Source organism: Streptomyces pyxinicus, assembly GCF_024753135.1.
Taxonomy (GTDB): domain Bacteria; phylum Actinomycetota; class Actinomycetes; order Streptomycetales; family Streptomycetaceae; genus Streptomyces; species Streptomyces pyxinicus.
The window spans coordinates 285858-328070 of the sequence record NZ_JANUGP010000005.1; the positions used below are offsets into that span (position 1 = coordinate 285858).

29 protein-coding genes (1 of these 29 cut by a window edge) are annotated in these 42213 nt (G+C 70.6%); 3 read left to right on the top strand and 26 right to left on the bottom strand.

Annotated features, from left to right (window positions below):
* Positions 1-480, top strand: the 3' portion of a protein-coding gene (locus tag NX794_RS09760) for a polysaccharide pyruvyl transferase family protein (protein ID WP_258777894.1). 939 nt of this gene lie to the left of the window's left edge; only the last 480 of its 1419 coding nucleotides appear in the window; its start codon lies off the left edge, out of view; it ends in the stop codon at positions 478-480.
* A gap of 407 nt (positions 481-887) precedes the next feature.
* Here NX794_RS09760 and NX794_RS09765 read toward each other — a convergent pair whose 3' ends face one another.
* From NX794_RS09765 to NX794_RS09820, 12 genes are all read right to left on the bottom strand, one after another.
* Positions 888-2093, bottom strand: coding sequence for a glycosyltransferase family 2 protein (locus NX794_RS09765; RefSeq protein ID WP_428985881.1), 1206 nt, complete (start codon positions 2091-2093; stop codon positions 888-890).
* A gap of 190 nt (positions 2094-2283) precedes the next feature.
* Positions 2284-4374 (bottom strand): hypothetical protein, encoded by a 2091-nt coding sequence (locus NX794_RS09770; protein ID WP_258777942.1) that lies wholly within the window; start codon positions 4372-4374, stop codon positions 2284-2286.
* A 235-nt stretch (positions 4375-4609) separates the two neighbouring features.
* Positions 4610-6106 carry a bifunctional cytidylyltransferase/SDR family oxidoreductase gene (locus NX794_RS09775; RefSeq protein ID WP_258777895.1) on the bottom strand — a complete coding sequence of 499 codons (1497 nt, stop codon included), beginning with the start codon at positions 6104-6106 and terminating at the stop codon, positions 4610-4612.
* Between the two features lie 436 nt (positions 6107-6542).
* On the bottom strand, positions 6543-8090 hold the full coding sequence (locus NX794_RS09780) for an alkaline phosphatase D family protein (RefSeq protein ID WP_258777896.1): 1548 nt from the start codon (positions 8088-8090) through the stop codon (positions 6543-6545).
* Between the two features lie 307 nt (positions 8091-8397).
* Positions 8398-9846, bottom strand: coding sequence for a GTPase ObgE (obgE, locus tag NX794_RS09785; RefSeq protein ID WP_258777897.1), 1449 nt, complete (start codon positions 9844-9846; stop codon positions 8398-8400).
* A 121-nt stretch (positions 9847-9967) separates the two neighbouring features.
* Positions 9968-10222, bottom strand: a complete 255-nt coding sequence (rpmA, locus tag NX794_RS09790; RefSeq protein ID WP_061922958.1) for a 50S ribosomal protein L27 — start codon at positions 10220-10222, stop codon at positions 9968-9970.
* 14 nt (positions 10223-10236) lie between these two features.
* Positions 10237-10557 carry a 50S ribosomal protein L21 gene (rplU, locus tag NX794_RS09795; protein WP_161145910.1) on the bottom strand — a complete coding sequence of 107 codons (321 nt, stop codon included), beginning with the start codon at positions 10555-10557 and terminating at the stop codon, positions 10237-10239.
* A 231-nt stretch (positions 10558-10788) separates the two neighbouring features.
* Positions 10789-15198 carry a ribonuclease E/G gene (locus tag NX794_RS09800; RefSeq protein ID WP_258777898.1) on the bottom strand — a complete coding sequence of 1470 codons (4410 nt, stop codon included), beginning with the start codon at positions 15196-15198 and terminating at the stop codon, positions 10789-10791.
* Between the two features lie 263 nt (positions 15199-15461).
* The gene (locus NX794_RS09805) at positions 15462-16238 is read right to left on the bottom strand and encodes a TIGR03936 family radical SAM-associated protein (protein ID WP_258777900.1); all 777 of its coding nucleotides are present in this window, start codon (positions 16236-16238) and stop codon (positions 15462-15464) included.
* Between the two features lie 264 nt (positions 16239-16502).
* Positions 16503-18566: a restriction endonuclease gene (locus tag NX794_RS09810; protein ID WP_258777901.1), complete on the bottom strand. Its 2064-nt coding sequence runs from the start codon at positions 18564-18566 to the stop codon at positions 16503-16505.
* Between the two features lie 245 nt (positions 18567-18811).
* Positions 18812-19084 carry a hypothetical protein gene (locus tag NX794_RS09815; protein ID WP_258777902.1) on the bottom strand — a complete coding sequence of 91 codons (273 nt, stop codon included), beginning with the start codon at positions 19082-19084 and terminating at the stop codon, positions 18812-18814.
* Between the two features lie 52 nt (positions 19085-19136).
* On the bottom strand, positions 19137-20024 hold the full coding sequence (locus NX794_RS09820) for a hypothetical protein (protein WP_258777903.1): 888 nt from the start codon (positions 20022-20024) through the stop codon (positions 19137-19139).
* 603 nt (positions 20025-20627) lie between these two features.
* Here NX794_RS09820 and NX794_RS09825 point away from each other — a divergent pair.
* Positions 20628-21989, top strand: coding sequence for a hypothetical protein (locus NX794_RS09825; protein WP_258777904.1), 1362 nt, complete (start codon positions 20628-20630; stop codon positions 21987-21989).
* A gap of 354 nt (positions 21990-22343) precedes the next feature.
* Here the strand turns inward: NX794_RS09825 and NX794_RS09830 are convergent, their stop codons facing one another.
* From NX794_RS09830 to NX794_RS09880, 11 genes are all read right to left on the bottom strand, one after another.
* Entirely contained in the window at positions 22344-24305 is a 1962-nt protein-coding gene (locus tag NX794_RS09830) for a TIGR03960 family B12-binding radical SAM protein (RefSeq protein ID WP_258777905.1), read from the bottom strand.
* A 78-nt stretch (positions 24306-24383) separates the two neighbouring features.
* Positions 24384-25898: a CYTH and CHAD domain-containing protein gene (locus NX794_RS09835; protein WP_258777906.1), complete on the bottom strand. Its 1515-nt coding sequence runs from the start codon at positions 25896-25898 to the stop codon at positions 24384-24386.
* 60 nt (positions 25899-25958) lie between these two features.
* Positions 25959-27155: a rod shape-determining protein RodA gene (gene rodA / locus NX794_RS09840; protein ID WP_258777908.1), complete on the bottom strand. Its 1197-nt coding sequence runs from the start codon at positions 27153-27155 to the stop codon at positions 25959-25961.
* Positions 27152-29401 carry a penicillin-binding protein 2 gene (gene mrdA, locus NX794_RS09845; RefSeq protein WP_258777909.1) on the bottom strand — a complete coding sequence of 750 codons (2250 nt, stop codon included), beginning with the start codon at positions 29399-29401 and terminating at the stop codon, positions 27152-27154. The genes rodA and mrdA overlap by 4 nt, the downstream gene beginning before the upstream one ends.
* 148 nt (positions 29402-29549) lie before the next feature.
* Entirely contained in the window at positions 29550-30227 is a 678-nt protein-coding gene (mreD, locus tag NX794_RS09850) for a rod shape-determining protein MreD (protein WP_258777910.1), read from the bottom strand.
* A gap of 14 nt (positions 30228-30241) precedes the next feature.
* Entirely contained in the window at positions 30242-31189 is a 948-nt protein-coding gene (gene mreC / locus NX794_RS09855; protein WP_258777911.1) for a rod shape-determining protein MreC, read from the bottom strand.
* Between the two features lie 166 nt (positions 31190-31355).
* Positions 31356-32375, bottom strand: coding sequence for a rod shape-determining protein (locus NX794_RS09860; protein WP_031158632.1), 1020 nt, complete (start codon positions 32373-32375; stop codon positions 31356-31358).
* Positions 32376-32662: 287 nt separating this feature from the next.
* Positions 32663-33076 (bottom strand): nucleoside-diphosphate kinase, encoded by a 414-nt coding sequence (gene ndk / locus NX794_RS09865; protein WP_258777912.1) that lies wholly within the window; start codon positions 33074-33076, stop codon positions 32663-32665.
* A gap of 66 nt (positions 33077-33142) precedes the next feature.
* A complete protein-coding gene (locus NX794_RS09870; protein WP_258777913.1) occupies positions 33143-33502 on the bottom strand; it encodes a DUF4233 domain-containing protein in 360 nt (119 codons plus the stop codon).
* 9 nt (positions 33503-33511) lie between these two features.
* The gene (gene folC, locus NX794_RS09875) at positions 33512-35035 is read right to left on the bottom strand and encodes a bifunctional tetrahydrofolate synthase/dihydrofolate synthase (protein ID WP_258777914.1); all 1524 of its coding nucleotides are present in this window, start codon (positions 35033-35035) and stop codon (positions 33512-33514) included.
* Positions 35036-35206: 171 nt separating this feature from the next.
* Complete coding sequence (locus NX794_RS09880) at positions 35207-37831, bottom strand: valine--tRNA ligase (protein ID WP_258777915.1); 2625 nt, start codon at positions 37829-37831, stop codon at positions 35207-35209.
* A 138-nt stretch (positions 37832-37969) separates the two neighbouring features.
* Between NX794_RS09880 and NX794_RS09885 the strand changes: the two genes are divergently transcribed.
* Entirely contained in the window at positions 37970-38995 is a 1026-nt protein-coding gene (locus NX794_RS09885) for a hypothetical protein (RefSeq protein WP_258777916.1), read from the top strand.
* A gap of 75 nt (positions 38996-39070) precedes the next feature.
* Here NX794_RS09885 and clpX read toward each other — a convergent pair whose 3' ends face one another.
* From clpX to NX794_RS09900, 3 genes are all read right to left on the bottom strand, one after another.
* A complete protein-coding gene (clpX, locus tag NX794_RS09890; protein WP_258777917.1) occupies positions 39071-40357 on the bottom strand; it encodes an ATP-dependent Clp protease ATP-binding subunit ClpX in 1287 nt (428 codons plus the stop codon).
* 168 nt (positions 40358-40525) lie between these two features.
* The gene (locus NX794_RS09895) at positions 40526-41191 is read right to left on the bottom strand and encodes an ATP-dependent Clp protease proteolytic subunit (RefSeq protein ID WP_258777918.1); all 666 of its coding nucleotides are present in this window, start codon (positions 41189-41191) and stop codon (positions 40526-40528) included.
* A gap of 66 nt (positions 41192-41257) precedes the next feature.
* On the bottom strand, positions 41258-41863 hold the full coding sequence (locus NX794_RS09900; protein ID WP_258777943.1) for an ATP-dependent Clp protease proteolytic subunit: 606 nt from the start codon (positions 41861-41863) through the stop codon (positions 41258-41260).
* Positions 41864-42213 lie beyond the last annotated feature (350 nt).

Below are 42213 nucleotides of genomic sequence, written 5' to 3' on the forward strand. Positions count from 1 at the left end.
ACGCTGGAGCTGTGCCGCTACTTCGAGATACCCCACCAGCGGCTGGACCAGGCCCTGAAGGACCCGGAGTCGGTGGACCCGGCCCGGCTCCACGCACAGGCGGACCTCGGCGGGCTGGTCGGCAACCACGCGGAACGCTTCGACCGGTTCACGGGTTTCCTCGACCGGAACGGGCTGCGGAACACCTTCACGCACGGCGACGGCGGCGCGGCCTTCGACAGGAAGATGGAGTCCCTGGCCTTCCCGCCGGCCGTACGGCCCTGGCTGGAGTCCGACGCCGCGTCCCTCAGCAGCCGGTTCGGCTGGCTGCACTCCCAGGTCGGCGAACTGGAACAGGACAACGCCCGCCTCCGCAAGGAACTGACCCGCGCCCGCAGATCCCCCGGCACCCTCCCCGCCCCCGCGGCCTCCGTCTACCGCCGGGCCCGCCGCGCGGTGGGCGCCCCCCTACGCCGAGCACTCCACCCGGGCAAGCCGTAGGTTTCGGAGCACGGGGTCCGGCCCGCGGCCTGGCGGCGGGCGGGCGGACGGCTGGCGGGTGACCGGTCGGCGGACGGCTGGCGGAGGACGGCAGGCCGGTGGGACGACGGCCGGGCAGCCGGGGGCACGGGCGGCCGGCAGGTGGGACCCCTTGGCCGACAAGCCACCACCCCGAACACCCCGCGCGGCAAGCTGTGCCAGGCGCCGCTCAGGAAGGTGCTGGCGGCCGAACGGCAGACCAGTGGACGGCGGACGGGCGGACGCCCCCTCGGTCCTCAGGCCGCCGACACCCCGGCACCCCGCGCGGGGAACCTGCGCCGGATCTTGGACAGGGCGCACGGTACAGCCCGCGGGCACCCGGCCGGCGGGCGGCTCCCGGACGATCCCCGGGCAGCCCCGCCGGACCCTCAGGCCGCCGCCGCCCCGAACCCCTTGCGCGGCAGGCTTCGGCGGATCTTGCGCAGGGCGCGGCGGAGGAAGGTGTTGGCGGCGGCTGCTCGGTAGCCGTCGAAGGCGCTCGCCTCGCGGGCCTCGGCGCGGTAGATCTCGTCGGGGACGCCGGCCGTCTTGGAGCGGAAGTGGGGGTAGAGGAGGTAGAGGCGGGTGCCGCGCTTCTCCAGGACGGCGGCCGCCTGCTTCTTCTCCTTGACGAACTTGACGACGTCCAGCAGCAGATCGGGCCGCTGCATGGCGACCAGGTGCAGCCGCAGCCGCTCGTGGACCTTCAGCCGGCGGGCCACACCGGGCGTCCAGTAGGCCTCCATCAGCGGCTTGGCCAGCTCCAGCTTGGTGCGGCGGACGTCTTCGCTGTCGGTGAGGAACTTCGGCCCGAACTGCGGCAGCAGGGTGATCAGGAAGGGCCGGACCATCAGGACGTCGCGCTTGTCGCCGGCCGGGACCATGTCGTCGATCAGCTTCATCAGGGCGCGCGCGGAGTCGAAGCGCAGCGTGTAGCTGCCGCTCTTGGTCACGTGCTTGCCGTCGTCGCGGCCGACCAGGTAGTAGCAGGTGTGGTCGGCGACCACGGAGACACCGTCCGCGCGCAGGTACGCCTCCAGCGTGAACAGGGCGTCCTCACCGGTCCACAGGGACTCGTCGAAGCGCATCCCGTGCCGCTCCAGCAGCGCCCGTCTGAACAGCTTCTGCGCGCTCAGCGTGAACTTGATGTTGGAGGAGTAGACGTCGGTCCGGTCCAGGGTCTTGCCCCACATGGACTTGGGCGCGGTGCGGTTGACGCCCTCGACCCGGCCGAGGACGACGTCCGTGCCGTTCTTGTCGGCCATGGAGACCATGCGCTCCAGGGCCTCGGGGCCGAGCCGGTCGTCGGCGTCCAGGAAGAAGACGTACCGCCCGGCCGCCTTGCCGAGGCCGACGTTGCGCGGGCCGCTGGGGCCGCCGGAGTTCTCCTGGCGGACGACCGTGACGCTCATCGGCGCGCGGGCCGCGAACTCCTCCAGGCACTCCCCCGTGCCGTCCGTCGACCCGTCGTCGACCGCGATGACCTCCAGCCGGCCCGGGTCGATGGTCTGCGCCTCGACGGAGGCCAGGCACTCCACCAGATACGGCATCGCTTCGTACGCCCCGATGATCACACTGACATCAGGCTGCGTCACGCCGGTCACTCTTCCCCCTCGTCACGGAACATTTACCCCGTATCCCCTCAATCGCACACTGTTAGACGGGACTCCGGGGGAAGCGGTTGCCTCACGGCGGGTCATGAGTGGCGCAGCTCACACCGGAAACGGCGCGGGCCCCCGAGGAGTACTCCTCGGGGGCCCGCGCGGCTCGGCTGCGCCGGAAGGGTCAGGTCGTCGCCACGCCCTCGGCGTCACCGGCGGACTCGCTGCGCGGTCCGGGGAACGTGTTGGTCAGCTCGGCCGCCTCGGCGGGGTCGGCGTTGGCCGCGCCCACCCGGGACTGCTGGCCGACGTTGCGGGCCTCGGCCTTCAGCGCCAGGCCGGCGACGGCGCCGTTGAACTGGTCGATCGAGGCGGGCTCGTCCGGCCCCAGCAGATAGCGCTTCAGCTCCGTGCGGGCGTCCGCGAGCGGATCGGCGGCCGGGTCGCGCACGGCGTCCAGGACGGCGTCCAGACCGGCCGCGCTGTTCGTCAGGATCGTCGCGGCGCGCACAGCCGTGTTCTGCCGCTTGAACTCCTCCTCGCCCAGCTCGGCGGAGTCGGTCACCGCGTACGGCTTGCCGCTCGCGATGAAGTCGGAGACCACCGAGGAGATGTCGGAGACCATCGCGTCGGAGACGTTGAAGCAGTCGTACAGCCGCGGCTCGGCACCGGTGATGACCCGGTGCTCGTACGCCGGGAAGGAGCGCCAGTAGGCGTCGTTCCACTCGGCGCGCAGCCGGGCGGCCTCCTGGTGCCGCTGGACGTCGGCCAGGCCGTCACGGGTGGCCTCGGCCTCGTCGCCCTTGGTCCCGCCGGCACCGGCCAGCTCGGCCAGCCGGGCCTCGACGCGGGCCAGCTCGGCCTTGGCCCGGTCCTGCGCCGCGCCGTCCGCGGTGAAGCGGGAGCCGGCGAGACGCTCGGCGGCGGCCTTCTCGACCAGGGCGGTGATCCGGCGGTGCGCGGCGCCGGCCTCCTTGCTGACGGTGCCGGTGAACGGGTGCGGCTTGTACAGCACCCGAACCGGCGGGTCGGCGGTGATCAGCCGGTTCACGATGTTCTCGCCGGCCAGCACGATCGAGGTGTTGCCGGGGTTGCCGTCCCAGCCCTCCCAGGTGGGCGCGTACAGCACGGTCGGGATCCGGCCGACGGGCACGCCCCGCCAGCCCTGGATCGGGGCGAGCTGCGGGCGGCCGACCTCGACGATGTCCTCGTCGCGGACGCCGACGTCGGCGATGGCGTAGCGGTCGCGGCCCGCGCGGCCGGCGGTCCACACCTCGTCGTAGACCTTGCTGTACGGGTTGACGCTGGCCAGCTTGTCGCTGTCGCCGTGGCCGATGAAGACGTGCTTCATGGTCGGCACGCGCAGCAGGTGGATGTTCTTGCCGACGTTGGCCGCGTACAGCGCGACACGCACGTCCGACAGGTCCAGGTTCATCAGGTGCACCCCTCCGGGCACGCAGATGACGGGGACCGTGGTGGGCGCGAGGTTGTTCAGGATGGCCCGCTCGCGCAGGATGATCAGCGGCCGGGTCGCCAGCTGCTCCATCGTCCCCAGCCACATGTTGACCTGGTACGCGGAGTCCTTGGAGCCGGAGAAGTACAGCACCGTCTCGGGCCGGTAGGCGGCCAGCCAGTCGTCCACGGCGGCGAGGACCACGTCGGCCTTCGGCGGGATCTTCCGGCCGCGCACGTACGGCACGAGCACCAGGACGTAGAGCAGGCCGAGGCCGACGCTCAGGCCGATGCCGGTGAAACCGGCGGCGGACGAGTCCAGCTCGGTGGAGAGCAGGATGCCGACGACCGCGAACAGGTCGAGGTGGAGCATCTTCTCCGCGGAGCGGTGCAGCAGCCGGCGCGGCGGGGCGTCCGGGATGCGGATGCGCGACTTCAGGTCGATGTTGCGGGTGGCGACCGGCATCCGGCGGCGGTTGCGGATCAGGGTGACCAGCGCGCCGTGCGGAGCCTGGAGGCCGTAGAAGGCGATGAAGCAGGCGACGGCGCCGTAGAAGATCAGGTTGTCCGAGAGGGACAGGCGGGCCAGCAGCAGGATCAGCAGGAGCTGCCGGATCAGGAAGCGGATGGACAGGCCCGCCCGGACCTTGCTCAGCCGGTTGACCAGGTAGCTGCCCTTGCGGTGCAGATAGTGGTCCGCCAGGTACGTCACGGCGGCCAGGGCCGCGAAGGCGGGGACGCTCGGGACGAGCGCGGCCAGCATGAGCGCCGGGAAGCCCAGCATCACGAGAGCCGCCGCGGCCAGCTCGGCCGCGCTGCCCACCCGGGCGACGCGAATAGCGGTGGATATCACGGAGATCCTGCTCTGGGAGGGGGAGGTGCCGGTTTTGTTCACAGATGCCATGGATGCGGCAGGTGTCGCGGGTGCCGTAGAAACAACCGGTAATTCGGGGAATGTACGGGTTATTTCACGGGGGACGGATTCAGGCCTCTGCGAATACCCGGCGAACGGATACCCACAGAGGCCTGAATTCATCGAAGCTTATTTAGCTTGATTATTACACGCCGTCCTGACGGTCCAGCACCGAGGCCAGCGCCGCCTCGAAGCCGGAGGCCTGGGCGGCACCCGCGGTCGGGTCCTGCTGGCGGACGTCGATGACGTGACCGGTCAGCTCGGACAGCAGCACGTCGAGCGAGGTACGGGCCACGGCCTCGGAGGACAGCAGCGAACCAGCGGGCTCCTGGCCGAACGCCTTGGTGCGCATCGGGGTCGCGGTGCGCTCCGGGTTGATGCAGTTGACGCGGATGCCGTCGCCGGCCCACTCGTCGGACAGCGCCTGGGTGAGGTTCACCATGGCGGCCTTGGTGGAGGAGTACAGCGAGTACTCGGCGCGGCCGCGGGTGTAGCTGCTGGAGGTGTAGAGCAGCAGCTGGCCCTTGGTCTCGGCCAGGTACTTGTAGGAGGAGCGGGCGATCTGCACCGGCGCCAGGTAGTTGACCTTCAGCGCCTCCTCGATGGTGGCGTTGTCGGTCTCGGCGAGCTTGCCGATGCGCAGCACGCCGGCGGTGTTGACGACGTAGTCGATCCGGCCGGTCTCCGCGTACGCCTTGGACAGCGCGTCGTCGACCTCCTCCGGGTTCTCCACGTGGGTGCCGGTGGTGGAGCGGCCCAGGGCGTAGACACTGGCGCCGTAGGACTCGGCGAGTTCGGCGATGTCCTTGCCGATGCCGTAGGAGCCGCCGAAGATGACGATCGTCTTGCCGGTGAGCAGTGCGCGGTAGGCGTCCTCGCCGTTCTGCTCGGGCGCGGCGGTGGAGGCGAGCTGGAACAGCTTGTCGGCGATGAAGACGTCGACCGGCTGGGTCACCTTCATGTTGTACTCGTCGCCCGCGACGACGTGGATCGGCACGTCCGGCAGGTACTTGAGGACCACCGAGCAGTCGTCCGTGGCCTGGAAGTTGGGGTCACCGGCGGCGACCTCGTAGGCACGGCGGATCGTGGACAGCTTGAAGGCCTGCGGGGTCTGGCCGCGGCGCAGCCGGGAGCGGTCCGGGATCTCGGTGATGAACTCGCCGTCCTCGCCGTGCGTGCGCGTCACGATGATCGTGTCGGCGGACGGGATGGCGACGTCCACGGCGTGGTAGCGCTCCAGCGCGGTCACGCAGTCCTCTATGACGCGCCGCGAGAGCAGGGGGCGTACGGCGTCGTGGAAGAGGACGTTGCGGTCCTCGCCCTCGGCCAGGCCCTCGCCGAGGGCGCTGATGGCGCGCTCGGTGGTCTCGTTCCGCGTGGAGCCGCCCTCGATGACCTTCTTCACCTTGGTGAAGCCGGCCTTGGCGACGATCTTCTCGACGTCCGGGACGTAACCCGGGGCCATCAGGACGATGATGTCGTCGATGGAGTCGGTGTTCTCGAAGGTGGTCAGAGTGTGCTCGATGACTGCCTTGCCGGCGATCTTCAGCAGCTGCTTGGGGATCGACAGACCCACCCGCTGACCGGTGCCACCGGCCAGGATCACTGCGGTGGTTCGGGGCTTGGCTATGTGCTGGGACACAGATGACCTACCTAGGGGCGTCAGGGAACCGTGAAATGGTCCCACTTCCGGTAACCGCAGTGCAAGGTGAGTGACCTCCCTCGCATATGTGCGCGCCACCTGTCATTCACCTTCTGCCCCTGGTGATTGGCGACGGGCGGCGTGAACACCCGTGAATTGGCTGTGAGTAACGGCACAAAGGGGTCACGGAGTGCTCACAGGGACGGCACAGAGCGGCGCCGGTGCAGGCCCCGGAGGGTGGGCGGGCGGCTTCCATTAGGGCGCGGGTCCGGGGCATTACGGCCGGAATTCCGGGCCGGGAAGCGGTGCCGCGGTGATGTGGGTGACGCGGTGACGCGTATCAGGATTGCGCGGCTTTTCGGTCTCGGCCCGAGGAAAAGGGGGAGCCCGGGGCACAGGTGTGCCCCGGGCTCCCCCGGTTGTCACGAGAGGTGACTCACACCACCCGCACCCCCGGCTCGTCCGACTCCACCCGCAGCCGGGCCAGCGTGCTCGCCGTCGCCTGGGGCTTGAGGACCGTGTCCACGACGCGCACGCGGGCGTCGACGCCGTCCGCGCGGATGTCGAAGAGGTGGTAGCCGCGGTGCGCGTCGATCACCTTCCAGTGCGGGTTGTCCGCCTTCAGCGGGTCCCACTCGGCGTGGAAGGCGGCCTGGTCCTGGTCGCCGTTGCTGGAGATGGAGGTGCCGACGAACTCGGCGCCGACGACGTCGGAGTCCGGGTCGGCGAAGTCCTCCTTGAGGTCGCTGATCATCGTCAGATGCCGGTCGCCGCTGAGCACCACCGGGTTGCGGATGTCGGCGAACTCCTCCAGCAGGGCGTTGCGCTCGACCTGGTAGCCGTCCCAGGCGTCGTAGTACCAGAGCTTGCCGTCGCCGGGCAGCAGGTCGGTCTCGGCCATCATGATCTGGGAGGCGATCAGGTTCCAGCGGGCCGGCGAGTCGTGCAGCCCGTCCAGCAGCCACTGCTTCTGACCGGCGCCGAGCATGGTCCGCGCCGGTTCCTCGGCACCCGCCTGGCTGGTGGCCTGGTCGGTGCGGAACTGCCGGGTGTCCAGCACGTTGAGGCGGGCGAGCCGGCCGAACTCCAGGCGCCGGTACATCTGGATGTGCGGGCCGTCCGGGATGGCGGTGGCGCGTACCGGCATGTGCTCGTAGTACGCCTGGAAGGCCGCGGTCAGCCGGGCCACGAACGCGTCGTGCGACTGCTTGTCCGGGTCCTGCGGGACCTCGCCGGCCCAGTCGTTGTCCACCTCGTGGTCGTCGAAGGTGACCACCCAGGGGGCGCTCGCGTGCATCGCGGCGAGGTCCGGGTCGGTGCGGTACTGGGCGTACCGGTTGCGGTACTGGACCAGGGTGTACGGCTCCCCCTTGCCCTCGTGCCGCCGGACGGCCGTGGCGGAGGGCGAGGACTCGTAGATGTAGTCGCCGACGAAGAGCACGACGTCGGGGTCCTGGGCACGCATGTCGGCGTACGGCGTGAAGTAGCCGTGCTGCCAGTTCTGGCAGGAGGCGAGGGCGACGCGCAGGGAGCCGCCCCGCTGCCGGGGGTGCGGGGCGGTGCGGGTGCGGCCCACCGGTGAGAGCCGGCCACCGGCCCGGAAGCGGTACCAGTACGGGCGGTCGGGGCGCAGTCCGCGTACGTCCACGTGGACGCTGTGGCCGAGTTCGGGCCGGGCCTCTGCGGTACCCCGGCGCACGGTCCGGCGCAGCCGCTCGTCCTCGGCGATCTCCCACTCCACCGGGAAGACCTCGTCGGGCATGCCGCCGCCGTTGAGGGGGTCGGGCGCGAGTCTGGTCCACAGCACGATGCCGTCGGGCAGCGGATCACCGGAGGCGACGCCGAGGGTGAACACCCCGTCCGGCAGCGGGGTGCCGGCGGCGCGTGCGGTGCCCGGCAGCCACAGCTGCGAGGTGGCCGCGGCGCCGAGGACGGCGGCACCGGCGGTAAGAAAGCGGCGTCGGTCGGGCGTTAATGCGGTCATGCGTCGACTCCCTTGCCACGGTGACCACTTCGGACATCCCGAAGCTCCCACGGCCGGACGGTCCGCTCGCTGAACGAACCCCATCGCGAGCATGACAAATGGGCAGACAGCAGAGGACTCGTCGCGGCACGGCAACACCGTGCTGCCACAGGAGATCTGACGGTAGGTCGGAAACCGGACGCGGCTGGGCAGGGGGTACGGCGACACGCGAGGGCGCGGGGGGTACGGTTGCACGCGAAAGCGGCGCGGAGAGGATCAGGGTCCTCTCCGCGCCGCCCGGTTCAGCTTTGTCGCGCCCCGGGAGTGGTCACTCGAACGGGTCGAAGTCGTCGTACGCGCGCGACGCCTCGTCCCGCTCCGCGTCCCGGTCCCGGCGGCGCTGGGCGGCGGGCCTCGGCGCCTCCAGGCGGTGGTCCTCGCCGCGGCGGCCCAGCATCTCCGCGCCGGCCATGACCGTCGGCTCCCAGTCGAAGACGACCGCGTTCTCCTCGGGGCCGATGGCGACGCCGTCGCCCGCGCGGGCACCCGCCTTCATCAGCCGTTCCTCGACACCGAGGCGGTTGAGGCGGTCGGCGAGATAGCCCACGGCCTCGTCGTTGTTGAAGTCGGTCTGGCGCACCCAGCGCTCCGGCTTCTCGCCGCGCACCCGGAACAGCGGCTCGCCGCCGGAGTCCTCGCGGGTGACGGTGAAGCCCGCGTCGTCCACGGCCTTCGGCCGGATGACGATCCGGGTCGCCTCCTCCTTCGGCCGGGCGGCACGCGCGTCGCCGACCAGCTCGCCGAGGGCGAAGGTCAGCTCGCGCAGCCCGATGTGGGCGACCGCCGACACCTCGAAGACGCGGTAGCCGCGCGCCTCCAGGTCGGGGCGGACCATCTCGGCGAGGTCCTTGCCGTCCGGTACGTCGATCTTGTTCAGGACCACCAGCCGGGGCCGGTTGTCCAGGCCGCCGTACTGCCGTAGCTCCTCCTCGATGACGTCGAGGTCGGAGAGCGGGTCGCGGTCGGACTCCAGGGTGGCGGTGTCCAGCACGTGCACCAGCACACTGCACCGCTCCACGTGCCGCAGGAACTCCAGGCCCAGGCCCCGGCCCTGGCTGGCGCCCGGGATCAGACCGGGCACGTCGGCGATGGTGTAGACGGTCGAACCGGCGGTCACCACGCCCAGGTTGGGCACCAGCGTGGTGAACGGGTAGTCGGCGATCTTCGGCTTCGCCGCGCTGAGCACGGAGATCAGCGAGGACTTGCCGGCGCTCGGGTAGCCGACGAGGGCCACGTCGGCGACGGTCTTCAGCTCCAGCACCACGTCCTGGAGGTCGCCGGGCTCGCCGAGCAGCGCGAAGCCGGGCGCCTTGCGGCGGGCCGAGGCCAGCGCCGCGTTGCCCAGACCGCCCCGGCCGCCCTGCGCCGCGACGTACGACGTGCCGTGCCCGACCAGGTCGGCGAGGACGTTGCCCGCCTTGTCCAGCACGACCGTGCCGTCCGGCACCGGCAGGATCAGGTCCTGGCCGTCCTTGCCGGAGCGGTTGCCGCCCTCGCCGGGCTTGCCGTTGGTGGCCTTGCGGTGCGGGGAGTGGTGGTAGTCGAGCAGCGTGGTCACCGACTGGTCGACGGTCAGGATGACGTCGCCGCCACGCCCGCCGTTGCCGCCGTCGGGTCCGCCGAGCGGCTTGAACTTCTCACGGTGGACGGAGGCACAGCCGTGGCCTCCGCTACCCGCGGCGACGTGCAGTTCGACGCGGTCCACGAAGGTGGTCATGGTTCAGTGCCTCCAGAAACTCACGGGTATTGCCTACAACAACACGCGAAAGGCGGACCCGCCTTCCCGAACGGGAAGTGAGGTCCGCCTCGCGAAGTGTTCGGTGCTCGAATCAGTCGATTCAGGCGACCGGAACGATGTTCACGACCTTGCGGCCACGGTGGCTGCCGAACTCCACCGCACCGGCCTGGAGGGCGAACAGCGTGTCGTCGCCGCCACGGCCGACACCGGCGCCGGGGTGGAAGTGGGTGCCGCGCTGGCGGACCAGGATCTCACCCGCGTTGACGACCTGACCGCCGAAGCGCTTCACGCCGAGCCGCTGGGCATTGGAGTCGCGACCGTTCCGGGTGGACGATGCGCCCTTCTTGTGTGCCATTTCTCCTCAGTCCCTTACTTCGCAGCCGCGGGGATCTCAGTGACCTTGATCGCCGTGTACTGCTGGCGGTGGCCCTGACGACGGCGGTAGCCGGTCTTGTTCTTGTAGCGCAGAATGTCGATCTTCTGGCCCTTGTGGTGGTCCACGATCTCGGCCTGGACCTTGATGCCGGCCAGCACCCACGGGTCGCTGGTCACGGAGTCGCCGTCGACGACGAGCAGGGTCGAGAGCTCGACCGTGTCGCCCACGTTGGCAGTGGAAATCTTGTCAACCTCAACGATGTCGCCGACAGCAACCTTGTGCTGGCGACCACCGCTGCGCACGATGGCGTACACGCGGATCTCTCTTTCGCTCGAAGAAACGGCACCCCCGCAGGCCAGCCGCCCGGAAACACCATGGGCGACCTCTCCCGGCCCGCCTTGCGTCCGGGAGGAAGAGGTTTACGGGGATGTGGCGCGCTCAGTGACACGCCGACGGTCAAGGTTACGGGGCCCGGGGTTGAGGGGTCAAACCGGGCCCCTCGGGTGTGCGGCCGGTCACTCGGACCGGCCGCACACCCCGGGTTCTCAGCCCTCGTCGGAGGCGGAGGAAACCGTGGTGGTGGTCTTCTTCGCCGTCGACTTCGCGGCGGCCTTCTTGGCCGTCGTCTTCTTCGCGGCCGTCTTCTTGGCCACGGTCTTCTTGGCCACGGTCTTCTTGGCGGCCGTCTTCTTGGCGGCGGCCTTCTTCGCCGTCGCCTTCTTGGCCGGTGCCTTGCGGGTGGCCTTCTTGACCGGCGCCTCGTCGGCGACGGCCTCGGTGACGGCCTCCGTGACGACGGCCTCCGTGACGGCTTCGGCGGACCCCTCGGCCGGCTCCTCGCCGGCCTCGGCCGCGGCGGCCGGCACGACCACCACGGCCGTGTCCTCCGACGCGGTCGGCGCGGTCGCCCTGCGCACGGCACGGCGGCGCGGGCGGGCGGGGGCGGCGGCCTCCGGCTGCTCGACCGGCTCCTCGGCAACCGGCGCCTCGGTGGCGGGCGCCGTCTCGGGGACGGACACCACGGTCGCCTCGGCACCCTCGGGAGACCCGGCCGGAGCCGACACCTTGCGGGTCGCCCGACGGCGCGTACGGCCCTTGGGCGCGGCCTCCTCGGCCGGCTCGGCGGGCTCCGCCTGCGGCGCCGGCACCACCTGGTCCTCGGCGGCCATGGGCTCGGCGAGCGCCTCGGCGGCCGGCTCCGGGAGCACCGGACGCGCGGCGGCCTCCTCGGCGGTGACGTCCTGAGCGGTCGGCGCGACCGGCTCGGGCGCGCTCTCCGCCTCCGCCGTCACCCGCTCGCCCCTGCCCCGGGCGGCCTTCTCGCTCCGCTCGGTGCGCTCGGCCTTCTCGCTCCGCTCGGTGCGCTCGGCCTTCTCGCTCCGCTCGGCCTTCTCCGTCCTGGGCGCGCCGGCCGGAGCCGAGGCCCGGCGGCTCGCGCGGCGCCGGCCGCGGCCACGACCGGCCGCCGCCTCCGCCTCGGCGACGCTGCTGTACAGCTCCTCGTCCAGCGCGAAGTCCGGCGCCGGCAGCGCGACCGGCTCGGCGAGCTCGGCGGCCACCTCGACGGCGGTCTCGATCTCCGGCTCGACGGCCTCGCCGCTCTCCACGGCCACCGCGGCGGTCTCGTGGACGTGCTCCTGGCCGTCACCGCCGCGCCCGCGCTTCTTGCGCTTGCCGCCACCGCCGCCACCGCCGTTGCCGCCGGCGCCGGCGGTCGGCTGGTCCAGGTGGACGATGACACCGCGGCCGTTGCAGTGGACGCAGGTCTCCGAGAACGACTCCAGCAGGCCCTGGCCGACCCGCTTGCGGGTCATCTGCACCAGGCCGAGCGAGGTCACCTCGGCCACCTGGTGCTTCGTACGGTCCCGGCCCAGGCACTCCAGCAGGCGGCGCAGCACCAGGTCGCGGTTGGACTCCAGGACCATGTCGATGAAGTCGATCACGATGATGCCGCCGAGGTCGCGCAGCCGCAGCTGGCGCACGATCTCCTCGGCCGCCTCCAGGTTGTTCCTGGTGACCGTCTCCTCCAGGTTGCCGCCCTGGCCGGTGAACTTGCCGGTGTTGACGTCGACCACGATCATCGCCTCGGTCCGGTCGATCACCAGCGAACCGCCGCTGGGCAGCCAGACCTTGCGGTCCAGCGCCTTGGCGAGCTGCTCGTCGATCCGGTAGGTGGCGAACACGTCGACCTCGGAGGTCCACCGCGACAGGCGGTCGGCCAGGTCCGGGGCGACGTGCGAGACGTACCCGTGGATGGTCGACCAGGCCTCGTCGCCGCTGACGACGACCTTGGTGAAGTCCTCGTTGAAGATGTCGCGCACGACCCGGACGGTCATGTCCGGCTCGCCGTAGAGCAGCGTCGGCGCGTTGCCGCTCTTGGCCTTCTTCTGGATGTCCTCCCACTGCGCCTGGAGCCGCTCGACGTCGCGGCGCAGCTCGTCCTCGCTCGCGCCCTCGGCGGCGGTGCGCACGATCACGCCCGCGTCCTCGGGGACGATCTTCTTGAGGATGGTCTTCAGCCGCGCCCGCTCGGTGTCGGGCAGCTTGCGGCTGATGCCGGTCATCGAGCCCTCGGGCACGTAGACCAAATAGCGGCCCGGCAGCGAGACCTGGCTGGTCAGACGGGCGCCCTTGTGTCCGATCGGGTCCTTGGTGACCTGCACGAGCACGGACTGGCCGGACTTCAGGGCGGACTCGATGCGGCGCGGCCCGTTGGCCATGCCGAGCGCCTCGAAGTTGACCTCGCCCGCGTACAGCACGGCGTTGCGGCCCTTGCCGATGTCGATGAAGGCGGCCTCCATCGACGGCAGGACGTTCTGCACCTTGCCGAGGTAGACGTTGCCGACGTACGAGGTGGACTGCTCCTTGTTGACGTAGTGCTCGACGAGCACGCCGTCCTCCAGGACGCCGATCTGGGTGCGCTCGCCGTGCTGGCGGACGACCATCACGCGCTCGACGGCCTCGCGGCGGGCCAGGAACTCGGCCTCGGTGATGATCGGCACCCGGCGGCGGCCCTGCTCGCGGCCCTCGCGGCGGCGCTGCTTCTTGGCCTCCAGACGGGTCGAGCCCTTGATGGACTGCACCTCGTCGGACGGCTCGGCGGGCTTGCGGGGCTCGCGGACCTTGACGACCGTACGCTCCGGGTCGTCGGCGGACGGCTCACCCTCGGGGCCGCTGTCACCGGCGCGGCGACGACGGCGGCGACGGCGCCGGCTGCTGGAGCTGGACCCGCCGGACTCCTCGCCCCGGGCGTCCTCGGCGTCCTCTTCCTCCTGCTCGGCGGTGTCCTCGGTGTCCTGCTCGGCCTGCTCGGCGGCCACGTCGTCGCCCTCGGTGTCGCCACCCTCGCCGTCGGCGGACTCGCCACGGCGGCGGCGTCGGCCGCCACGGCGGCGACGGCGGCGCGAACCGGAGTCCTCGAAGCCCTCGGCGCCCTCCGCTTCGTCGCCTTCCTCGTCGTCGTCCTCGGGCTCGGCCTCGACCTGGTCCTCGGTGGCGCTGTGCTGCGGTTCCCCGGCCGGGACGCCGGCGGTGTCCGGCTCCTCGGCCCGGTCGGCGCCCTTACGGCGACGGCGGCGACGCGAGCCGGCCTCGGCACGCTCCTCCGCGTGCTCCCCGGTCTTCCCCGCCTTCTCGATCTCCTCGGTCTCCTCGGGCTCCTCCGTCCCGGCGGCCACCGCGGCGGCTTCGGCGGCGGCCCGCTCCGGGGTCTGGAACCGGGGCTCGGCGAACACCGGTGCCTGGAAGACGGCGACGGCGGGACGGCGCGGCCGGCGCCCACCGGTCTCCTCGGCCTCACCAGCCCCGGCGGCACGCGCGGGAGCGGAGAACCCGGACGCGGCGCGAACGGCCCGACGCCGGGCCCGGCGCGGCGCCGGCTCCTCCTCGACGGCCGGAGCCACGTCGCCGACGGGCTCGGCTGCCTTGGCCACGTCAGCCTTGGCCTCGGTGGGCGCCTCCTGCGCGGTGCCTTCGGCGGGGGCGGACACCCGGCGGGTGGCGCGACGGCGGGTACGGCCCTTGGGCGCGGCGTCCTCGACGGGCTCGGCGACGGCGTCGGCCTCGGCCGCCTCGGCCGTTTCGGTGACGGCGGCGGGGGTCGGCTCGACGGTCTCGCCAGCGGCGGGCGCGCCGGCGGGAGCGGACGCACGACGGGTGGCACGACGACGCGGACGCGCAGCGGTCTCGGTCTCGACGGCCGGCTCGACGGCAGCGGGGGCCACGGCCTCGACAGTCTCGACGGACTCAGAATCGGAAGCGGACTCGACAGCGGCGGGCGCACCGGCGGGAGCGGACGCACGACGGGTGGCACGACGACGCGGACGCGCGGCGGCCTCGGTCTCCGGCGCCGACTCGGCGGGCGCCTCCACGACCGGCTCCTCCGCCGGCGCGACGGTCTCGGCAGCGGGCGTACCGGCCGGGGCGGACGCGCGGCGGGCGGTCCGGCGGCGAGGACGCGCGGCCTCGGGCTCCTCGGCGGTGCCGGGGATCTGCTCCGCACCGGAGTCGGCGGCGGGCGTGGCGGAGCTGCGGGTGGCACGGCGGCGGGCGCGGCGCGGCGCGGCCTCCTCGCCGACGACGACGTCTCCGCCCTCGGCGACGGCGGCGGCCTCCTCGGCGCCGGACGCGGCCGGGACGACGGTCTCGGCGGTCTCGACGGCCTCGGCGGCGGGGGTGCCGGCCGGGGCGGACGCGCGGCGGGTGGCCCGGCGGCGCGGACGCGCGGCGGGCGGGGGTTCCTCAGCCGTCTCCGGGGGGTCAGTGACCTCGGTGACGTCGTCGGTGCCGGCGGCCGCCACGGCCGGGACGGTCACCTCGGCGGGTGCCTCGGCCGCGGCGGGTGAACCCGCCGGGCGGGACGCGGCACGGCGGCGCCTGCGCGGCGGCAGCGTGTCGCTCGGGGTGCTGAGTTCGGAGTCCGTGGCGGACTCGTTCGCATCGGTCGGTTCGAGCATGCGGGCGTTTCTCCCGTCAGGCTCCCGGGCGCCGCGCCTGGTCCGGCGACGGCCTCGAAGGACCGTCCGCCGGTGACGTCCGCGGCCCGCGCGATGCGCGATGGCCGCCGTCCGGGGCGCGGGCGCCGCACGGGAGCACTCTGTGTCCTGTCTCGCCGGTTCCGTACGCCTTGTCGGTACGGCCTGGCGAAAGTCTTCTGGTCCGGTGCGCTGCCCGACCCAGGTGGCTCCCGAGTACGAGGGCGGCGCTACGACGTGCGTCCCTACGCGGGACCTTCCGGCGTCGGCGCCGTCGCGGCGGCAGCCGGTACGGCCTCGGGGGCCGGTGCTGCCTCGCGGTCGGGCGCGAGCGGGTCAGTCACCGTGCCGGTCTCTTCATCGAGCAGCCCCTGCGCCAGCCTGGTCACCGCTGCGGGGACCGGCGGCGCCAGGTCGGCCACGGCGCGGAGACCGGACAGGACGTCGTCGGGTCGTACGGCAGGCGTCACGTGCCGAACAACCAGCCGCAGTATCGCACAGGGCCGGTCACTCGGCCTATCAGCCGGGGAACCGTGCGTTTCCAGACTCACGACCGCGGGCCGGGCGTCGAAGGTGCGCACGCCGTTCTTGGTCATGCGCTGCACCTCCACGCTGCCGGCCGCGGTGAAGGCCGCCGCCGCGCGCCCGGCCTCGGCCGGGTCGACGCCGTCCAGCCGCAGCTCCCATACGGAGGCCGTCAGCCGGTCGGCGAGCCCGGAGGTCCGTGCCTCGACCGCGTCGACGATGTCGAGCCCGGTGGGCAGCGACTCGTCGAGCAGGTCGCGCAGGTTCTCCGGGTCGCGCGGGGCGGTCAGCGCGATCTCCAGGTACTCCGCCTCACTGCCCGTGCCGGTGGGTGCGGCATTGGCGTACGACACCTTCGGATGCGGTGTGAATCCCGCCGAGTACGCCATGGGCACCTCGGCGCGGCGCAGCGCACGCTCGAAGGCGCGCTGGAAGTCTCGGTGGCTGGTGAACCTCAGGCGGCCGCGCTTGGTGTAACGCAGTCGGATGCGCTGCACCGCGGGTGCGGGCGGCGGGCCTTCGGGCTGTCGCTTGCCCAGTGTCCTAGTCCTTCGTGAGAGCGGTCGTACTGCTGCCAAGAGTACGTGTGCGACGCGCCGAAGGTTCCCACCCCGGCATCCTCCGTTTTCTTACCTGATTCTCACCAGCATCGTGCTCACCGGCATGGCGGGCATCCTGCTGCCGACCCTCGCGGCCCAGGCCCTGGCGGCGGGGGTGACGGCGCTGTCGTGACCCCTGGGTTCACCGAGTCCGCGCCGGGACTACTCCACCTCGATGCCGTAGTCCCGCACGAGCTCCTCCAGGCCGCCCGTGTAGCCCTTCCCGCCGAGGACGAAGTCCCAGTCGCCGTTCGTGCGGCGCCGGAAGGAGCCGAGCACGAGCGCTGTCTCACCGGCGCGGCCGTCGGAGACGTCGAGCCGGCCGAGGTCGTTCAATGACGCGTCGAGCAGGCGGATACAGGCGTCGGTGAAACCGGAGAGGTCCGCGTCCGGGTTGGTCTCGGGGTCCACGGCCGCGACGAGGACGAGCCGGTCGGCGCCCGGCGGCAGCGTGTCGAAGGACACGCCGACCGCCGCCCTGTCCGGCGCGGACGCGGACACCGTGCGCACCGATCCGTCCGGGGTGCGCGGGTTGTTGAAGAAGACGAAGTGGTCGTCGCTCAGCACCCGGTTGCCCGCGCAGACGAGTGCGCAGACGTCCAGCGCGACGGTGCCGGACCACATCAGGCCGAGCACGTTGTGGTCGGCGGGCGCAGCCGCGGCGCCCTCCGGCCCGGCCGGTGCGGGCGCCGGCCGCCCGCCCTCCCCCAGCCGCCCGCGGAGCCCGTGCCGGTGCAGCAGGTCGACCAGTGCGCCGCCCTCGATCAGCTCCAGCGGCTTCCCCCGGGCGAACGTGTGCGAACCCGGGCCGAATCCCGACGTCGTCACCAGGACGCCCTTGTTGGCGCCCGCGTCCTGGACGGTGCCGTACAGGTCTCGGACCGCGGTGGGCGGCACGGTGTTGCGGTAGCGCTTCACCTGGACGACGATCTTGCCGCCCCTGATGGGCGCCGGGTCCAGCGCGTCGACGTCCACGCCACCGTCGTTCGAACGCTGCGTCGTCACCGCCCGCATACCCATGGCGCGGAAGAGGTCGGCGACGAGGGACTCGAACTCGATCGGATCCATGGCGTACAGATCCGGCTCCTCGCCACCCTCGCCGTGCGTGACGACCTGACCGCCGACCTCCTCGGGCCGCCGGCCGGGCCGTACGGCAGTGAGCTGGTCGGGGCGGGTGGCGAGCTGTCCCCGAAGCGCCTCCGTCAGGCAGCTGGTCGCGTCCACCTGCTCCAGCCGGAAACCCGTGAAGTCCGCCCGGCGGGCCATGACGGTGGCCAGGAAGATGTGGGTCTGCCTGCCGGTCGCGGGGTCGGGGGCGTCCACGAAGCCGTTCAGCGCCACCGAGTCCAGGGTGCCGTGCTCGTCCGCGGCGAAGAGCTGGTGCAGCACCAGCAGCACGCTCTGCGCCAGCACCTCCCGGTACAGGGCACGGCGCTGCGTCACGGGACGCGCCGTCTCCTTGTCCTGGTCCTGCGCCGGTATGTACCGCACCGCCTTGGCCTCCGGTACGACGTCGTACCCGGGCAGCTCCCAGTTCAGCACCAGTTGCCGTGCCGCCGGGTCGAAGGCCGCCGCCAGCCGCCGGGGGAAGCCGTCGGGCCAGGCACCCGACGCGTAGAGGGCGGTGGAGAAGTACTCGACGACCAGCTCGGGCTCGCCCCGCCCGACACCCGCGGCAGCCTCGCTGACACCCGCGTTGTACCGCTGCACCTCGCTGCGCTGCGCCTCGGCCCGTTGCTCGTACTCCCGCTGGAGTGCCGCCAGTTGCTGCTGCCGCTGTGCTTCGGCGGCCTGCGCCTGGTACCAGTCGTGCTCGAAACGGGCCCGCGCCTCGGCCTCCGCCTGTGCCCGTCGGCCCGCCGTCCAGGCGCCGCCCTGCGGACGGTACTGGTTCTGGTCCGGCATACGCACCGGCCACGCGAGCCCGCCCGGATCGAACGGCGGAACCTCCGCCACCCGCATCAGGGAAGCCGCCCGGAAAGCCGGCGCCCGGCACCCCTCGGCCAGCAGCCCCTGCAACTCCGCGACCCGCGCGTCCAGTTCCTCGGTCCGCCGCCTTGCCTCCGCCTGCCGGTACTCCCGGTGCCCCTGAGCCGCACGCCGCTCGTAGTCCCGCGCCAGCCGGTCCTCCTCCCGGCGCCGCCGCCGCTCGGCCTCGACCTGGCGCTGCTGCGCCCGCTGCACCTCGGCCCACGTGTTGACGAAACCAGCAGAGCGACGACTCATCCGCTCAAGCCCTCCCCAGGGACGTCGGCAAGGCCGACCGAACTCCGGCTGCCCCCGCAACCGTCCGTGACAAACCGACTTTATCCAGCAATCCCTACTCCCGGACATGCCCTTGCCAAGGATGCGGCACCGACACACGCAGGAGCCTCAGCGACCGGAACGGTCCACCGGCACAGCGACCTCACAGACACGCGTGAGGCCGGAGCACTCATGCACTCCGGCCTCACGCGACGCACCTCTGCCTGTCAGCGGTGTGCGGCCCTGCCCATCAGCGCCTCGGCGACCGCGCCCGCCAGAAGAGCCAGCCCCAGACCCAGCACACCGGCGTTGATGGCGGACGGCCCCTGAGACCACGCCCAGGCACACCCCGCAAGGAAGGCCACCGCGACGACGACTCGGCCGGACACCGTCGACGTGACCCACAACGCCTGCCGGCCGGCCAGACGCCGACGGTACTTGACCGCCAGGATGACCGCAGCGGCCAGGATGAGAATGGACGGTCCGGCGAAATCATTCATGCCCTGGGTCCTCTTTCTCCTCTACGGACAGAAGTCCGGTCTAGGACGAAGTCTACTTGCAGTGCCCGCCGGAGTACTCGTACGGAAGGAATGTCGGCACTTTCACCTCCACGCACTTGTGGTCGGAGCCGGCATTCCAGGCCACCCGGGAAATGTTTGCCGCGTTGAGAACGCCGTACGCGTCGAACGGCGGCGGTGCCGCGGCGAAGACCACCGCCACGAAGCCCGCGTTCGCGGCCAGGTGGGACGTTTCCTTTTTGTTGAAGTAGACCGTGCCGCTGATGATTCCCCACGTCCACTTCGGGTCGGCGACAACCGGGAAGGCCGTGTCGGCGTTCGGGGTGACCGTCTGCGTCACGGTGTCGCCGTCAACGGTGTAGGTCGTGGGTACGGCGTTGCCGTTGGCGTCCTTGGCCCACGGGGTTTCCAGGCCGCCGATGATCGCCCCGTCCGCGTCGAAGACGACCAGACCGCCCTCGGCGGTCTGACGGGTCGTCACCCCTGCGGGCAGGGCAAGCGTGAACGACTGCTGACGTGGAGCGTTGGCGTCGTTGAGCGTGAACAGCGCGCGGAAGCCCCCGTCAGTGGTGGCTTGCGCGCCCGCGTTCACGGACGCCTCGTTCCCCGCGAAGACATCCGTGCCGTCCGTGCTGGACTGCTGCTTCGACCCCGTCGCCGGCAGCGTGAGGGAGACGGTCGTGTCCCCCTTCGTCGCGGTGATGGGCTCGTCGCCGCGTGCGGGAAGCGTCACTTGGGCGCCGTCCACCGGTGAGTCCAAGGCAGTCGACCGCAGGCCGGCGGTTCCGGTTGCTTTTTCGATCACCGCGGCGGCACCAGAGGCCGAAGTATTCGTGTCAGCCACTGCGGCGGGCGCCAAAGTGGTGGCCAGAGCGGCTGCGCCGGCAAAGACGGAAAGGCCGGCTATTACACCTCTGCGCATGAAGTTTTCCCCCTGAAGATGTTGCGCGTCCGCCGGTCAATGCGGACTGATCAACTTCTACACGATCAAGCGCAGGGCTCCCAAGCAGAATTCGTCACCACTGGCCGCCAGTTGACACAAACCTTGACTCGGACTTGGCCATTGGATGGTGAACTAACGCCTTCTTGACGGGGGCAATCCGGGCGATCGGCGCGATTCATCAAATGGGCTGGCGCAGGAGAATCGCATGTGGTGTCTGTCACTTGACCGACGCGTCTGCCCTCAGCCGGGCGCGACGCCAGGAACAGAGGCCACGAGCAGAACTCTCGCACTTGTCGACGAAGGGACAGCATCGTCAGTTTCTGGCGGCGGTGTTGACGGATGTGACACCCCATGAGCAGGCCGGTCACGTTGTTCCGACGGTCGCTCTGCCGGCCTTCACCGGGGCTCCACACGTCACGGGTACCTGGAAGCGGCACCCGACGACGACCAGCGCCGAGAACCGCCAAGTTCTGGCGTTGTGTCTCGATGGGTCAAGGGGTCACCCCGCCCCTGCGCCGCCGACGGATCCACCCCTCGGAGGGAAGGCGTAGCCGCTGTGGCGGCAGTCTGCAAAATGATCCTGTGCCTGTAACCATGCCAACCTCCCCCGCTGTCACGCGTATCGCCCTGTTCCTGCTGTGCTGCGCGGTCCTGGTCATCGTGTTCTCATACGTCCCCTTTCAGCGATGGCTGTCGCACAGGGTGAGGAATCCGGCGCGGAGCTGGCTACGCCGCAGGAGGAATGCGATACGTGCCCGCCACGACGAACTCGTCAACACGCTCATGAGTCGCACGATCAACCAAGTCGCCCCGGTCATCGCCGAAACTCTTCCGGAAAGCGACCTGCGGGCACGCCCTCTCATCGTGGAAGCCACCTTGAAGTGGTGGCGAGCCGCCCTGTGGGCCATCCCAGCCCGAGCTCTTGGTCTCCTGGTCCTCGTGTACTGCACAGCGAACCTCGAAGCGATCGTCGAATTCATCCGCAACCCGCCAGAGCACGACGATGGCCTTCCACAGGACTCCGCCAGCGGCTCCGGGCACAGCTATGCGCGGGACGCTCCGCCGCCAGACCCTCTGGGCGCACTCTTCAAGGGTATGAAGGACGCCGCCGCGTGGATCATTCACAAAGTGGTGGACGGAGTCTCAGCGGTCAAACATCTTGGGTCGCTTGCTCCGTCTTGGGGGGTCCTCACACCGCTGATCTACCTCGTCTTGATCCTCACGATTCTCCTTACGCTCAAGGCGCTCTACCCGTTTGTCATCGCCCTGACGAACGGGGCACGACAGATCCCGCCGGAGAACTCCAGCCATCAGCGTTCCGCACGTCGAGCCCGGCATCCCGCCACCGTTGATGACGAGGCGCACTACAGGCCCGTCGTGGTGCTATTGCTCACTGCCGCCGACTGCGCTCGCACCTGGCGCGCGTGGGGCCAAGGCTCTCCGTTGAACACGCAGAAAGTATCTGTGCGACGTGCCGAATACGTCATCCGGAATGCCTGGCGAACCGGAAGCGCGTACAACTCCTGGTCAGAACGCGCGCGGCAGCGTCACGCTCTCAAGGCCCACGCCGCGAAGGTGATCGGGACACTTCGCGCAGTCGAGGCTCGCCAGTACACCGATCCCGACATCGGCATGGTCCTTCAGGAACTGGCCGACATGCTGCTCACCATCGCCGAGCGCTATGCGGAAGGGCGCATCGGGCAACTCCTGGACGATGTCGACGCGGCGGAAGCCGCCACCGACTACGAGTGGCTGCGCCTGTTGGGCGTCGGTGCGTTCGGCGTCGGGGCCTTGGTCGCTGCGTCGATGGCAAAGCTTCCGGAGGAGGCCAACGGTGTCCTGGTCGGTCTGGCCCTGCTGCTGGCCGGCTCCTGGCTCTTCAGGCACAGGCTGACGCATCCGATGGACCTGATTGATGTGCTGCGAGGCGCCGACCGAAAGTGAGGGGCGCTCAAGGTGTCGGCGAGACCAGCAGCGGTAACGATCAACGGTCTCGGCCCGCTCCGCGCCGACGAAGCCACCGTCCATGACCACGGTCGGTGTGTCCGGATCGCCGGCCGACATGCCGCCCAGGGAGCGGTCGACAGTCGCCCGGGAAGATCTGGGAGGGGGCGGGGCCACTCCCACTCGGAGACAATGCGAGGCGGTCCGCCTGCCTTCGGCAGCGGGCTGCGAGGCACCATCAGCAACGCCGCGAGGCTAGGACAAGAGGCGCCCACCGCGGCGAGCAGCGCGGTCACTTGTTCCCCGCTCGCCGCTGCCGACGCCTCAATCACCCGATCGAGTCCCTCGCTCGCGTCAATGCACGTGCCCACTCGAAGCCGGCGCCGCCCCCGCGTTCTTCACCGTCAGCGGCAGCAGTTTCCGGCCCGTCGGGCCGATCTGGATCGACGTGTCCATCTGGGGGCACACCCCGCAGTCGAAGCAAGGCGTCCAGCGGCAGTCCTCGACCTCTGTTTCGTCGAGGGCGTCCTGCCAGTCCTCCCAGAGCCAGTCCTTGTCGAGGCCGGAGTCGAGGTGGTCCCAGGGGAGGACCTCCTCGTAGGTGCGCTCGCGGGTGGTGTACCAGGCGACGTCCACGCCGAACTGGGGCAGCGCCTTGTCCGCGCAGGTCATCCAGCGGTCGTAGGAGAAGTGCTCGCGCCAGCCGTCGAAGCGGCCGCCGTCGTCGTAGACCGCGCGGATCACGGCGCCGATGCGGCGGTCACCGCGGGAGAGCAGGCCCTCGACGATGCCGGGCTTGCCGTCGTGGTAGCGGAAGCCGATGGAGCGGCCGTACTTCTTGTCGCCGCGGATCTTGTCGCGGAGCTTGGCCAGGCGGGCGTCCGTCTCCTCCGCCGAGAGCTGCGGGGCCCACTGGAAGGGGGTGTGAGGCTTGGGGACGAAGCCGCCGATGGAGACCGTGCAGCGGATGTCGTTGGCGCCGGAGACCTCGCGGCCCTTCTGGATGACGCTCATCGCCATGTCGGCGATCTGGAGGACATCGTCGTCGGTCTCCGTGGGCAGGCCGCACATGAAGTACAGCTTCACCTGGCGCCAGCCGTTGCCGTAGGCCGTCGCGACAGTCCTGATCAGGTCCTCTTCCGAGACCATCTTGTTGATGACCTTGCGCATGCGCTCGGAGCCGCCCTCGGGGGCGAAGGTGAGGCCCGAACGGCGGCCGTTGCGGGTCAGCTCGTTCGCCAGGTCGACGTTGAAGGCGTCCACGCGGGTGGAGGGCAGCGAGAGGCCGATCTTGTCTTCCTCGTAGCGGTCGGCCAGGCCCTTGGCGATGTCACCGATCTCCGTGTGGTCGGCGGAGGACAGGGACAGCAGGCCGACCTCCTCGAAGCCGGTGGCCTTCAGACCCTTGTCGACCATGTCGCCGATGCCGGTGATGGAGCGCTCGCGCACCGGGCGGGTGATCATGCCGGCCTGGCAGAAGCGGCAGCCGCGGGTGCAGCCGCGGAAGATCTCGACCGACATCCGCTCATGGACCGTCTCCGCGAGCGGGACCAGCGGCTGCTTGGGGTAGGGCCACTCGTCCAGGTCCATGACGGTGTGCTTGGACACCCGCCACGGCACACCGCTCCGGTTCGGTACGACACGGGCGATCCGGCCGTCCGCGAGGTACTCGACGTCGTAGAAGGCCGGGATGTAGACCCCGCCCGTCCTCGCGAGGCGGAACAGGACCTCCTCGCGGCCGCCGGGGCTGCCCTCGGCCTTCCACGCGCGGATGATCCGGGTCATGTCCAGGACGGCCTGCTCGCCGTCGCCGATGATCGCCGCGTCGATGAAGTCGGCGATCGGCTCCGGGTTGAACGCGGCGTGACCGCCGGCCAGCACGATCGGGTCGTCGACCGTGCGGTCCTTCGACTCCAGCGGGATGCCCGCCAGGTCCAGGGCCGCGAGCATGTTCGTGTAGCCCAGCTCCGTGGAGAAGGACAGGCCGAACACGTCGAACGCCTTCACCGGGCGGTGGCTGTCGACCGTGAACTGCGGGACGCGATGCTCACGCATCAGCGCCTCCAGGTCCGGCCACACGCTGTAGGTGCGCTCGGCGAGGACGCCGTCCTGCTCGTTGAGGACCTCGTAGAGGATCATGACGCCCTGGTTGGGCAGGCCGACCTCGTACGCGTCCGGGTACATGAGCGCCCAGCGGACATCGCACTCGTCCCAGTCCTTGACGGTGGAGTTGAGCTCTCCGCCGACGTACTGGATCGGCTTCTGCACGTGGGGGAGCAGAGCTTCGAGCTGCGGGAAAACCGACTCGACAGGCATCTCGCGAACCTTCATGAGCTGACGGGGGTACAGGGGTGACCATCTAGCGTAACCCGCCCGGCGGGCTCCGCCGTACGCTCAGCCGGCCGGCCCCCGGTCCAGCTCCTTCCCAAGGCCGGGCAGGGCCGCCTCCGCCTGGGCCGCCCGGCTCTCCTCCCTGCCGTACAGCAGCCCGTAGGTGAAGGCGCTCTCCCCCGCCTCCTGCGCCGCCGCGGCCAGCTCGCGCAGGGCGCGGCGGGCCATGACGCTGTCCTGGTGCTCGCCGAGCAGGGAGGTGAGGGACTTCATGGTCCCCGTCAGGGTGCGGGCGGGGGTGCCGAGGGCGGGGGTCGCCGCCTCGGCCGCGTACCGGGTGCGCTTGGCCTTCTTGCGGGCCTCGTGGAGCGCCAGGTCGCGTGCGGTGCCGGGTGGGAGGTCCAGGGCCCGGGAGAGGAGGGCCGTCACTTTGGTCAGGTCCCTGTGTACGGCCTTCTTCAGCTCCTTCTCCGGGTTCCTGGCCGCCGGTCTCAGGAGGGGTGGGACGGCCAGCAGGGCGTCCAGGCCGTTCAGGAGGGTGAGGTGGCGGGGGGAGTCGAGGACACCGATGAGATGGGTGTGGGCAGCGATGCCGCGGGTCTTGGTCCAGGACGTCAGCCGGGCGTGGGCGGGGCCGGTGACCAGGTCGGGTGGCAGGGTGTCGAGGGCGGTGGTCAGGCGCTCGGCCAGTACTTCCTGATCGCGGTCGCGGCCCAGCTCGCCCGCGAGCCACTTCAGCTCGGCGCCGACGGGGCCGGTGACCGAGGCGTCGAGGATGGTGCGGAAGGTGCGCAGGGTGCTGCGGGCGCGCCGGGTGGCGACCCGCATGCGGTGCACCGAGTCGGGCAGATCGCGGCGGACGGCCGGGTCCAGTTCGAGCAGGGCGTCGCGCTGGGCGCGCAGGTAGGCGAGGACGTGCTCGCCCGCGGTCACCGGCTCGGCGGGCTCGGTCTTCTTCCGGCGCCGGCGGCGGCCCCCGGCCGTCTGCTCCAGGGCGCGGGCCGGCTTGGACGGCGACCGCGAGGGGCGTACGCCCGCCTTGCGGAGGCGTCTGTCGACCTGGTCGAGGAAGGCCGGGTCGCCGTCGTCGGCGAGTTCCACCTCGATCTCGGTCCACTGGGCGGTCCCTCCCCCAGCGGTGAGGCGCTCGGCGGTCACGGCGTCGACGCTCGCCTCCGCGAGGAGGGTGCCGTCGGCGTCGACCAGGTGGCGGAGGTCGCGGGCGGAGCGCAGCCGCATCAGCGGGACCAGCTCGTCGCCACGGGCGCGGGAGCGGAGCAGGGCGGCGATCTCCGGAGGCACGGTGTCGGAGAGCGGGGCCCGGATCTCGTCGCGTACGCCGGGGGCGACCGGGAGCTTCAGGTGCCAGCCGGCGTCGGCGCCTCCGGTGCGGCGGCGCAGGGTGAGCCCGGCGGCGGCCAGGCGTTCGTCGGCGGTGTCGTAGTAGGTGGCGTCGAGCTCGACCAGTCCCTTGTCGAGGACGGCGGCCACCCCGCCGACGCCGGTCAGGTCCGGCAGGCCGCTGTCGTCGGATTCGTACTTGCGCTCGATCTCGCGTTTCGCGTCCGCGTCCGCCATGGATCGAATCTAGTGTCGTCCGCGTCCTGGCGACAGCCGCCCGCCGGGCTCCCGGTCGTCCTACGCCGACATCGGTCTCTGCACCTTGATCGACTGGAGGAGTCCGATGGCGATCCACACCGCGAACATGGACGAGCCTCCGTACGACACGAACGGCAGCGGGAGGCCGGTGACCGGCATGATGCCGAGTGTCATGCCGATGTTCTCGAAGGACTGGAAGGCGAACCAGGCGACGATCCCGGCGGCCACGATCGTGCCGTACAGCTCCGTGGAGTCACGTGCTATCCGGCAGGCCCGCCACAGGACGACCCCGATCAGGAAGACGATCAGGCCGGCGCCGAGGAAGCCCAGTTCCTCGCCCGCGACGGTGAAGACGAAGTCCGTCTGCTGCTCGGGCACGAACTGGCCGGTGGTCTGCGAGCCGTGGAACAGTCCGGCGCCGGTCAGTCCGCCGGAGCCGATGGCGATACGGGCCTGGTTGGTGTTGTAGCCCACGCCGGCCGGGTCCAGATCGGGGTTGGCGAAGGCCGCGAAGCGGTTGATCTGGTACTCGTCCAGGATGTGCAGCTGCCAGATGGCGATACAGCCGATCACCCCGGCGGTGAGCAGGCCGAAGATCCAGCGGTTGGAGGCGCCGGAGGCGAGCAGCACGCCCAGCACGATGGCGACCATGGCCAGCACCGAGCCGAGGTCGGGCATGAGCAGCAGCGCCAGGACCGGTACGGCGGCCAGGCACAGGGCCTGGAAGACCGTGCGGTGGTCGGGGTAGGGCTTGTCGCCGGCGTCCACCCGGGCGGCCAGCAGCATCGCCGTGCCCAGGATGATGGTGACCTTGAGGAACTCGGCGGGCTGGAGCGAGAAGCCGCCGATCACCAGCCAGTTGCGCTGGCCGTTGATCGTGGCGCCGAGCGGGGTGAGGACCACCAGGGCGAGCAGCACCGACAGCCCGTACAGGATCGGCACGACGTTGCGCAGGGCGCGGTGGCCGAGCCAGATCGTGCCGATCATCAGGGCGATCCCGATGCCGAGGTTCATCAGGTGCCGGACCAGGAAGAAGTACGGGTCGCCCTGGTTCAGCTCGGTGCGGTTGCGGGTCGCCGAGTACACCAGCAGGGAGCCCAGCAGGGACAGGGCGGTGGCCGCGAAGAGGATCGGCCAGTCCAGTCTGCGGGTGAGCGAGTCACGGGCGAAGAGCCTGGTCCAGCCGGCCCGCTCGGGGCCGTACCCGGAGACGGAGAAGCTGTTCACGCCGGTCATGTGGGCATCCTCCGGCTTCCGCGCCTGCGGGACCTTCTGCGGGTGTCACGGTTGCCCGTGCCGGGCGAGGGCGAGGTGGCCGGCTGCTGGTCCTCGCCGTTGGTGGCGTTGTTCTTCTGGGAGGCCTCGACGTCCTTCGCCGGGTCGCCGCTGATCTTGGGGTTGACGATGGTGCCGTCCGGGCGGACCTTCGGCAGGCCCTTCTGCGGCTGGGGCAGCAGCGCCTTCTTGTTGTCGATGGAGCCGTCGCCCTGGACGCCGTAGAGCGAGCTGTAGATGTTGCGCACGGCCTCACCGGAGGCTCCGGAACCCGTACCGGCCTGGGCGATCGTCATGATCACCGTGTAGTCCTTGGAGTACGTGGCGAGCCAGGAGGTGGTCTGCTTGCCGTAGACCTCCGCCGTGCCCGTCTTGGCGTGCAGCGGGATCTTGTTCTGGGGCCAGCCGCCGAACTTCCAGGCGGCGGTACCGCGGGTGATGACGCCGGCGAAGGCGTCGTCCATGCCCTTCAGGGTGGCCTGGCCGACCGGCAGCTTGCCGCTCTTCTTCGGCTTGATCGGGGTGACGGTCTTGCCGTCGGCGCTGACGACGGCCTTGCCGATGGTCGGCTGGTACATCGTGCCGCCGTTGGCGACGGCGCCGTAGATCACGGCCTCCTGGATCGGGGTGACGAGGGTGTCGCCCTGGCCGATGGAGTAGTTGATCGAGTCACCCTCGCGCATCTTGTTGCCCTCTAGGCAGTTCTCGTACGCGATCTTCTGGACGTAGGTGCCGTCCTTCTTGCCGGACTTGCACCAGGCGTCCTTGTTGGCCTTCCAGTAGTCCTGCTTCCACTTGCGGTCCGGGACCCGGCCGGTGACCTCGTTGGGCAGGTCGACGCCGGTCTCCTTGCCGAGGCCGAACTGGTGGGCGGCCTTGTAGAAGTAGTCCTTCGGCTTGCCCGGCTTGGGGTTGATGCCGCCGTCCTTCTTCCACTCCTTGTCGGCGAGGCCGTAGAAGACGGTGTCGCAGGAGACTTCGAGGGCGCGGCCGAGCGAGATGGGGCCGAAGCTCTCGCCCTCGAAGTTCTTGAAGACCTGGCTGCCGACCGAGTAGGAGCTGGTGCAGGGGTAGCCGCCGTCCCACGGGTAGCCGGCCTCCACCGCGGCGGCCGTGGAGACCACCTTGAACGTGGAGCCGGGCGCCGCCTGACCCTGTATGGCCCGGTTGAGCAGGGGGTAGTCGGACGTCTTGCCGGTGAGGGCCTTGTAGTCCTTGGCGGAGATGCCGCCCACCCACACGTTCGGGTCGTAGGTCGGGGCGGAGGCCATGGCGACGATCCGGCCGGTCTTGGCCTCCATCACGACGACCGCGCCGGAGTCGGCCTTGTAATTGGTGCCGGTGATCTTGTCGTACTGCCCGCGGGCGGCCTTCATCGCCTTGTCGAGTTCGTACTCGGCGACGCGCTGCACCCGGGAGTCGATGCTGGTGACCAGGTTGGAACCGGCCTCGGCCGCGTCCGACTTGGCCTTGCCGATGACCCGGCCGAGGTTGTCCACCTCATAGCGGGTGACGCCGGCCTTGCCGCGCAGCATCTTGTCGTACTGCCGCTCCAGGCCGGAGCGGCCGACCATGTCGGAGCGCAGATAGGGCGAGTCGGTGTCCTTGGCCTGCTGGATCTCGTCGTCCGTGACCGGGGACAGATAGCCGAGCACCTGGGCGGTGTTGGACTTGCCCGGCCCCGCGTACCGGCGCACGGCCTCGGGTTCGGCGGTGATGCCGGGGAAGTCCTCGGAGCGCTCGCGGATCTGGAGGGCCTGCTTGGCGGTGGCCTCGTCGGTGATGGGGATCGGCTGGTACGGCGAGCCGTTCCAGCAGGGCTGGGGGGTCTTGGCGTCGCACAGCCGGACCTTCTGCAGGACGTCGTCGGGCTTCATGCCGAGGACGCCGGCCAGCTTGGTGAGGACGGCCTTGCCGTCGTCCTTCTGCTTGAGCAGGTCGGTGCGGGAGGCGGAGACGACCAGCCGGGTCTCGTTGTCCGCGAGGGGGACGCCGCGGGCGTCCAGGATGTCGCCGCGCACGGCGGGGTCCACGACCTGCTGGACGTGGTTGCCCGACGCCTCCCGCTGGTAGGCGGCGCCCTCGCGGATCTGGAGGTACCACAGCCGGCCGCCGAGCGTGCCGAGCAGGGAGAGGACGAGAATCTGGATCACGACGAGCCTGATCTGGACCCGTGGGGTCCGACCGGTCTCGGGGATGTTGGTCACTGCGGCTGCCTCCCCCTCTCAGTGCGCGGATGGGCCGGCCACGCCGGCACGTACGCATGACGCACGCCGGCACGTACGCATGATGAACGATCAGTCTGTGAACCCGCGTTCCGGGAAAGCTGCCTCGTTCGGGTGAACTCCGGGCCCGTCACAGCCGCTTGACCCCCTTGATCCGGCCGACCCGCGCGGAACGGGTGCGGGCCTTCGCCTTCAGCGCGCCGAGGCCGCCGCGCTGGCTGCCGATGCGCAGCCCGGTGCCGGAGGAGAGCCACCCGGAGGAGATGTCGCCGGCCTTGGTGGCCGGGCCGGTCTCGGCGAGCGGGTCGTTGTCGGCGCGGCGGGCCAGCCACATGATCGCCGGGACCACGAACGGCGCGAGCAGCAGGTCGTACAGGGCGGCCGAGATCAGCAGGCTGGGCAGGCCCACATGGCGGGCGGCGGTGTCGCCGACGAGGGCGCCGACCCCGGCGTACAGCAGGGTGGAGCCGACGGCGGCGGCGACCACGACGACCATCGGGCCGGTCGCCGACTTGAGGCGGCCGTTCTCGGGTTTGACGAGCCCGGCGAAGTAGCCGATGACGCACAGCACGAGGGCGTAGCGGCCGGCCGCGTGATCGGCGGGCGGGGCCAGGTCGGCCAGCAGCCCGGCGCCGAACCCGACGAGGGCGCCGCCGACATGGCCGTACACCATGGCGAGGCCGAGGACGGTGAGGAGCAGCAGGTCGGGGACGGCGCCCGGCAGGTGCAGGCGGGCGAGGACGCTCACCTGGATCACCAGGGCCACGACGACCAGGGCGCTGGAGAGCAGGATCCGGTTGAGACGCATGGCGAAGTCAGCTCCTACTGCTGCTCTTGCTGCTGGTCGTCGGTGGGGGCGCCCGCCGAGGGGGTCACCGTGACGGTCACCGTCGGCGTCGGGACCGGCTTGGGCTTGGCCGGCAGCACGGTGTCGCGCGGGTCCTTCTTGGGCCCCTGGACCACCACGCCGACGACGTCCAGCTTGGTGAAGCTGACGTACGGGGTGACGTAGAGGGTGCGGGTCAGGCCGCCGCCGGAGGGGTCGACGCGGGAGACGACACCGACCGGGACGCCGGGCACGAACGGCTTGTCGGCCTGCGAGCCGAAGGTGACGAGCCGGTCGCCCTTCTTCACCTCCGCCTTGCCGTTGAGCAGTTCCACGCGCAGCGGGCGGTCGCCCTGCCCGGAGGCGAAGCCGAGTTCGTCGCCGCCCTCCATCCGGGTGCCGACGGTGAAGTCCGGGTCGTTGGCGAGCAGCACGGTGGAGGTGCCGGGGCCGACCGTGGTGACGCGGCCGACCAGGCCGTCGCCGTTGAGCACGGTCATGTCGCGCCGGATGCCGTCGTCGGCGCCGGCGTCGATGGTGATGGTCCAGGAGAAGCCCTGTGCCGACCCTATGGCGATGACCTGGGCGCCCTTGATGCCGTACTGGCCCTCGCCGGCGATCTTCAGCATCTTGTCGAGCTGCTTGAGGCGGCTGCGGTTGCGGTCGTCGCTGCCGAGTTTGGCCTTGAGGGCCGCGTTCTCCTTCTCCAGGGCGGCGAGCCGGTCGTGCCGGGTGCCGGAGTCGCGGATCGCCGAGACGGCGTCGCCGACCGGGTCGACCGCGGAGGACAGTCCGTTCTCGACCGGGCCGAAGGCCGCTGCCGCGGCCTGCCGGGCGCCGTCGACCGGGGAGTTCCGGCCCCCTCGGATGTCCACCGTGATCAACGCGAACGCGATGGCGATCAGCAGGACCAGGAGCAGCCGGCTCTCTTTGGTGTCCCTCACGTGCGGCGGCCGTGCCCTTCCTCGATAGGAATTCGGCGGGTCTTCGGAATACGCGAAATGGTGCGGCGCGAACCCAAGAGGCCCATTTGGGGGAGCTTATGCCTGTATATCAACGATCCGCCGTACGAGAGGAGATCGTCTCGTACGGCGGAATCGAGGAGTCATCTCATCGGCGCGGCTGGGCGTCCAGCACCTGCTGGAGCGCCTCGAACTCCTCGACGCATTTACCCGATCCGAGCGCGACGCTGTCGAGCGGGTCCTCGGCGATGTGGATCGGCATGCCGGTCTCCCGGCGCAGCCGCTCGTCGAGGCCGCGCAGCAGGGCACCGCCGCCGGTCAGAACGATTCCGCGGTCCATGATGTCGCCGGACAGCTCCGGCGGGCACTTGTCCAGGGTCGTCTTGACCGCGTCCACGATCGCGTTGACCGGCTCCTCGATCGCCTTGCGCACCTCGGCGGCCGAGATGACGACGGTCTTGGGCAGTCCGGAGACCAGGTCGCGGCCCCGGACCTCGGTGTGCTCGTCGGCGTCGAGGTCGTACGCCGAACCGATCGTGATCTTGATCTGTTCGGCCGTGCGCTCACCCAGCAGGAGGCTGTACTCCTTTTTGATGTACTGGATGATCGCGTTGTCCAGTTCGTCGCCGGCGACGCGGATGGACTGGGCGGTGACGATGCCGCCGAGCGAGATGACCGCGACCTCCGTGGTGCCGCCGCCGATGTCCACCACCATGTTGCCGGTGGCCTCGTGGACCGGCAGACCCGAGCCGATGGCCGCGGCCATGGGCTCCTCGATGATGTGCACCTGGCGGGCGCCGGCCTGGGAGGACGCCTCGATCACCGCGCGGCGCTCGACGCCCGTGATGCCCGAGGGCACGCAGACGACGACCCGCGGCCGGGCGAGGTACCGCCGCTTGTGGATCTTCAGGATGAAGTAGCGGAGCATCCGCTCAGTGATCTCGAAGTCGGCGATCACGCCGTCCTTCAGCGGGCGCACGGCGACGATGTTGCCCGGCGTGCGGCCGATCATCTTCTTCGCTTCGGCGCCCACCGCGAGGATTCCGCCGGTGTTGGTGTTGATGGCGACGACGGACGGCTCGTTGAGCACGATTCCGCGACCCCTGACGTACACCAGCGTGTTGGCGGTCCCGAGGTCGACAGCCATGTCACGGCCGATGAACGACATTGAGTTCCCCATCCGGATTCATCTGGCCCACCCGAGCTTTTGAGGGCATATCAGGTCGGCGAGGCGGGTGCTGTGACGTGAAGGCTTCCATCGTAAACGCGCCTGCACGAACACGGTGCGAGGGTCTCCGCCATTGTCACCAGATGGCGGGCCGCCCCGCTTGTGGAGACGGGCGTTCGGGGGCGCGCGTTCCCTCAATCGCCGGTACCCATGCCGGGAAACACCCCGGGAAAGGTGAGGGTCCGGGAGCGGGTGTCCCGGACCTTCCGGCGCGGCTTCCCGGAGTGTTACGCGCGGTCCGGGAAGAAGATCTTCACCTCGCGCTCGGCGGACTCCTCGGAGTCGGAGGCGTGGATCAGGTTCTCGCGGACGATGACACCGTAGTCGCCCCGGATGGAGCCGGGCGCGGCGGCGATCGGGTCGGTCGGGCCGGCGAGCGCGCGCACGCCCTCGATGACCCGCTCGCCCTCCACGATCAGGGCGACGACCGGACCGGAGGACATGAACGCGACCAGCGGCTCGTAGAAGGGCTTGCCCTTGTGCTCGCCGTAGTGCGTCTCCAGGGTCTCCTCGTCCAGGGTGCGCAGTTCCAGCGCGGTGATCTGCCAGCCGGCCTTGCGCTCGATACGGCTGATGATCTCGCCGGTCAGGCCACGCCGGACGGCGTCGGGCTTGAGGAGGACGAGGGTGCGCTGGCTCACGAGGGGACTCCTTACGCGACTGACGGGTGCGGTGGGACGAGGTTACAGGGCGTGTCCGGGCACCCGTCACGCAGCGTCAGGCGAAGAGGTGGACTCCGCCTGCGCGGCGAACCGCGCCTTGGCCTCGTCCACCTTCCGGCCGTAGTGCACCGAGGCCCACCACAGCGCCGCGAAGATCACGCCCATGAAGTACATGGTCGGCACGAAGACGCCGGAGGCGATCAGCCCGAGCTGGAGGGCCCAGCCGAGGGCCACCCCGCCGGGCCGGGTGACCATGCCGCACAGCAGCACACACAGCAGCATGGCGATGCCGCTGACCAGCCACACCGTGGAGGTGGACAGGTCGGGGTCCTTCATGGCGACGAGCCCGGCGAAGCCGATGATGAAGACCTCGCCGATGAGCGTCGATGAACAGAGCGTACGCACGGTGGCTCCTCAGCCCTTCCCCAGCAGCAGCCGGGCCTCGCCGACGGTGATGACGGAACCGGTGACGAGGACGCCGCCGCCGGCGAACTCGCCCTCCTCCTCGGCCAGCGTGATCGCGGCCTCCAGGGCGTCCGGCAGCCGCGGTTCGACCTGCACCCGCTCCTCGCCGAAGACCTCGACGGCGACGGCCGCCAGCTCGTCCACGTCCATGGCGCGGTGGCTGGAGTTCCGGGTGACGACGACCTCGGCGAAGATCGGCTCGAAGGCTTCGAGCAGCCCCCGTACGTTCTTGTCGCCGCTCGCGCCGACGACGCCGATCAGCCGGGTGAAGTCGAACGCCTCGCGCACCGCCTCGGCCGCCGCCGCGGCGCCGGCCGGGTTGTGGGCGGCGTCCAGGACGACGGTCGGGGAGCGCCGTACGACCTCCAGGCGGCCCGGGGAGGACACGGCGGCGAAGGCCTTGCGGACGGTGTCCATGTCCAGCGGCTCGGCGCGCTGGGCGCCGACGCCGAAGAACGCCTCGACGGCGGCGAGGGCGACGGCCGCGTTGTGCGCCTGGTGGGCGCCGTGCAGCGGGAGGTAGACCTCCTGGTACTCGCCGCCGAGGCCGCGCAGGGTGAGCAGCTGCCCTCCGACGGCGACCTGCCGGGCGACGACGCCGAACTCCAGGCCCTCGCGGGCCACGGTGGCGTTCACCTCGACGGCCTTCTTCAGCAGCACCTGGGCGGCGTCCACCGGCTGCTGGGCGAGGATGACGGTGGCGTCCTGCTTGACGATGCCGCTCTTCTCACCGGCGATCTCCCCGACCGTCTCGCCGAGGCGGTCGGTGTGGTCCAGGTCGATCGGCGTCACCACGGCGACGTCGCCGTCGATCACGTTGGTCGCGTCCCAGGAGCCGCCCATGCCGACCTCGACCACGGCCACGTCCACGGGGGCGTCCGCGAAGGCCGCGTACGCCATGCCGGTGAGGACCTCGAAGAAGGAGAGGCGGTATTCCTGCTGCCCGTCGACCATCTCGACGTACGGCTTGATGTCCTGGTACGTCTCCACGAACCGCTCGGCGGAGACCGGGGCGCCGTCCAGACTGATCCGCTCGGTGATCGACTGCACATGCGGGCTGGTGTAGCGGCCGGTGCGCAGCTCGAAGGCGCCGAGCAGGGCCTCGATCATGCGGGCGGTGGAGGTCTTGCCGTTCGTCCCCGTGATGTGGATCGAGGGGTACGACCGCTGCGGCTCGCCGAGGACGTCCATCAGCGCGGAGATCCTGCTGACCGAGGGCTCCAGCTTGGTCTCGCCCCAGCGGGTGGCCAGCTCCGTCTCGACCTCGCGCAGGGCCTTGTCGACCTCGGGGTCCGCGGGGCGCGCCGGTACGTCGGCCTCCGGCGGGCCGCCCTGGGTACGCAGGGTGCGGCTGCCGGCCTCGATCACCGCGAGGTCGGGGTCGCGGGTGGTCTCGGCCTCGACGATCTCCTCGAAGGCGTCGAGGGGGTCGCGGGGGTCGGGCTGGTCGTTTTCGTGCGGGGCGTCGCTCACGGGGTCAGTCTACGGAGGCTTGTGGGGGCGTGCGGTGCCGGTTGGGGGGCTGGGCGTCATCGGCCGGGTGCGGGTGCGTTGTGGCTGGTCGCGCAGTTCCCCGCGCCCCTTAGGGGGCCGAAAGGCCCCGGCGCCTCGAAGGTGCCGGGGCCTTTCGGGCCGTGATACCGATTACGCCGACGGCAGCCTGTCCAGCTGAGACTGGATGCGGGTGATGTCCTCGTCCGCCTTGGTGAGGCGGGTGCGGATTTTGTCGACCACGTTTTCGGGGGCCTTGGCGAGGAACGCGTCGTTGCCGAGCTTGGCGGTGGCCTGGGCCTTCTCCTTCTCGGCGGCGGCGAGGTCCTTGGCCAGGCGCTTGCGCTCGGCGGCGACGTCGATGGTGCCGGAGAGGTCGAGGGCGACCTCGGCGCCGGCGACCGGCAGGGTGGCCGTCGCCGTGAAGGCGTCGCCCTCCGGCTGGAGGCGGAGGAGCTGGCGGATGGCGGCCTCGTGCGGGGCCAGTGCCGTGCCGTCCAGGGTCAGGCGGGCCGGGACCCGCTGGCCCGGCTGGAGGCCCTGGTCGGCGCGGAAGCGGCGGACCTCGGTGATGACCGACTGGAGCGTCGAGATCTCCCGCTCGGCCGCGGTGTCGCGGAAGCCGCTGTCCTTCGGCCACTCGGCGACGACCACCGACTCGCCACCGGTCAGCGTCGTCCAGAGCGTCTCGGTGACGAACGGGACGACCGGGTGGAGCAGCCGGAGGGTGACGTCGAGGACCTCGCCGAGGACACGCTTCGAGACCTCGGCCGGCTCGCCGCCCGCCTGGAAGACGGTCTTGGACAGCTCGACGTACCAGTCGAAGACCTCGTCCCACGCGAAGTGGAAGAGGGCGTCGGAGAGCTTGGCGAACTGGAAGTCCTCGTAGTACGCGTCGACCTCGGCGACCACCGAGCCGAGGCGGGAGAGGATCCAGCGGTCCGTCGCCGACATCGCGGACGGCTCCGGGAGCGGGCCCTCGACCGTCGCGCCGTTCATCAGCGCGAAGCGCGTCGCGTTCCAGATCTTGTTCGCGAAGTTGCGCGAGCCCTGGACCCAGTCCTCGCCGATCGGCACGTCGACGCCCGGGTTGGCGCCGCGGGCCAGGGTGAAGCGGAGGGCGTCGGAGCCGTACTTGTCCATCCAGTCCAGCGGGTTGACCGCGTTGCCGAAGGACTTCGACATCTTCTTGCCGAACTGGTCGCGGACCATGCCGTGCAGGGCGATGGTGTGGAACGGCGGGGTGCCGTCCATCGCGTACAGGCCGAACATCATCATCCGGGCGACCCAGAAGAAGAGGATGTCGTAGCCGGTGACCAGGACGGAGTTCGGGTAGAACTTCGCGAGCGACTCGGTCTGTTCGGGCCAGCCGAGGGTGGAGAAGGGCCACAGGCCGGAGGAGAACCAGGTGTCGAGGACGTCGGTGTCCTGGTGCCAGCCCTCGCCGGCGGGCGGCTGCTCGTCAGGGCCGACGCAGACGACCTCGCCGTTCGGGCCGTACCAGACCGGGATGCGGTGGCCCCACCACAACTGCCGCGAGATGCACCAGTCGTGGAGGTTGTCGACCCAGTCGAAGTACCGCTTCTCCATCTCCTGCGGATGGATCTTGACCCGCCCGTCGCGGACGGCGTCGCCGGCGGCCTTGGCCAGCGGGCCGACCTTGACCCACCACTGCATGGACAGGCGCGGCTCGATGGTGGTCTTGCAGCGCGAGCAGTGGCCGACGGAGTGGACGTAGGGCCGCTTCTCGGCGACGATCCGGCCCTCGGCGCGCAGCGCGGCGACGATGGCGGAGCGGGCCTCCAGGCGGTCCATGCCCTGGAAGGGGCCGTGGACGGTGATGACGGCGTGCTCGTCCATCACGGCGAGGGACGGCAGGTCGTGGCGCCGGCCGATCTCGAAGTCGTTCGGGTCGTGCGCCGGGGTCACCTTGACGGCGCCGGTGCCGAACTCGGGGTCGACGTGGGTGTCGGCGACGACCGGGATCGTGCGGTCGGTCAGCGGCAGGCTGATCCGCTTGCCGACCAGGTGCCGGTAGCGCTCGTCGTCGGGGTGGACGGCGACGGCGGTGTCACCGAGCATCGTCTCGGCGCGGGTGGTGGCGACGACGATCGAGTCGTCCCCGTCGCCGTAGCGCATGGAGACCAGCTCGCCGTCGTCGTCCTGGTACTCGACCTCGATGTCGGAGATCGCCGTCAGACAGCGCGGGCACCAGTTGATGATGCGCTCGGCGCGGTAGATCAGCTCGTCGTCGTAGAGCTTCTTGAAGATGGTCTGGACGGCCTGGGAGAGGCCCTCGTCCATGGTGAAGCGCTCGCGGGACCAGGCGACGCCGTCACCGAGGCGGCGCATCTGGCCGGAGATCTGGCCGCCGGACTCGCCCTTCCACTGCCAGACGCGCTCGACGAACGCCTCGCGGCCCAGGTCGTGGCGGGACTTGCCCTCCTTGCCCAGCTCGCGCTCGACGACGTTCTGGGTGGCGATGCCGGCGTGGTCCATGCCGGGCTGCCACAGCGTCTCGAAGCCCTGCATGCGCTTGCGGCGGGTGAGGGCGTCGATGAGCGTGTGCTCGAAGGCGTGGCCCAGGTGCAGGCTGCCGGTGACGTTCGGCGGCGGGATGACGACGGTGAACGGCGGCTTGTCGCTCTTCGCGTCCGCCTCGAAGTAACCGCGCTCCACCCAGCGCTCGTACAGCGGCCCCTCTACATCGGCCGGCGCGTACTGGGTCGGCAGTTCGGTGTCGGGCGCGGGTGGCTGCTGCTGAGCGTTGTCGGTCACGGGGGTCAGTTTAGAGGTGTCACGGGGTGGTCCCGAAACGCGTTTGTTCTGTAACGGTGGGGCCCCTGGCGGCGGGTGCCCCGTGACCCTGAGCAAGGATGTCAGGGACACATAAGGCATCTGGAGGGGAACCCAGAGATGAGCAACCACCAGCCGGGTCCGTACGGCGGGCCGCCCCCGCAGCCGGGCCCGTACGGCCCGCAGGGGCAGCCCGGGCCGTACGGCCAGCCGGGCCCCTACGGTCAGCCCGGCCCTTACGGTCAGCCCGGACCGTACGGCGGCGGGCAGCCGGGGGCACCGGGACCCGGCTACGGCTACCCTCAGCAGGCCCCACCGGCCCCACCGGCCCCTCCGGCACCGTCAGGGCCCGGGTACGGCCATCCCCAGCAGGGTTTCCCGCAGCAGCCGGCCCCCTACGGCCAGCAGCCGAGCCCGTACGGCCAGCAGCCCTACGGCATGGCGGGGCCCCCGCAGCCCGCCGGTGGCGGCAAGCGGGCGGGGCTGATCATCGCCGCGGTGACCGTGGTGGCGGCCGTGGCGGTGGGCGCGTACCTCCTGCTCGGCGGCAGCGGCGGCACGAACGTCGCGGACGACGGTCCGCACAAGCTGATCACCCCGCGAACGGTGATCGACGGGACGTACACGAAGTCCAATTCCGGGTCGTCCAACGACATGAGCGACTCGGACCGCTCGGACTTCGAGAAGTGGGGGGTGAAGAACCCCCAGCAGGTGAGCGCCGGCTACGAGAGCGGCAAGGGGCTCACCAAGAAGGGGCTCTCCTTCAGCGGTGTGTACGGCACGATCGACGACCCCGGCGCGGTGGTCGACGCCATGTTCGCCAAGGCCAAGACGGAGTCGGAGAAGGACCAGAGCGGCTCGGAGACCAAGGGCAAGCTGGTCGGCAGCCCGCAGGAGGTCCGCCCGGACGGCTTCGACGGGATCATGAAGTGCCAGGTGGCCCAGATCGACACCGGTGACTCCTCCTCGGAGTCCGGGGTGCCGCAGACCATGAAGATGCCGATCTGCATCTGGGCCGACCACAGCACGGTCGCGCTGGTCTCGTCGTACAGCGTCGCCTCCCTGGCCTCGGGTGACGGCGGCTCGCTGGACGACGCGGCGAGCCTGGCGGCGAAGCTGCGTGACGACGTGCGCGTCAAGGTCTGACGCGCTCCCGGCGCGGATGCGGGAAGGGGCCCCGGTCGAGTGACCGGGGCCCCTTCGCGGCTGCGTGCGGGTGCGTCACGCCGTCTTCTGCTCCCCCGAGCCGCGGCCGCGGGCGTCGCGCGGGATGAGGGTGGGGTTGACGTTGGAGAGGACCACGTCGGCCGTGATGACCACGCGGGCCACGTCCTTGCGGGACGGCACCTCGTACATGACGCCCTGGAGGACTTCCTCCATGATGGCGCGCAGGCCGCGGGCACCGGTCTGGCGGAGGATGGCCTGATCGGCGATGGCCTCCAGGGCCTCGCGCTCGAAGTCCAGCTCCACGCCGTCGAGTTCGAAGAGGCGCTGGTACTGCTTGACCAGGGCGTTGCGGGGCTCGACCAGGATCTGCAGCAGGGCCTCGCGGTCCAGGTTGTGGACCGAGGTGATGACCGGGAGACGGCCGATGAACTCCGGGATCATGCCGAACTTGACCAGGTCCTCCGGCATGACGTCCTCGAAGACGTCCTTGGCCTCCAGCTCGCGCTTGGAGAGGATCGTGGCGCCGAAGCCGATGCCCTTGGCACCCGCGCGGGCCTCGATGATCTTCTCCAGGCCGGCGAAGGCACCGCCCACGATGAACAGCACGTTCGTCGTGTCGATCTGGATGAACTCCTGGTGCGGGTGCTTGCGGCCGCCCTGCGGCGGGACCGAGGCCGTGGTCCCCTCAAGGATCTTCAGCAGGGCCTGCTGGACACCCTCGCCCGACACGTCGCGGGTGATCGAGGGGTTCTCGCTCTTGCGGGCCACCTTGTCGATCTCGTCGATGTAGATGATCCCGGTCTCGGCCTTCTTGACGTCGTAGTCCGCCGCCTGGATCAGCTTCAGGAGGATGTTCTCGACGTCCTCGCCGACATAGCCCGCCTCCGTCAGCGCGGTCGCGTCGGCGATCGCGAACGGTACGTTCAGCATGCGGGCCAGGGTCTGCGCGAGGAGGGTCTTGCCGGAGCCCGTGGGGCCCAGCAGCAGGATGTTGGACTTCGCCAGCTCGATGGCGTCCTCACGGCCGCTGCCGCCGCCGTTCTCGCCCGCCTGGACCCGCTTGTAGTGGTTGTACACCGCGACGGAGAGGGCCTTCTTCGCCGCCTCCTGGCCGACCACGTAACCCTCGAGGAACTCGTAGATCTCGCGGGGCTTGGGGAGTTCCTCCCAGCGCACCTCGCTGGTCTCCGCCAGCTCTTCCTCGATGATCTCGTTGCAGAGGTCGATGCACTCGTCGCAGATGTACACACCGGGCCCTGCGATGAGCTTCTTGACCTGCTTCTGGCTCTTGCCGCAGAACGAGCACTTGAGCAGATCGCCGCCGTCACCGATGCGTGCCACGGTGTGCTTCCCCTTCGCCTGGGAGACGACTGGACACTCGGGTCCAGCGGCTCCTGGTGCTGCCTTATGTCCGACGTTACCTTGCCGGGCCCCGTGTTCGGGCCCCCCTTGGCAGGGTTCACTTCGACGTGGACCGTGCCAAGAGGGGCAGAGAGTACGCCCTCCGGGTCAGCGGACCTCGGAGTTGTTCAGCTTGCGGGTGGAGATGATCTGGTCGACGAGGCCGTACTGCAGGGCCTCCTCCGCCGTGAGGATCTTGTCGCGCTCGATGTCCTCGCGGATCTTCTCCAGCGGCTGGTTCGAGTGCTTCGCCAGCATGTCCTCCAGCTGCTCGCGCATCCGGGTGAACTCCTTGGCGATGATCTCCAGGTCGGAGAGCTGGCCACGGCCGGTGGAGCCGGCCGGCTGGTGGATCAGCACCCGGGAGTTCGGCAGCGCCATGCGCTTGCCCGGGGTGCCGGCGGCCAGCAGGATCGCCGCGGCGGAGGCCGCCTGGCCCATGCAGACCGTCTGGATGTCGGGCTTCACGAACTGCATGGTGTCGTAGATCGCCGTGAGGGCGGTCATGTCGCCACCGGGGCTGTTGATGTAGATCGAGATGTCCCGGTCCGGGTCCATCGACTCCAGGCACAGCAGCTGCGCCATGACGTCGTTGGCGGAGGCGTCGTCGATCTGGACGCCCAGGAAGATCACGCGCTCCTCGAAGAGCTTCGCGTACGGGTCGTACTCGCGGATGCCCTGGGAGGTGCGCTCGACGAAGCGCGGGATGACGTAACGGCTGTCGGGGCGGGGCCCTTCGTACAGGCCGCTGGCGGCGCCGGGGAAGTTGCTCATGGGGTGTTCACCGTCCTGGTGGCGTTCTGGGGGCTTCGGTCTGGGTGCGTGGCGTGGCCGGGCCGGTCAGGCACCGGTGCCGCCGCCTCCCGGAACACCCGAGGCGTGCGTGATGATCTCGTCGATGAGACCGTACTCCTTGGCCTCTTCCGGGGTGAACCAGCGGTCGCGGTCGCCGTCGCGGATGATCGCCTCGACCGTCTGGCCGGAGTGCTGCGCGGTCAGCTCGGACATGCGCTTCTTGGTGCGCAGCAGGTACTCGGCCTGGATCTTGATGTCCGAGACCGTGCCGCCGAGGCCCGCGGAGCCCTGGTGCATCATGATGTCGGCGTGCGGCAGCGCGAAGCGCTTGCCGGCGCTGCCGCCGGTGAGGAGGAACTGGCCCATCGAGGCGGCCATGCCCATGGCGATGGTGACCACGTCGTTCGGGATGTACTGCATGGTGTCGTAGATCGCCATGCCGGCCGTCACCGAGCCGCCGGGGCTGTTGATGTAGAGGTAGATGTCCTTGTCCGGGTCGGCGGCAAGGAGCAGAAGCTGTGCGGTGATCTTGTTGGCGATGTCGTCGTCGACCTGCTGACCGAGGAAGATGATCCGCTCGTTGAGCAGCCGGTTGTAGACCTGGTCGCCGAGGCCACCACCGATGGAAGGCTCGCCGGCGGCGGAGGGCATCAGATTCGTCACGTATCCACCTGCTCGTCTTACGACGGCGCCGGGCCGTCTTCACGTGTTCCTGCCGGGGCTAGCGGGGGGTTTCAGAAGACTCCCCTGCCCTCGTATTCATGGACCCTAACGCGCGGGTCCCTTCGGGGAATCCCGGTATCAGGGGTGTTCGCCGGGGGCGTAGAGGCCACGCGCGGGACCGGTGGGGTGTGGCGGGGGGCGGGGGGGGGGGGGGGCGGTGGGGGCGGGGGGGGAGGGGGTGGGGGGGGGGGGGGGGGGGGGGGAGGGGGGGGGGGGGGGGGGCGGGGGGGAGGGGGGGGCCAGACCGGCGAAGACGATCACGAAGGCGAGGCCGAGCA

Coding starts and splice junctions, on each gene's coding strand:
- NX794_RS09860 (WP_031158632.1), bottom strand. CDS start 32,375: ATGTCGTTCATCGGCCGTGACATGGCTGTCGACCTCGGGACCGCCAAC.
- rpmA (WP_061922958.1), bottom strand. CDS start 10,222: ATGGCACACAAGAAGGGCGCATCGTCCACCCGGAACGGTCGCGACTCC.
- NX794_RS09900 (WP_258777943.1), bottom strand. CDS start 41,863: ATGCCCTCCGCCGCCGGCGAGCCTTCCATCGGTGGTGGCCTCGGCGAC.
- NX794_RS09835 (WP_258777906.1), bottom strand. CDS start 25,898: ATGGCGGACGCGGACGCGAAACGCGAGATCGAGCGCAAGTACGAATCC.
- NX794_RS09780 (WP_258777896.1), bottom strand. CDS start 8,090: ATGACCGCATTAACGCCCGACCGACGCCGCTTTCTTACCGCCGGTGCC.
- NX794_RS09815 (WP_258777902.1), bottom strand. CDS start 19,084: ATGAATGATTTCGCCGGACCGTCCATTCTCATCCTGGCCGCTGCGGTC.
- NX794_RS09830 (WP_258777905.1), bottom strand. CDS start 24,305: ATGCCTGTCGAGTCGGTTTTCCCGCAGCTCGAAGCTCTGCTCCCCCAC.
- mreD (WP_258777910.1), bottom strand. CDS start 30,227: ATGCGTCTCAACCGGATCCTGCTCTCCAGCGCCCTGGTCGTCGTGGCC.
- NX794_RS09895 (WP_258777918.1), bottom strand. CDS start 41,191: ATGAGCAACTTCCCCGGCGCCGCCAGCGGCCTGTACGAAGGGCCCCGC.
- NX794_RS09800 (WP_258777898.1), bottom strand. CDS start 15,198: ATGCTCGAACCGACCGATGCGAACGAGTCCGCCACGGACTCCGAACTC.
- obgE (WP_258777897.1), bottom strand. CDS start 9,846: ATGACCACCTTCGTGGACCGCGTCGAACTGCACGTCGCCGCGGGTAGC.
- rodA (WP_258777908.1), bottom strand. CDS start 27,155: ATGACCGGCGTGAACAGCTTCTCCGTCTCCGGGTACGGCCCCGAGCGG.
- NX794_RS09885 (WP_258777916.1), top strand. CDS start 37,970: ATGAGCAACCACCAGCCGGGTCCGTACGGCGGGCCGCCCCCGCAGCCG.
- NX794_RS09820 (WP_258777903.1), bottom strand. CDS start 20,024: ATGCGCAGAGGTGTAATAGCCGGCCTTTCCGTCTTTGCCGGCGCAGCC.
- NX794_RS09810 (WP_258777901.1), bottom strand. CDS start 18,566: ATGAGTCGTCGCTCTGCTGGTTTCGTCAACACGTGGGCCGAGGTGCAG.